The organism is Chromatiales bacterium 21-64-14, from assembly GCA_002255365.1.
Taxonomy (GTDB): Bacteria; Pseudomonadota; Gammaproteobacteria; order 21-64-14; family 21-64-14; genus 21-64-14.
On sequence record NCBI01000006.1, the window covers coordinates 1 to 56,013 of the forward strand.

Consider the following 56,013-nt stretch of genomic DNA (forward strand, 5'->3'; position numbering starts at 1 on the left):
ACGGTGCCCACCGGGCGGTCCTGGTAGCGCATGACCGCGCTGTCCAAGAGCCGGTAGGCGGATTCCAGGGGCGTGTCAGTCATGGGGTGCTCCCTCCCTTCTTATGGTCTGCGCGCGCTGGGCGCCTGGTTCATCCTCCGGTCCGGAAGCCCGGATACAGGGTCATGCCGCCATCCACGAACAGGGTCGCGCCACAGACGTAATCGGACGCGTCGGAGGCGAGCCACACCGCGGCGCGCGCGATGTCCTCCGGCTCGCCGATGCGATCGTAGGGGATCAGCTTCATCAGGCGGTTCAGGGCCTCCGGGGTGTCCCAGGCCGAGCGGTTGATCGGCGTGCGGATCGCGCCCGGGGCAATGCTGTTTACCCGGATGTGATATTGCGCCAGCTCCTGGGCCATGGTCTTCATCAGCATCGAGATGCCGCCCTTGGAGGCTGCGTAGTTCGCGTGCCCCGCCCACGGGATCTGTTCGTGGACCGAGGACATGCAGATGATCTTTCCGGCGGCGCTGGACAGCTCCGGCACCACGCCGCGGCGGCGGTACTCGCGGGCCGCCTCACGGGCGCAGAGGAACTGTCCGGTCAGGTTCACGCCGAGCACGAAGTTCCAGTCCGCGAGCGTCATTTCGGTGAACGGCGCGTCGCGTTGCAGACCGGCGTTGGCCACCAATATATCCACGCTGCCCCAGGCCTTGCAGGTCTGCTGGAACATGGCCTGCACCTCGTCCTCTTTGCTGACGTCGGCGTGGATCGCCATCGCCTCGCCGCCCGCGGCAGTGATCTCCTTCACCAGCGCGATCGCCTGGTCCTCGGCGGTGACGTAGTTCACTACTACCCGGGCGCCCGCGCCTGCCAGTCCGACGGCCACTGCCGCCCCAATGCCCGAATTGGCGCCGGTGACCAGCGCGCGCTGGCCCGCCAGCGGCTTTGCGCCGTCCGCGGAATTGCTCATGGTGTTCCTCCTTGCAGGGTGATGTTCCGGTCCCCGTGAGTGTCCCGTGGCTAGAGAGGATACACGGGTGCGTGCCGGCGGTCTTGGTTCGGTGCGTGGTCCGCCCGGGTCCAGGTTCGGGAACGGCGCACGACCGCCCGCCCGCGGGGCATTGGACACGGGATGGGGGAATCCGTTCCTTCGTGGCGTAGGCGAGCAGGGCGGCGGGGCGGGGCGCCGATCAGCCGGCCTGGCGGGCGATACCGTCGCTGTCGTAGGTGTAAGTGACCGATTTGTCCTGCACCAAGGTCTCGAACAGGACCTGCCGGCCCCAGAGCTGATAGAGGTAGCGCAGCGTCTTTTCGAGGTATTCCTGCTGCAGATCGCGACCGTCGTGCTCGTGCTTGAGGTAGAGGTTGCGGTTGTGGCCGTGGTCCGCGTCGAGGATCCGGATCACGGGGGTGGCGTTCATCCCCACGTTGCGCAGCAGCGTGTCCTTGACGCGTTCCCAGTGGTCCTCGTCCGACACCTGGGAGACCACCATCTTGTCGCCCTTGCGCACGTACTCGAAGAGGTCCATCTCGCGCATCATTTCCTCGGTCAGGAAGCGGCGCAGAAATGACACGTCGCGATCGGTCTCCCGGACTTCGAACAGTTTATCGATACCGCTCTTGTCCGGCGCGCCGTTGCGCGCGAGCTCCGCCTCGGTGGGCTCATCATAACGGCGCTGGATGTCGTGCCAGAGCTTGAACCCGAGGTAATAGGGGTTGAGTCCGCCGGGATGCGGCCGGATCACCTGATTGTGGTGTACGAGGAATTCGATGTGCAGGGCCTCGGGCAGATCCAGGCTGTTCATAATCTGGTGGTGCCAGTAGCTGGCCCACCCCTCGTTCATGATCTTGGTTTCCATCTGCGGAATGAAATACTGCGCCTCCTCATGGGCGATCCGCAGCAGATCCCGCTGCCAGTCCTCCAGGTACTCGTTGTGCTCGGCGATGAACAGGAGGATGTCCTCCTCCGGTTCGAGCGGTATCTTGTTCAGATCGGGTATCTGGTGTTCACGGCGTTTGTGGATCCGTTCGAACGGATCCCGCGGCGGGTCGGCGGCGGCCTGCTCCTGTTGCTCGTGGTGCGTGAGCTTACGGATCGCCGTGTGGTGCCGGCACTGCATCGACAAGGCATGGGCGGCGTCCAGCACCTGTTCCACCGCTTGCAGCCCGATGGAGGGGTCTTCCGCGTAACCGCGCACGCGCTCGGCGCGCAGCTTGAAGTGATTGAGCGCGAGTTCCGGCCGGGTATCACGGAACATGAAGTTGTTGCGGAAGAAATCGTTATGCCCGTATACGTGTGCGATGGTCAGGACCTGCAGGCACAAGGAATTGTCGCGCATGAGATAGGCGAGAGCCGGGTTCGCGTTGATGACCATCTCGTAGGGCAGGCCCGAGACTCCGTAGTCATACAGGGTCTTGAGCTTCTCGTAGGACTTGCCGAAGGACCAGTGGGGGTAGTGGGCCGGCATGCCGTGGTAAGCCATGTAGCCGAGCATCTGCTCGTGATCGCAGACCTCGAATTCCTGCCCGAAGCAGCTTAGGCCGAACTCCTCGACTTTTTCCCGAATGCGCGCATCCCAGTATTCGAGATCCTTGACGTTCCAGCTTGCCGTCGCGCTCATCTGTGGCTACCGTCTCAGTCCGCCGTTTCCGGGGTGCGTTCCCGTGACAGGAACATGCGGAAACTCGGCCAGATGTCCTCCTTGTTCTCGATCATCAGGGCGTGGAAATTGTCCGCGTCCAATTCATCGAATAACTCCAGCAAGGAGTCTCCATAGGACCCCGAGTTAAGCGGTTTGATCTCGCCATAGCCGACCAGGTTGCACAGGGTGGTGAGCTCCCGCGCGGTGGCCAGCGTGGCGGGGTTGTCGTGAGGCCAGTTGTCTCCGTCCGAACAGTGGAAGGCGTAGATGTTCCACAGGCTCGGATGGTAGCGGCCCTGGATGACTTCCAGGGCCTTGTGGTAGGCCGAGGAAATCATGGTGCCTCCGGATTCGCCCTTGGTGAAGAATTCCTCCTCGCTTACCTCCCGCGCGCGGGTATCATGGGCAATGAACACGACCTCGACGTTGTTGTAGCGGGTGCGCACAAATTGATACAGCATGAAGAAAAAACTGCGCGCCAGGTATTTCTTCATGGTGTCCATGGAGCCGGAGGTATCCATCATGCACAACACCACCGCGTTGGACTGAGGCCGCAGGTCCGCGACCAGCCGGCGGTACTTCAGATCGTCGCGGTGAAAGGGAAAACGGCTGGCATGGCCTTCCACGGGCGGCACGTTGCGGGTGGCGATCCGGCGCCGCAACCGCGACATGGCGGTCCGCTTCTTGTCCAAATGCGCGCGGACCCCCACTTTGCGGAAACCCTTGCGCTTGCGCGCACTCTCTGCCTGGATCTCCCGCAGCTTCTTGCGTTCCAGGTCCGGGAGTTCCAGATCCTCGAACATGATGTCGACGAGTTCCTCCAGCGTGATGTCGGTCTCGTAGTAGTCGACACCCGGGCGGTTGCCCGCGCTCCCGATCCCATTGCCGTCCTGGGCGGCGTCGCCGACGACTTGACCGGGCTCGGTCTTGCCGTCCCCGGTGCCGACACCGGGCTCGTTCTCTCCGAAGATGAAGCGATACTCGCGGATTCCGCGGATCGGGACCTTGATGATCTTGTCGCGGCTTTGGCCGATGATGGATTCCTCGGCCACGATATCGGCGATGTTCTTCCGGATCGCGTCGCGCACCTTGTGGCGATGGCGCAGGCGATCACCCGCACTCCGGTCGGAGCGTAGCGCATCCGACTCGGAGTACGGGCGGAAGACAGTGGTGGTCATTTCGGCGTCCCGTCCTGTCGAAGCTCAATCTTTCCAGAGGTTGTTGGCCGCGTATTTCAACACCATCTCGGCGGAGTGCTCATTGTAACCGCGCTGGACGAGGGCATTGATGAGGTCCGTGTACTTGCTTGCCTGTTCCTCGTCCCGGGTGCGCGCCTTGGTGATGACCCGGCTCATTTCCCGGACCGAACTCATCAGCTTCTTCTCGATGGCCTCTTTCAGTGGCTCGTAGGATTGGTAGCTGACCTTCTCCCCACGGCGGCTCTTGGCCCATAAATAGGCCATGACTTCCTGCCGGAAGCCCTGGGCGGCGGTGCCCACGATGGCGATCTGTTCTTCCACGGACTTCAGGAACGCCTCGTCGGGTTGCAGTTCCTCACCGGTGTTGCGGTCCTTGACGCGGCCCTTGTTCACGTAGGCCTCGGTGTGATCGAGGTAGTTCTGGAACAGCGCGTCGGACTGCTCCTCGAAGGAGTAGACGAAGGCCTTGGTTATCTCCTTTTCGAGCAGCTCCAGGTACACCTTGTGCAGGGTATCCTGGAGAAATTCCAGGTGGCGTTTGCGGGTATCATCAGAGCTATCCGCGGCCTTGACCATGTTGATCATCGCCTCGCGGACGTTGATCGGGTTGATGCCCTCGGGGTTTTCGGCGAGCGCATTGTCGATGGCCTTCATGATGAAGCGCGGGGAAATGCCGAACATCCCCTCGCGCCGACCCTCCTCCTGGAGCTCACGCACGTTGATCTTTACGGTCTTGCCCTTTTCAACCACTTCCTCGCCGTTGTAGAGGCGCAACTTGGTCATCAGGTCGCATTTGTTGCTGGGTTCCAGGCGCGAGAGGATCGCGAACATCGCGGCCAGCTCCAGGGTGTGCGGCGCGATGTGCTCGCGGAAGTCGGAGCGATCGAGCAGCTTGCGGTAGATCTTGATTTCTTCGGACAGGCGCAGGTTGTAGGGCACCTTTACGACGACGATACGGTCGAGGATCGCCTCGTTGGTTGGATCGCCCTTGAACCGCTGCCACTCGGCCTCGTTGGAATGGGCCACGATCACACTGTCCACGTAGACGGTGCCGTGGCGGCCGGGTGCCGGGATGAATTTCTCCTGCGTGGCGGTGATCATGGTGTGCAGATATTCGGGCTCGTTCTTGAATACCTCGATGAACTCGGTCATGCCGCGGTTGCCGACGTTGAAGGCGCCGTTAAGGTCCAGGGAGCGGGGGTCGCCCTCGGAGTAGGTGTCGAGCTTGGAGATGTCCACGGAACCCACCAGTACGGAGGTGTCCTGGTTGTTGGGATCCACCGGCGGGACGACGCCGATGCCACGGCGGTCGTGGCGCGAGAAGGGCACGGTCGCTACCGGCACCGTTTCGTAGTGGCCTCCGAATTCCTCTTTGAGGCGGAACCTGCACACCGGGCACAGCTCGCCCTCGATGTGCACGTCGAGCATCTTCTCGAATTCTTCCCGCAGGTGCTTGGGGATCAGGTGCAGGGGTTCCTCGGCCATCGGGCAGCCGTCGATGGCGTAGACAGGTTCGCACTGTTCCAGCCCGCGCTGCAGGCGTTCGACCAGCGAACTCTTGCCGGCGCCCACCGGGCCCATCAGATAGAGGACCTGGCGGCTTTCCTCGCCGTGCATGGAGGCGGAATGGAAGTAGCGTACGATCTGGGACAGCGTGCGTTCGACGCCGAAGAATTCACCGGCGAAGAACGGGTAGAGCTTTACGGGTTCGTCGCCAAACAGCATCCGGGTTCTGGAATCCGGTGCCTCGGAGATGTCGGAGATGCCGTTGCGGACGATGGCATCGTAGAGACGCGTGTGGGCCAGCTTGCAGTTGCTCGGGTCAGTTTTGACCTTCTCCAGGTATTCCAGAAAGGTCCCGCGCCACTCCAGGTTCTCCCGGTGGGAACGATCCTTTTCGATCAGCTCGGCGAACGTGGGCGAATTCTCGGTCATGACTGACCTCCTGATGATCGATTGCGTTGACTCAACTCATCATCGTGCCTGCCCCTTTTGTTGTTGTTTTTCGCTGAGACCTTTTCATTGTTCAACAGCACGTTTTACTGCATTGATCCAGGCGGCTCCGGAAAGTTCTGTCCGGAAAAAACCCACGCCGTTCTTTGAGCGCGTTCCGTGCGCGGTGTTCCGTTATCGTCCAGTGCCCCGGCGCGCGTGCCGTCAGACTCCCAGGTTTGCGCGCGGCGGTATCTCTACCATCCACGAAGCGCCCGCCGAGGGCAATCCCTTGACATACGGCGCGCGCCTTAGTCCGGTTTCGGGCCCCTACGCAGGGCCCGTTACCGCCCCTATTATCCTAGCAACCCGCGTGCCAATTTTGCGCGGCGCGGTGCTTTCCGCGTCAGATCAGCCGGTTGGCAATTCGCTACCGGTATCACCGCGGCAATTCCCTGACGCTGCGGGAGACCGGTGGCCCGTGAGCGTCGGCGCGGCACGGGCGCGCGGGGTTGCGCCCCGGTGCGGCATTCCCCTGCACCGCTTGTCAGAAATCCCCTCCGGGGGGGGGCGGCGTCGCTCCAGACCCCCTAACGGGACTGAAGGTTGCGCGTCAGGACACTGCCCAGGGAGTTGGTGGCCGGGGGGGCAGGGGGTGTCGGGGGGCGGACGGGATCAAAGGCGCCGAACGAAACGGCGCCGGGCGGGACGTCGAACCGGAAGTCGCGATCGTGACGCCGGTGCCAGCGCGAGTGGGACCGGAAGGGTCGTGAGTATACGCCCGGGTAGGGCACCACGGGCACATAGAATGGTACGTAGCCCTGCTGCGCCTCGCTGGGCGCTGAGGGGAGCGCCGTGGGCTGCGGCGTTTGGCGTTTGGCAACGGAGATCCGTGGTGGTCGCACCGCCGCCGCGCGGTTTTCCGCAGCGAGCCGCTGCGCCTGACGTAAGATCGAGTGGGCGTTCGCGCGGCCGGTGTCGGGAGGCGCCGCCGGAAGGACCAGGCGTTGCGCGGGTGTGGCGTCCGCCGGTGGAAACTGGCTATAGTGGGTGATCCCGCCCCCATCCACCCATTTATACACGTCCACGGCGCCTGCCGGACCCATGCCGGCGAGCGTCATGGCGATCCCAAGCACAAAACCCGCCGTTCGGCGCACATGCTGCATGGGTACCTCCAGGGCCGTGACTGGCACGTCACCACTACGGCTCAGGTGTCCTCGCGGGCCGTGGACCCTGTAGACAGTATACTCCAGACCGGACCGGGCGGCGGTCCCTGGGGTATGATAAATTCTGACGGACGATGCGCTTCCCGCACCGCGCTCCGCCCACGGTCTCATTGTAACGGGACCGTGAGCTCGCACCGGGGTTGCCATGGATATCCGGGTACAGTGTTACGCAGGCTACTGCGGGGAGCAGGAACCACACCGCTTCTATCTGGGGCAGCGGCCGGTGGAGGTCCTGGAGATCATCGATCGCTGGCTGGCGCCCGAGCGGCGCTACTTCAAGGTGCAGGGGGACGATGCGGGCATCTACATCCTGCGCCATGATGCCGATTCGGGACGCTGGGAGATGACGCTCTTCGACGGTGGTTGCCGCGCGCCGACCGGGATATTCTCGGGACGCGGATAGGCGGCGCTCCGGCCCGCGGCCTGGCCGGTCGCCTCAGCGGGGCCGGGTTACCGGCACTGGCACCCGGGACGCCCGGGCGCGGCGCAGTTCCTCACGCACCGGCGCCGTGCGCCTCAATTCCCGGCGCAAATAATACGCCAGTCCCAAGCACCCAAGGGCGATTACGATCCGGTGCATCCGTTTTTCCCTCGCGTCGGTTCGGGCCCGCGGCCTCACGCGTTCGGCTGTGCCGCCACGGCCGGCGTCTCGGCGGTAGTCGCCAAGTCGAAATAGGTGGTCGCGATCTGGCGGTCCAGGTCCGCGAGTCCGAGTTCCAGGTCGTCGATGAAACGATGCAGATCCTGCTGTTCCAGCTTGTTCACCTGCGCCTCGTTCACCGTGCGCTGGAGGTGCGCCAGGGTACGCAGCGGCGTATCGTTGCGGGGCAGATGCTGCAGGCAGCTCTCCGCCTCCCTGAGACAGTGATATAGCGCGCGCGGGAATTGGCGGCTCTGGAACAGGAACGCGAGTACCGCGCGGCGGCGTACCGGCCCCTGCACCTCGCGCCGGTACATCTGATAAGCGGTGAGCGACTTCAGCACGCTCATCCACTGGATGGTCTCGAACGGTCCCAGGCTGCCGGATTCCATGGGCAACAGGTCCGCGGAGCGCACGTCGATGATGCGCGTGGTCATGTCGGCGCGCTCCAAGTTGCGCCCCATGCGCAGGAAATCGTAACCGTGGTCGTGGGTCATGGTGCCCGCCAGCAGCCCGGTGATCTGCTGCACGCCCATGATGATGTCGCGCAGATACTCATGCCGCCGGCGCTGGGACAGCCCGGCTTGCAGGCCGCTCTTGGTAATCAGATGCAAGGCATTCAGCTGTTCCCAAGCCTCGCGGGGGATGATATCGCGGATGGTGCGCGCGTTCTCGCGGGCCTTGGCGATGGAACTGAGGATCGAGCCGGGATTGGTTTCGTCTCCGATCAGGAAACGCACCACGTTGCGTTCCGTCACCTCCGGGTAGATCCTGTGGAACAGGGCCTCGCTGCCGGTGATCTCGATCAGCGGTTCCCAGCCGGGGGTCGCCTTGTGCGGCATGTCCAGCAGTAAATGCGTGTTGACGTTTATTATGCGCGCGGTATTCTCCGCGCGTTCCACGTAGCGCGCCATCCAGTAGGTCTGCTGGGCCACCCGGGATAGCATGGTCACGCGCCCTCCACGTCCATGACCCATGTGTCCTTGCTGCCGCCGCCCTGGGATGAATTCACCACGGTGGAACCCTTGCGCAACGCCACCCGCGTCAGCCCACCGGTGGTCACGTACATGCCGCGGCCGGAGAGGATGAAAGGGCGCAGGTCCAGGTGCCGCGGCTCGGCGTGCAGATCCACCACGGTAGGGGCGGTGGACAACGTGAGCAGCGGCTGGGCGATGTAATTGCGCGGGTCCTTGCGGATCTGGCGCGCGAAACGGTTGCGCTCGGCGCGGCTGGCCTGGGGGCCGATGAGCATGCCGTAGCCGCCGGATTCGTTGGCGGGCTTGACGACCAGCTTGTCCAGGTTCGCCAGTACGTAGTCGCGTTCTTTGCGCTCCATGCACAGGTAGGTGGGGACATTGGGGACGATCGGGTCCTGGTCCAGATAGTATTTGATCACCTCCGGCACAAAGGCGTACACCACCTTGTCGTCCGCGACCCCGGCGCCCGGCGCGTTGGCCAGCGCCACGTTGCCTAGCTTCCAGGCACGCAGCAGGCCGGGCACGCCGATCGCGGAGCCGGGCAGGAACGCTTCCGGGTCCAGAAATAAATCGTCTATGCGCCGGTAGATCACATCGACCCGGGACAGTCCTTCCACGGTACGCATGTACACGCAGTCGTCGTCTCCAACCGTCAGGTCGGAACCTTCCACCAGTTCCGCGCCCATCTGTTGCGCCAGATAGGCGTGCTCGAAGTACGCGGAGTTGTAGATGCCCGGGGTGAGCACCACCACCTCGGGCCGTTCCATGGGGCGCGGGGAGAGGGATGCGAGACAGTCGTAGAGCTGGGACGGGTAATCGTCCACCGGCAAGATGTTGGAGTGTTCGAACAACTCCGGGAACACCCGCTTCATGATCTGGCGGTTCTCCAGCATGTACGACACGCCGGAGGGAACGCGCAGGTTGTCCTCCAGGACGTAGACGGTGCCGTCTTTGTCACGCACCAGGTCCGACCCGCAGATGTGGGCCCAGATCCCGAGCGGCGGGTTGACCCCGACGCACTGCGCGCGGAAGTTCTTCGACTTGGCCAGGATCTCCGCTGGCAACACCTTGTCCTGGACGATGCGCTGGTCGTGGTAGAGGTCATCGATGAAGAGATTCAACGCCTGAACCCGCTGCCGCAGGCCGGCCTCGATGCGATCCCACTCTTCCTTGGGGATGATCCGCGGGATAATATCGAACGGCCATGCGCGGTCGATCGAGCCCCCTTCCTCCGAATAGACCGTGAAGGTGATGCCCATCACGCGAATGGCGAGTTCGGCCGCCGCTTTGCGGTCCTGGAGTTCGGCGTCGTTGAGAGAGCTGAGATATTTGCACAGCGGGCGCGCCACGTCCCGGGACCGGCCCGCGCTGCGGATCAGTTCATCGTACAGCCCGCGTATTTTGTAGTCGCGCCAGCGGATGGGCATAGGGATGGCGACCCAGCAGATCCAGTCTGTACGCTAACAGGGGAGTGGTGCTGGCACAAGCGCGGTTTTTAGGCAGCAAGCGGAGAGGCGACATGACCTATGGTGTGGCGATCAAGGTGAACGGTGGGCTGGTCTTCGCCTCCGACTCGCGCAGCAACGCGGGTGTGGACCACGTGAGCGTCTACAGCAAGATGCACGTGTTCGCGCGACCCCAGGGGCGGTTGTTTGTGCTCCTCACGGCGGGAAATCTGGCCACCTCCCAGGCGGTGGTCAATCAGGTGCAGCGGGACTTGGAGGATCCAGAGGTGGAAGTCGACCTGGATACCGTTCGCCACCTGTCTGATGCCGCCCAATATTTGGGCAATATCAGTTGCCGGATCCAGGAACGTTACGCGGATGCACTAAAACGCAGCGGTGACACCGTGGAGGCGACCTTCATCTTGGGCGGGCAACTGCCCGGCCAGCTCCATGAGATCTATCTGATCTACGCGCAGGGGAACTATATCAGTGCCTCGGCGGACACCCCTTACCTGCAGATCGGGGAGACCAAATATGGCAAGCCGATCCTGGACCGTGTCATTGCCCCGGAGACCAGCCTGGAGGACGCCGCGCGCTGCGCACTGGTGTCGCTGGATTCCACCATCCGCAGCAATATCTCCGTGGGACCGCCCTTCGAGTTGGCGGTCTACCTCAAGGATCACGAGACCTTGAGCCACTACCTCTCGCTGAAACTCGAGTCACCGCTCTACTCGTCGCTGCAGAAGCGTTGGAACGAGGGGCTGCGCCGCGCCTTCGACCGGTTGCCGCGCTTCGACTGGGAATGAGCTGGCTTCAGGAGCCCGCCGCGCGCACCAGTTGATGTACGAAGTGCAGTTTGGCGATAGCTCCGTGAGACAGGACATACGGATAGGCATCCGTCAGGCCCATGCTGCGGTTCAGGGCGTTCAGGGCGAGGGCGAGGCGGATCCAGTCGTTCACCAAGGTGTCGAAATCCGTGACCCCGGTACCGGAGGCATACTGAGGGCCCCCGTCGGCCGGTGGCGGGACCGGTGGTGGTGATACCGGTTGGCCGTGGATGGCGAAGCCGTGGTCGCAGGCCGTTTCGAGTGTGTCCACCATGTGCAGGTAGTGGGTCCAGGTCTCCGCCCAGTCCTCCCAGGGATGTGAAGACGCGTAGGCGCTGACGTAGTGCTCCTGCCAGTCGGCGGGCGGGCCCTCGGCGTAGTGGCGCGCCAGCGCCGCCGGGTAGTCCTCACGCTCGTCGCCGAACTGCTCGCGGAAGTCCTGCAGCCACACGGTGTCCCGTACCAGCTGGTCCCAATAGTAGTGTCCGCTTTCGTGGCGGAAGTGTCCGAGTAGGGTGCGGTAGAACTCGTTCATCCGTTCGCGTATTTGCTCGCGGTTGCCCGCATCCGCCTCCGCCAGGTTGAGGGTGATCAAACCCGCATGGTGGCCGGTCATCACCTGCCGGTAGGGGTCGCGCACATCCGGGAATCCGGCGGCCGCCACCGCATCCCAGTCCTCCAGGAATTGGAAGCGCAATCCGGCTTTGGGATCCTCGGCGCGGCCGGTGATCGGCAGCCCGAGTTGGGAGAGCGTATAGAGCAGGCGGCGTTTCGCCCCCTCGATCCGGGACCAGAGCATTCGGTTCTTCTGATCGGTAAGATTCGGGATGGTTTCGTTCAAGCGGCAGGCGAGGCAGAAGGCGTGCGGGTCCTCCGCGGCTACCATCCAGTTGCACACCCCTTCGAGCCGGTAGTTGTTGCACTGGCGGTACTGGGCCCCCTCCGCCGCGGGATGCAGTGCCCGCCACTGGAGTGTGTCCACTGGTTCGAGCGCACTCAACACGCCTCGCCTGGGCAGATAGCCCAGGGTCCGCCCACAGTTCAGACAGTGGGTGTTCTCGAAGTAGAGAATGTTCCCGCATTCGCACTGGAAGTTCTTCATCGTATTGGGGTGACCTGGGCGGGTAAGGGGTCCCGGCATTTAAGCACGGCGGACACCGTGGAACAACGCGCGGCCGCGCACGGTTTCCGGTGCGGCCGGTTTCCCCGGGCTACACTGCGTGGGGGCCGTATCCGGGTCAGATCCAGGACTGAATGAGGGTCCACCCGACCCCGCCGACAACCGCCTCCGGGTGATGGTGGTGCGCCCGCGCCTCGATTTCCGCGACCCGGCGCAACGGTACGTCTACCAGCAGCAGGATTGCGCCGTGGGGAATTCCTCACGGATGGGGTCGGCGCGCGCCCGGTTCAAGCCCGCCGCGGGTGAGGGAATCCCGCGCCGTCGCTCACGGGCGTGCGAGCCCGGCACGGGGAGTCGGGGGCTGGCGCAATTGGCGGATCAGTCGCCCCAGGACCTTGCGTTGAGCATCCAACAGTGTGTCGGCCGTGGCCTCGAGCCGGGCTACGTTCTCCGGGCTGGCGTCGTCCAGATCGTCATTGGCACCTTCCGGGTGGTGGGGCTCGGCGCCCAGATCCACCTGGAATCGGAAATAGCTCTTGGGGTATTGCTGCATCAACTGATAGTCCACCGTATCGCTCACGCCGTCGAAGATCACGCTGAGGATCGGCCGCGCCCAGCCGAGCAGGCCCCAGTCCTTGGCCGCTTCGTAGGGGATCGGACGTTCCGCGGTTCCGGTGCCCAGGGAGACGATCAGATAGCGCCGCGCCCTCGGGTAGAGGACGCGGGCGGAGGCGACGGCGCACATCGCCGGATTGTTGGCGTAGACTCCGCCGTCCACCAGCGCGTAGGTCTCCCCGGTGGCATCGCGGATGCGGGCCGGCTCGAAATAGGTAGGCGCCGCCGAGGTAGCGCGGGCCAGGTCCTTCATGCGGAACTCCCGTTGCGCGGCCGATTCCTCCGCGCGCAGTTCTTCGCCCCGGGCCTTCCAGCTCTTGAAGAAATGCGGGTTGCGCCGCTCCAGGTCGTAGCTGGTCACCAACAGGTCCACCAGGGCCTGGGACAGATCCACGTCGCCGAAGCGCTGGGCCAGGATCTGTTCAAGGGCGTCGGCGGAATATTTTTCATCCACTGTGCCCCCCAGGGAGGCGACACCGTGCCACAGGCTGCGGTGGAAGATCGCGCGGCCCTGGCGGCGGTAGAGGTCGACCAGTTGCGCCGCCGAGTAGCGCGGGTGGCCGTCGGCGCCCGGGGTGGATAGCGCGGCGCCCAGGATGCCGCCGGTGGAGGTGCCGGCGATGAGGTGAAACTGTGTGGCGATGGGGGCGCCCACCCGTTCCTCGATATATTGGAGGACGCGGGCGGGAATGATGCCGCGGATGCCGCCGCCATCGATGGACAGGATCCGTACCGTACCGGCCATGGTGCCCTCCCAGTTGGCGCCAACACGGATTTTCCCAATCGGGTTTCGGTGCCAGTGTGCGGCGCTGCTCCGGGGGCGTCAATGACCCTCTTGACGGACCCCGGGCGGTGAGGTTCCAATGCGCTCGCGGCCCCGACGGACCGGCGGGCAAAGGTGGTGCGGTGCAGGGGCCCGCCATGGAGTGGGCTGCCGGCGCTATAAAGATCACGGCAGTTCTGGCCGATATCCCGAACGTATGCAGTCCGCCGCGGAGCCCATCACGGGTATCCGCTTCGTGCCGACCGTCAGAGGAGCGCGAGCGTATGGGCAGACGAACTTACACCGAGTCGTTTCTCGATGATGAGGACGATCTTCCGATCCGTGAACCCCGCCGGTCCCGCCGGTCCCGGGAGAGCGACGAGGAACTGCTGCGCCGGCTAGTGGCGCGGCGCAAGCTGGAAGAGATGTGGGAGGCGAAGCAGCTCATGCGCAACCTGAGCGATGTCTTCGCCGACGACCCGGACGCGTAGGCTCCCGGAGCCTGCCTGGCGGCGCAGGGATGCGCGCATCCGGTTCCGACCCGGCAAGTGTTCGGAACCGCTACACTAGCGCGCGCCGCGGATCTGTACCGCGGCGTAGCGGTTTGCAAAAGATCAACCCGGGTCTTTTGTGATCTTCTGTTGGGCGCGCACTACCGCAGTGGCCGGAGACCCGCGCGCCGCGGGGTAGCAACATCGCCGTTATAGTACGCCTGGCGCGCGGTACGGATTCCACCGCGCGATCCTCAGCCCACCCCCCCATGGCGCGCTACGCCTCACTGGCGCCTGGCCTACAGCGCACCGTGTCCTCCGCCCTACGAGTCGCCATCCCAGCGCGGCCCGGTCCGTGCGGTACCCATGCTGCTGTCCTGGCCCGTCTTGCCCGCGCGGTTCTCTGCAGGTTCCGGGGTTGCCTGGAGCTACCCCTCGCGGGCGCCGCCAAGTGTGGTTACCATGTACGCCATGGATATCGCAGTCGCACGACGCCTGATCGACCGGACTTGGGAGGAGAGCATCGTTCCCAGTCTGGTGGAGTACATCCGCATTCCCAATACCTCGCCCCTGTTCGACGCCGGCTGGCAGGAACACGGCCACATGGATCGCGCCGTGGCCCTGGCTGAGGCTTGGTGCCGGGCGCAGGACGTGCGCGGGATGACCTTGGAGGTAGTGCGTCTGGAAGGCCGCACGCCGTTGCTCTACATCGAGGTCGCGGGTGCGTCGGACCGCACCGTGCTGCTGTATGGGCATCTGGACAAGCAGCCGGAGATGGCGGGCTGGCGGGATGGTTTGGGGCCGTGGACTCCGGTGATCGAGGGCGAGCGGCTCTACGGCCGCGGCGGGGCGGATGACGGTTACGCAGTGTTCGCCTCCCTGACGGCGATCCGCGCGCTCCAAGCGCAGGGCGTGCCCCACGGCCGTTGCGTGATTCTCATCGAGTGCTGCGAGGAGAGCGGCAGTTACGACCTGCCTGCCTATATTGATCGGCTGGTGCCCCGCATCGGGCGCCCGGAGCTGGTGGTGTGTCTTGATTCAGGGTGCGGGAACTACGAGCAGCTCTGGTGCACTACCTCGCTGCGCGGATTGGTGGGCGGCGATCTGCGGGTCGAGGTCCTCACGGAAGGCGTGCATTCGGGGGACGCGGGGGGCGTGGTGCCGTGCAGCTTCCGTATCCTCCGCCAACTCCTGAGCCGGGTGGAGGACGAGGCCAGCGGGTGGGTCGGCCCGGCCGGGTTTCACGTGGAGATTCCCGCCGAGCGTCGCGAACAGGCCGAGTACGCGGCACAGGTACTGGGGGAATCGGTCTATCGGCGCTTCCCGTTTCCAGCCGGGGGCGGTCCGGTGTCTACCGATCCCGCGGAACTGATCCTCAACCGTACCTGGCGTCCGGCACTCTCGGTCACCGGGGCCCAGGGCTTGCCACCGCTCAAGGAGGCGGGCAACGTACTGCGCCCCGGTACGGCCGTGAAGCTCTCCCTGCGATTGCCCCCTACCTGCGATGCCAAGGCCGCCGGCATGGAGCTGAAGCGGCTGCTGGAGGGCGATCCTCCCCATGGAGCCCGGGTGCGGTTCGAGCCCCAATGGGGCGCCAGTGGCTGGAACGCGCCGCCCTTGGAGCCATGGCTGGCCCACTGCGTGGGGCAGGCCTCCCAGGACTGGTTCGGCCATCCCGCCGTTTACATGGGCGAGGGGGGGACCATCCCGTTCATGGGGATGTTGGGGGAGCGCTTTCCCGAAGCCCAGTTCCTGATCACCGGCGTACTTGGCCCTCAGTCCAACGCCCATGGCCCCAACGAATTTCTGGATCTGCCCACGGCGCGCCGGCTCACGGGCTGCGTGGCCCAGGTGATCGCGGAACACCAACGCCGCTGAACCTCCGGTTCTCCCGGATACCCGCCTCCCCGTCCGTCCCCCGGTCGTGCCGGGTTTCAGTAAGTCCCGATGCCTCCGCCCGCTGGGGATCACTCCGGCCTGATCGTCCCGAAATTCCTCCTGAAGCCGGTGGGTGTAAGAAATTTAGTTGGTTTTACGACTAACTCGGCAGCACGGGTATGCTGCGGGCGCCGGCCCCCGGATTTGGGGATCGAAAGGCCCCAAGCAAGACCTAGACTGGATTGGGGTGGAACCAGCCGCACCCATCGGATTACCCCCCCGACCGGGTGCATTCACCCCATTTTTGAAGCCGCCGCCCCCCGGTGGCTTCCTTTTTTTGGTGCCGCTTCACCCGGGATTGGGTACCGACTCATTCCGCGCCGGGATCCTTTTTCCCTCGGGGTACCAGGCCGATGACGTTCACCGGAATCGACTGGGTGGCCTGGGGTTCGTCCACGTACCGGGGCCGGGCGGTGGAGGGCCGCCCCGCCCCTGCGGCGAGTTCGTGCTCCCGGGCGCTGATCAGCGCCAGGCAGTCCCGGATTCCCTGGATGGTGGCGTCCGACAGCGGGTGACGGAAGCCAGGCTTGGTGTAGGTGTCCTTGGCCACGTTGGTCAGGACCCCGCGCATGATCCGGAGGATCTGCTCCTCCTTGGAGACCTCTTGGTCGGCCATTGTGGACCCCCGTTCGAAATGAATCAGCGGTTGTTGCCCAATGATGGGGTCGCCCCGACCGGTGCCGCAACCGGCAACCGGACCTCGCCGCGCCCGCCGGTCTCGCGCTGCGCGCCCCTGGAGGCCCGAGGGTGTCCGGCAGTGCAGAGGCCGAAGGTTTATTTTGACACAGTTTTGGAGGTGGCACCGAATTCCCCGCCACGCAGGCCGGTTGGCCATTGCGTTTCGCGGCCCCGCGTCCAAAATAGGAGGTCCACCCGCCCGGGAGTATCCATGGCCGTTGACGAACTGCACGTCCTTGCCGAGCGCCTGCGCCAATTCGCGGCGGAGCGGGATTGGGAACGGTTCCATTCTCCCAAGAACCTTGCCATGGCCCTCATCGTCGAGGCCGCGGAGCTGGTGGAGCATTTCCAATGGCTCAGTCAGCAGGAGAGCGCCGAACTCCCCGTGCACAAGCGCGAGGAGGTGGAGCTGGAAATGGCCGATATCCTCATCTACTTGGTACGGCTCGCGGATCGCCTCGGGGTGAACCTTCTGGACGCGGCACGGCGCAAGATCGATATCAACGAGTCCCGCTATCCGGCTCAGCAAGTCCGGGGCAGTGCCCGCAAATACACCGAGTACTGAGGCCCCGGGGCCGGTTCGGGCCACCGCCTTGCCGATCCTCATTGCGGATCTGCCGCCGGGTGCCCGTGGACGTCACGGCGGAGAAACATTCCGGGTTTAGGCTTGCGGTCTACGGTCCCGGCCCGGCCAGAGGCGTCGGCTCCCGCCCCCCCGCCTCCCGCCGGTGGGCGCCGGCAAAGGACTACAATACGGGTTAGAGGTATCACGCGTTCGGTCATAATGGAGCGACTTATCATGGAGCAGCGTCTTACTCAGCGTCGTCCCGCGGTGCTTTCCGTCCTGGTGTATCACCGCCAGGTACCGGTGGCGGCCGGGGTGACCCGGAACGTCGGTACCAGCGGCATGTTCATTTCCACCGCCAGTTCTGCCCAGTTGCGCGAGGGCACCTTCGTTGAAGTGGAATTCGACCTCGCGGAGGACGATGCAGTGCGCAAGTGCCGGGTCCCGGGCTGCGTCACCCGGCGGCTCTACGAGGGGATCGGGGTGAGTTTCGCCACCTTGGATTCCACCGGGCGGCGTGATCTTCAGCGGCTGTTGCACGCCGCCCCCGGATGGGGCCTGAGCGCGGGTACTGTGGGCGGAAGCCGGTATTAATCGCGCGCCGCGGTCTCATGGGTGAACCTCGGTCGAGTGCCGTTGGACGGGGGATCGGGTGTACAATTGGGAATCGTAGCGGCGGCGCTCCCGGGGAGTGCGTGGGTATTTTATGGCCGCAGCGTCGTCAGGCATGAGTAAGAGAGCACGCCCATGGGCGAAGTCATTCCGTTTCGCAAGCCCCCCCTCGGCGACAGGAACCGCGGTGTGACCCTGTGCAAGAACGGGTTTCACAAGTGGGAGGTGTGGCAGGAACAGAAATTCGATGTGAAGCGGGGCCGGCTGGTAACGGTCTACCGGTGTATCCGCTGCGGCGCCACCCGCAACGAGGCCCACTGACCCGCGGGCCGTATTCGCCTCGTTAGCGGCGCGTCGCTACCCGGTGGGTGGGGCATGACGGACCGCGGGATCTTTCCCACCGGCCATGGCAACCGTTCCCGCGGCGGGGTGCTGGTGGCGTACATGTCGATCCCGCGCTTGATATCCACGCCCATTCCGCTTCCCGGCCCACACCCCCCGTTCTGTGAACCGTCCCTGAGCGCCGCCTAGCGAGGCGGCCGGTATGGATTATCGTCGGGCGGGACGCCGACTTGCTCGGCGGCGCGATCCCGGCCGCGAACCGCGCAATTCTCACGCACTCTAACGCGGCGTTCACCGGACTCGCTACGTCGGCGCTTCGCGCCTCGTAACTTGCAGCTCGATTTTTCGTCAACGCGCCGCCGCGAGCGGGTCGCCCTGGACGAACCGGCGGATGCCTTGACGGCTGGCGTCGGACGTGTTCAGCAGGCGCGCGTTGATCCGATAGCCCTCGGAGGTAGAGAAGAACAACCCGGCGATCACCTCGCAGAGGCCGGTTACCGCTAGCGGGCCGCCCTGCGAGGGTACGCTGAAGGTCACTTCCAGGAGGGTCCCGGGTGGCAGGGAGTCGCGGCTCAGGAAGGCCAGCCCGCTAACGGATAGATCGACTCCTTGGCCGGAGAGTACCCGGCCGTTGGTCAGGGTGACCTGGACCGGTCCGCGCAAGGAGGCGCGTTTACGGTGGCGTTTGTCCACGGATGGCTCCTGCCGTTTCCCCCGGTGGATGGGGGACTTCCTCGCAGGGCAGGTGGAGGCTGGTGCGTGGTGCCCTGTCGTGCGTAGCATCGGCAGAGCACGGCTCCGGCTTGAGCCGACCGTGGGGAGAGGGAGCAGCCGGTTCCGGCGCACATGCCGGAACCTGACTGTGGGGCCCTTATTGCTGAGTTGGTGGAACGGCGGGGCGCGGAGTTCCGCCACCGGTGGTCGCGCCACCGGCGTCCACTGGCGGCGCGGTCGGGGCGTAATCCAGGGTCGCTTGATCCAGCAGCCGGCCGGCGCCGTTTACCACCTCCACCTTCCAGGTGCCCGCCCACTGGGGCTGCAGCCGCTTGCTGGACCACACCCGCCAGCGCGGTCCCTTGATCTGGAACGGTACGCTGGCGACCACCGCGCCGTTGTGGATCCAACGGTGGATTACCATGCCGCCGGCCATACCCCGTACATCCGTGAAGAAATAGACCCGGCCCGTATCCCTGGTCAGGCGTTTGATGGCATCTACCGGCTCGCGGTCGTGGATGGCGGTGGTAAACTGTGCGCGCTCGACGCGGCCAGTAACCGCCGCTTCCGGCGCCACTGTGGTCCCGGCTGGGGCCGCGGGTACCGGCACTGCGGGTTCCACGGCCGGCGCGGGTTTCGTCACCGGGGCGGCCTCGGTGACCGGACCGGCTGCGTACAAGGGGTTGCATAGCGCCAGCCCGGCGATCAAACCAATGGCGAATCGCATCGTGTCCTCCTCCCTGCAGCGGCGTTGTTATGGTTGGATAGAACAGGTGCGCCGTGTCCGGGCCAGACATACCGACCCGTGCGCCTATCATACCCCTGGGCTCCGATGGTGGGATAGGGGTGCCCGGCCGCCGGTGCATCTCACACCGGGACATGGGAGCATCCCGGTGTCCGCGGTGCCATGGGGGCCGCGCACCCACGGCGCAGCGGCGCCGGTGTCCGCGGCCTGGGCGGGGACTGGACACCGCGGCACGACCCGATGACCAGAGCGATTGACTACCGGGACTGGCACATCCCGTTGCGCCGCGGGCGCATCACGTTGCGCGCGGCCCGCGCCCGACTCGCGTCAGTGGGCGCAGGTCCGCAGGCGATCCCGTTGATGGTGCGGCTGATGGAGAACCCGCGCTACCGCGTGCCTGGGGTCACGGTTTTCCACGGTGCCGTAGACCTGGAGCAGCACGACTGCATCCACTTGGTGTTGGGGCGCGGGCTGTTGCCGAAGGACGAGGCTTTCACCATCGGTTTTACCATGGGCAGCACCCACAAGGTTAGTACCACTGAGGAAGCGCTGTTCGGGTTTGTCTCCCGGTATCTTTATCCGGAGGTCTACCGGTTCGGCGACGAGGAACTGCGGATCTTTCGTGACGCGGTGAAGCTCGGCTGGATCTCCGGGTGCCGGCCGTTGGATCAGGTCGATTTCGCGCCTTACCTGGATTTGCCGCTGGCGCAGGTGCGTACCGAAATCGGACTCGAGCGGGAACTGATCTTGGCCTATTACCGCATCGAGAAGCGCCGCTATCCGAACGCGCCCGAGAGTCAGCGACTGGTATAAATTCAAAGGACGGCGCGTTCCCGGGACGTAGGATTGCGGTGGGGGAGCGCCTGCCGGGCCGTGCTATCATGATGCGCGGGCACCGGTACCCTGGGTCGCCTCGGGCCGCGAGGCACCGGTGCCCCGCATCCTGGCCCGCCGTGATCTCCTCCCGTGACCCGCGCGGTTCGGTGCCCCGTTGGACCGCCCCAGATTAGGAAGACCGGAACCTTGTATCGTGCATCGAAAGATTTCCTGGGCCGCCTGGCCGGTGTTGGCAGCCAGCGGCTGCTGCGGGCGGGAAAGGTCGGGATTGAAAAAGAAACCCTGCGCGTGTCGCCGGATGGGAAGATTACCCAGACGCCCCATCCGCAGGCCCTGGGCGCAGCGTTGACCCACCCGCACATCACCACCGATTACTCGGAGGCGCTGCTGGAGTTCGTGACGCCGGCGTTCACGGATATCTCTGAGGTCCTGGGCTTTCTTCGGGACACACAGCAGTTCGTCTACGCCCAACTGCGCGACGAGATCCTGTGGGCCACCAGCATGCCGTGCGTGGTTGCAGGGGAAACCAGTATTCCCATCGCACGCTACGGAAGTTCCAACGCCGGCACGATGAAGACCGTATACCGGCGCGGACTGGGGCACCGTTACGGCCGCGTTATGCAGGTTATCGCCGGCGTGCACTTCAACTACTCGTTCAATGACGCGCTTTGGCCGGTGCTCCAGGAACTCGAGGGAGATCGGCGCGCGCCGCATGTGTTCAGTTCGGAGCGCTATTTCGGCGTGCTCCGCAACCTGCAGCGACTCGGATGGCTGGTCCCATACCTGTTCGGTGCGTCACCTGCGGTCTGCAAGTCGTTTCTGGGCGGAAAACCCACCACTCTGGCGGAGTTCAATACCACTACCTACTACGAGCCGTTCGGCACTTCCTTACGCATGGGTGACATCGGCTATCAGAATAACAAGGAGACCGAGACCGGCATCAAGGCGAACTATGATGGCCTGGAGGCCTACATCCAGAGTCTCGAACACGCTATATCGACACCTTGGCCCGCGTACGAAAAGATCGGCGTGGTCGTCAACGGCCAGTACGAACAGCTCAACCCGAACCTGCTGCAGATCGAGAACGAATACTACAGCACTGTGCGCCCTAAGCAGTTGCTGAACGGCAACGAAAAGCCGATCCATGCGTTGCGCAGCCGCGGCGTGCGCTACGTGGAGCTGCGGTCGCTGGACGTCAATGCCTTCGATCCGTTGGGAGTCCATGAGGACCAGCTCCGTTTCCTGGAAGCGCTGATGGTGTTTTGCTTGATCCAGGACAGCCCGCGCATCGATGCCCGCGAGCGGCGCGAGATCGATTACAACGAGCTGGCCGCGGCGCACCGCGGGCGCGATCCCGACCTGCAGCTGCAGCGCGGGGGCAGGGAGGTGACACTTCGGGATTGGGCGAGTGAGGTTTGTGAGTCCATGGAGGCGGTGTGCGCGCTGCTGGACGGGGACCGCGATGACCGTCCCTATGCCGCCAGCTTGGAGATCCAGCGCCGGGCGGTTCAGGAGCCCCAGCGCACGCCCGCTGCCCGTATGCTGGCCGAGCTGCGCACGACCGGCGAGGGGTTCTACGACTTCGCGCGGCGCATGTCCCTTGAGCACCAACGCTATTTCAGTTCCCTGCCGGTAGACGAGGACCGCTTCCGGTGGTTCCGCGAGTTGGGCGCACGCTCCCACGCGGAGCAGGCCACCATGGAGGCGGCCGACGAGATCCCATTCGGGGAGTACCTGCGCCGTTACTTTGCCCAGGACGATTGAAGCGCAGGACGGCCGTGTCTTAGTGTTTCCGGTCCCCGGGCGCGGTCCGCCAGTTACCGAGGAATCCGGCCGCGCCCAGACCGGCGAACCAGGACAGGACCCATTCCGGCATGCTCAGTCCAAGAAACGTCCAGGAGATCCGCGCACAGTCCCCGGAGCCGGTGAGTACCATGCGCAGGGTCTTGGTGAGCGGGAAGGTTTCCAGCAGGTAGTTCAGCCCCGGACCGCAGGCCGGCACTTGATCGGCCGGCAGGTGCTGAATCCATACGTGACGGGCCGCCACTGCGGCGCCGGTCAGTGCGACGACGGCGATCGCGACGGCGTAGACCCGGCTGCCCGCGGACCCCGGCCCGTGGATGGCAGCGACCAAAAACGCGACACCCAGCGCCAGCACTCCGAGCCGCTCGAAGATGCACAACGGGCAGGGGTCGAGGTGATCGTGAAACTGTGCATAGTAGGCGTAGCCGAGCAGTGCCGCGCACGCCAGGAATCCGGCGGTATTGAGCCAGCGGTGGGTTGGTGCGTGGGTTGGGTTCACGGGGCAATCTCCAGCGCCATGGTGCGCTGACTTTATCACGCGGGCTTGGGCAGGGTCCACGGCCGCCCGCGGAACGCGCGGGTGGCGGCACGATTTACGCAACCGGGGTAGCGTGTTCTAATGGCGCATCGATAAGATCTTCGGCATGATTCGCCGCGTTTGGAGGGATAAAGTGACCGAACAGCTGCCGGAAAAGGCCCAGAGCATGGCGGTGTTCTGCGATTTCGAGAACATCGCGCTTGGAGTCCGTGACGCGAAGTATGCGCAGTTCGACATCAACAAGGTGCTGGAACGGCTTTTGCTGAAAGGCAATATCGTTGTAAAAAAGGCTTATTGCGATTGGGAGCGATACAAGGATTTCAAGCGCGCCATGCACGAGGCGTCGTTTGAGCTGATCGAGATTCCGCACGTGCGCCAGTCCGGGAAAAATTCGGCCGATATTCGGATGGTGGTGGACGCGTTGGATCTCTGCTATACCAAAGCGCACGTGAGCACCTTCGTGGTGATCAGCGGCGATTCGGATTTTTCTCCGCTGGTGAGTAAGCTGCGCGAGAACGACAAGGTGGTGATCGGGGTGGGGGTCAAGAACGCGACTTCCGATCTGCTGATCGCCAACTGCGATGAATTCATTTTCTACGATGACTTGGTGCGGGAGAAAGAGGGCCGTCGGCGTTCGCGCCGCAAACCCGCCGCCAAGGGTGCAGCGAAATCCGCCGAGGAGACGGAGACGGAGACGGTGCCGAAGTCCGACGGCGAGAAGCAGCAGGACGCCCTGGACATGGTCATCGAAACGGTGGAGGCGCTGTTTACCGAACGCGGCGAGGAGGAAAAGATCTGGGGCTCCATGGTCAAGCAGACCCTGAAGCGGCGCAAACCGGGGTTCTCGGAGTCCTATTACGGGTTCCGCACCTTCAGCAAACTACTGGAGGAGGCGCAGACGCGCAATCTACTGGAACTGGAGCGCGACGAGAAATCCGGCGGCTATATCATCCGCAGCTTCAACCATGAGGAATAACGCCGTTGCCGGCGTTGCGGAGGGGTCCGCAAGCGCGCACGCGGTTCAGTCCCCCATCCACCCGTTGAGGGCGTCGATAATGGCGCGCGCTTGATCCTTGCTCGAAATCGTGAATTTGGACTTCTGCTGATATTCCCCATTGCGCTTCTGGTAACGGCGGATGGAGAACTTGTCCGGACCGTACTCTTCTTTTTTGCGGTCCCATTCCTGGTAGCGGAACAGGATCGTGCTCCAGGCGCCCCGGGATAGGACCACCTTGTCCAGCTGCTTTATGAGCTGGGTGCCGTCTTCCACGTAGTCCACGGACAGTTCGTCGATTTCCGAGGCCATATGGCCCTCACTGGGTTGCGACTGGGCCTGTAAAGGTAGGCAATTCCCGGGCCGCGATCAAGTCGCATCGTGCTGGAGGGCGCTTGCACACCACCCGCAGATCGGCTACGTTGGCGCACGGGCGGGGTGCGCACCCCGTCTTGCGTCCCATCCGTCCCGGCTTCGCGCCCCGGACTAGTCCGGTTTGCACCATGAAAAGCCTCTGGAATGACGACGAGGCGGCACGGTTCCGCGGTGATCTGGAACTGCGTGTCTACTCCTCGCGCCTGTTGGGACGCGAGCCTGCCCTGGTCCTGCACGGCGGCGGCAACACCTCAGTCAAGATCACCGAGCGCAACCTGCTCGGCGCGGAGGAGACCCTGCTCTACGTAAAGGGCAGCGGCTGGGATCTGGAGTCCATCGACGTGGCGGGTTTTGCGCCGGTGCGCCTGGCGCATCTGGTGGCCCTGTCCCGGCTCGCGTCCCTATCCGATACGGAGATGGTCAACGAGCTGAAGACCCACATGACCCGCGCCTCGGCGCCGACCCCGTCGGTGGAGGCAATCCTGCATGCCATCCTGCCGTATCGCTATGTAGACCATACCCACGCCGACGCGGTGGTTACCATCACCAATACGGCCGATGGATTGGAGCGCATCCGGGAGGTGTACGGCGATCGCGTGGTGGTCATTCCGTACGTGATGCCGGGCTTCGATCTGGCGCGTCTGTGCGCTGAGCGGTTCCCCGCCGAGGCGGGCCCCGGGACCGTGGGCATGGTGCTCATGAATCACGGGATCTTCTCATTCGGGGAGAGCGCGCGGGAATCCTACGAGTGCATGATCGATCTGGTCAGCCAGGCCGAGGCATATTTGCAGGGACGCAAGGCGTGGGTGCTGCCGGCGCCAGCGCAGACCGAGGCCGGCCCTGTGCTTGTGGAGACCATCGCGGCCTTGCGCCACGATCTGTCGGCGGCGGCGGGGGCCCCGATGATCCTGTCCACGGTACGGGATCCACGGTCCATGGATTTTGCGCGGCGTGCCGATTTGGAGCGGATATCGCAACAGGGGCCGGCCACCCCCGATCACGTGATCCGCACCAAGCGGTTGCCGATGCTGGGCCGGGACGTGGCCGCCTACGCGCGTGCTTACCGGGCCTACTTCGAAGCCCACGCCCCACGCGGCGGTGCCAAGACCATGCTGGATCCCGCGCCGCGGGTGGTGCTGGACCCGGAGCTTGGTTTGTGCGTGGCGGGCCGTACCGCGAAGGACGCCGCCATCGTGCGCGACCTGTACCGGCACACGATGGAAGTCATCCTGCGCGCCAGCGCGCTGGGGGGTTACCAGGCGTTGCCGGCGGCGGATATTTTCGACGTCGAGTACTGGGATCTGGAACAGGCCAAGCTGCGCAAGGGCGGAACGCCACCCCCGTTTACCGGGGAGGTGGCGCTGGTCACCGGCGGCGCGTCAGGTATCGGAAGCGCGTGCGTGACGGCGCTCCTGGAGCGGGGCGCCGCGGTGATCGCACTGGATCTGGATGCGCGGGTGACGGCCATGGAGGCACGCCCGGGGTTCCGCGGGATCCGCTGTGACGTGACCGACGAGGCCCAGGTGGCGCGGGCATTAGAGGAAGGCGTGCAGGCCTTCGGCGGCTTGGATATGCTGATTCTGAATGCTGGTGTGTTTCCCCAGAGCCGTTCCATTTCGGAGCTGTCGCAGGAGGAATGGCGACGGATCATGGCGGTGAACCTGGACGCGAATCTGAGTGTGATGCGTGCCGCGCATCCGTTGCTGAAACAGGCGCCGGCCCAGGGGCGTGTGGTTGTCATCGGCTCCAAGAACGTGCCGGCGCCGGGTCCCGGGGCCGGGGCCTATTCCGCCTCCAAGGCCGCGTTGAACCAGTTGGCCCGAGTTGCCGCCCTGGAGTGGGGAGCAGACGGGATCCGCGTCAATATCCTGCATCCGAATGCGGTGTTCGACACCGGGATTTGGACCCGGGAGGTGTTGGAGGCGCGTGCCGCGCGCTACGGAGTGAGCGTGGAAGAATATAAGGCGCGCAACGTGCTGCGCACCGAGGTTACCAGCCGCGACGTGGCGGAACTTGCCGCGGCGATGTGCGGCGCGCTGTTTGCCAAGACCACTGGCGCGCAGGTGCCCGTGGATGGTGGCAACGAACGGGTGATCTGAGTTGCAGTGCGAGATCCCGGCTGCCGTGGCGTCGCCGCCCATGGGATCGCGCGGGTTATCCGCCGCCCATCAGGTGCTGGAAGATCCGAAATCCCGCCAGGTAGGTCCCCACCGCGGAACCCAGGGTGCTCAGCAGGAAGACCAAAAGGGTGCGTGCGACCCGGTTGCGCCACCAGCCCTTCCAATGGGCCGTATCGGAACGCAGGCGGCTGAAGTCCCCAACCGTGGGCTTGCGCAACCAAGCCTCCACCGTCGCGGTTACCATGCCGGCGCCGATCATGGGGTTCAGTGAGGTGATGGGCGCCGCCACGAACCCGGTTGCTACGGTGAGCGGGTGGCCACCGGCGATGCCAGCGCCCATCGCCGCGAGGATGCCGTTGATCAGGACCCATTCCGTCACCAGCCGCCAGCCAAGCGCTGGGCTGCGGTAAAACCCCAGGGCAAAGCCCAACACGATCAAACCCACGATCATCCAGGGCAGGAGCTTGGGCCATGGACTCGGCGCCGGCACTTGGTCCAGCGCCGCGATCACTCCCCGGGTGTCAGGATCCGCGTTCAGTAGGTGATGCTCGATGCCCTTCAGGTGTCCGGCGCCTATCACGGCCAGGAGGTGGGCGGGCCGCGCGGTCTTCATTTCATCGCTCAGGCGCGCGGCCATGTAACGGTCGCGTTCCTCGATCAGGGGGACGTAGAGCTCCCGCGCTTGGTCCGCGAACTGCGCGAAGATGGACTCCAGCATGTCGCCTTCCTTGAGCCGTTCGATCTCCGCTTCGGTGACCTTTTCGCGGGTGATCACACTGGCGATCAGGCCGGAGATCAGGTACAGGCGGCGCCACCACGGAACGTTGCGGTAGACCCGCGTCAACGTTGTGCCTATTTCACGGTCGATTAGCAGCACCGGCAGCCCGGCGCCTTGGGCCGTCTCCACTGCGGTGCGCATCTCCTCCCCGGGGCGGATATCGAATTGTTCCGCGAGCCGTTGTTGGTAGGCGCTCAACGCGAGGTTTGCGGTGACCATGGAGGCCTTGCCGTTGCGCAGTGTCTTAATCAGGTCCAGCCCGGCAAAGGTGTCCGGGTTGATCAGCGCCTGGTAGCGGCTTGGGCACAACTCGACGGCCACGGCGTCATAGTCACCGGTAGCGAGCAGCGCCTCGACCTTGGCCGCGCTGGCCCGGGAGACATGGGCGGTTCCCAGCAGGGTGATGCGGCGGCCTCCCAGTTCCATCTGAACCAGGGGTTCGCGGTTTGCGGACGGGGGCATCGGGTAGGGACTCGCGGCGTGCCGAGGTTACCCTGCATTATACCGGTCTGCGTCCGGGAAGGCGCTGTCCAACTAGCGCCGCGTCGCGGTCTTCGCGACAACAAACCGGGCGGTGGTTCTCACCGCCCGCCTGCCGTTGTCGACCGGGCCGGAGGTACGAATTCCGTGTCGTCTTGGACGCGGCGCGGGGGGACGATCGTGTTGCCCTGTGGCGCCCGGGGTTGTGAAGGCGCGTGAGAAATGCGCAGCAGGACCGCACGCCGATCCGTAGGTGATCGATGGAAGCCGGCCGCCCGGAGCGTCCAGGGCCGCGGATTCCGTGCGCGTGGCTGTAATCACTGCGGGGACCGGTGCGCAGGCGATGCGGCTCAAAAATGATAGAACATGCCGGCGTAGGGACCTCGCCAAGTGATGTCCGCGTTAACATTCTGGAAGCCGTTCAACCGAATTTTCTGTCCGCGCCAGCCGATCTCGGCGCCGAGTCCCAGGCGGCTTTCGTAGGCGCCCTTCAGGGTGTAATCCAACAGCCGGCTGCCCGCATAGCGCGTGTAGCTCGCGTTTGCGCCTACCGAGGTTCCCGGGATCGGCAAGGGGATCACGGCATTCGCGTATAGCATGGGTACGGCACCCGAAACCCGCGTGCGCTCGAACTGAGTGCCGGACTGGACCTGTACATCACCGTTTAGGTACTTCACGTCCACGCCCAGATCCACCTGCATCCAAGTGCGGAGCAGCGAGTAATAGAGCACGGCATCGTATTGGTCGAGTGCCGCTTGGCTGGCGATGTTCTCGGACGTGGTGAATGTTGTTCCACCAAAGGTCAGGTCGCGGGACAAGGTACTGGCGCCGCCAGTGGAGGCATTGGTATAGACCAGGCGTAGGTTGGGGAGCAGCGGGATCGGGGATTCGAGGGTAAGCCATGCAAACGCCGCAGTGCGGCGCCCCAATCCGAGATCACGATTCAGGTCCAGGGTGTCGCCTTGGTACTGGACCGTCCCGCGCGGATCGTGATTCCATCCGCCAGCCCCGACCCAGACCGAGGGGGTGGCCGCGGCGGCGATGGAGACCAGGGCACTGCCTAGACCCAGGGACACCAGGGCGGCGATGTATTTCCAGTGACGTCCCATTGGGTTCCCCCCGGCGTATGGCGGCAGCGGTAGCCGTTGCAGCGTACGGCTGGAACCCGATTGGAACTGTGTCCCGGTTCACGCGTCCCGGCCCGTGGGACTGGGGACTACAGACGTTGTCGGCCTCGGGCGGCGGGTGCCCGGTTGCGGTGGACGGGTGAACTGCGGCGGGGTATCCGGACCGGGGCGGTCCGGCGCAAGTACCGGGGCGGGTCAGCGGGCGAGCCAGCCTACCAGCAGCGCCTCGGGTATGCGTTCCTGCAACGCGCCGGTGATCTCCGCACAGACGCCGGGTGTGGGCCGGTGGGAGACCCACAGCAGGTTGAGTTTCACGTTGAGTTCCACGAACACCACCGCATCATCGAAGCGTGCGCAGACCGCCTGGATCTCCTTCACGCAACGCTGGATGATGCGCTGGGGCTTGTTGCGCAACCCCGGAATGATCATCATGAAATCGGCGAGCGCCCGACCGTGCTCGTCATGCAGGGGTACCCGTTTGCGCAGCGGTTCGACGTGTTGCAACGAAGCGCTTTTGGCTAAGTTGAAAGAGTCCACCGCCACTCTCTCTCCCGCGAGGCTTGCACAGTCTGATGATTACTAGGATACCGCAACGGTGTGGAAAGTTCCTGCCCCGGATTTGTCGGCCGCGCCTTCAAGCACTTGAGGGCGATGGGTATATCCACCCCGGCCCCAGGTGGGGTGGGCACGCGCGGCGGGTGCCGCGTGAGGCGTTTTGGTCCCGGACGCAATACTTGCGAGTAAACGCTTGAGAGGTGGCCTGTTTTGGTGCTCTTCCCAAGGTCCGGGTCGCTTCCGTCTGTAGCCAAAGGCGGGTGGTGATGTGGTATCGTATTGCCTCCGGCGGGGGGCGGAAACTACTCGCCGGAGCCACGATGTTCGCGGGTGTGACCACCAGCGTTGTTCCGCAGGGTGCCTCGCGAGCCCAGGTAGCTTTCCCAGATCGGCGAAGGAGATAACAATGGCTGAAGGAAACGAAGTGCTGGTGGTTGCATCCAAAGTCAAAAACTATATTCGTGATAAGTCCGGGATGAATACCTCCGCCAGCGTGCTCGAAGTACTGTCCAACCGGTTGCGGGCCATCTGCGATCAGGCGATTGAGAACGCCCGCCGGGACGGACGCAAGACCGTCAAGGACCGCGACGTCTGAGAGTGATCGAGCGCCGCCGTTTCCGCGGCGCCGGATCTTGCTGTTTTCCTCGGCGTCAACTCGAGGACCCGTGGTGACGGATTGCGGCACTGTCCGATACCCCGCGCCGCGGGCCCGCACACCGCCGTCGTGCGGGTGGGGCGGTCTTTGTAACGGCAGGTTCCACCGGCTGGCCGGTCCCGGTGGACCCGTTTCGGGCCGGTTTCTCTGGTTTGACCCCGGTCGACGTCCAGCGGATCGAGCAGCGCTGGCGTGCGTGCCTGGGACTCCGCAGCCGTGGGACCGGCAGGGCAGCTACCTTCATGATAAATAGCGCGGGCGGTGCCCGGGTAGCCGCCGTTCCGCCCCGGCGGATGCAGGTGATGCGCCCTTCCCGGGACATCGTGTTGCGGTTGCGGTAGGGTGTTTCGGACCTTGGTTTTCGGTCCGTATCATCGCGGTGCGCCCGCGTGGGCCTCATCGGATCGACACCCTGTCATCAATGGACCCGCTCTGCGCGGCGTGGATTGCCGGGCCGTGCGCCCGACGGTGGCGGCACACCAGGCCGATGCCCCGGGGCGGAAGGCCCGGGGGCACGAACGCCGCGCCGACCCGGCGCGGGCATCGCGATCAGGTAATGAAACTCAGGGCCACCGCGCCTTGTAAGGAGCCTGGCCATTCCAGCGCGCCGCGCCGTTTCAAACCTCAGTAGGAGGAAGCCAAACCGGCGCCGGGGTGTGTCCGCCTGGGCGTCCCTGCCCAAGGACGAACTCCTGGATCTGCGAGTTTGCGACTTGGATCTGGAGATCCAGGGTACCGATCTGGAGGCCCGGATCGCGCAGTTGTGCGCGGAGCTGGAGCAGCGCGGGTTCGTGTTCCGGCCCCATTTCTGGCTCTCCGACGACTGGTTCTGCCCGGACGGCGTCCCGGGGGTCGCCATTCCCTTTTACCTTGCCCATCCACGCCTCAAGCACCTGGAGCAGCGGCATATGCTGGAAGCCGAGGGCGGCACGCGGTCCTCCTGCATGAAGCTGCTGCGTCACGAGACCGGCCACGCCATCGCCAATGCGTACCTGGTTCACCGGCGCCGCGGCTGGCGCAAGCATTTCGGGAAATCGACCCAGACGTATCCGGACACCTATCTCCCCAAGCCATACAGCAAGCGCTACGTAATCCATTTGGATGACTGGTACGCTCAGAGTCATCCCGATGAGGATTGGGCCGAGACCTTTGCGGTGTGGTTGAAACCGCATTCGGGGTGGCGTACCCGATACCGGGGCTGGTCGGCGCTGCACAAGCTAGAATACGTCGATGAACTGATGGATGAGATTCGGCTGCTACCGCCGCGGGTGCGCAACCGCAGACGCGTGGCGCCGGTACGCACGCTCCGGATGACCCTGCGTGAATACTACGAGGATAAGCAGTCGCGATACGGGGTCGACTATCCCGAGTTCTACGACCGTCATCTGCTGCGGCTTTTCTCCAATGATGAACAATACCGGAACAACGAGCCGGCTTCCCATTATATCCGCCGGACGCGGGTCGAAGTACTCGGGATCGTGTCGCGCTGGACCAGCGAATACCGCTACCGCGTTGATCTTGTGATCCAGGAGATGATGCGGCGTTGTGATAAATTGGGTCTGCGCACAATCCGCGACGATCATCGGATGAAGCTGAACCTGACTTCCTGCTTGGTCATGATCGTAATGAGCCACCTTCACAGCGGGAAATTCATGGTGGCCCTATGAGAAGGCTGCGAGTCATGTTGCTGGTTCACCCGAGCCTGATTCCCCCCGAAGGTGAGATCGACGTGACGGATCCGCGCATGCAGATCTACGAGACGGAATACGACGTTCGCAATGCGCTCATCGAGTTGGGGCATGAGGTCCGGGTCGTAGGCGTGTACGACGATCTCGCTCCGATCCGGCAGACCATCGAGGAGTGGCGGCCGCATATTGCGTTCAACCTGCTGGAGGAGTTCGCGGGCCACGCGGATTTCGACTATTACGTGGTGAGCTATCTCCGCATGATGGGGGTCCCCTATACCGGGTGCAAGCCGCGCGGTCTGGTGCTGGCCCGGGATAAGGCCTTGTCGAAGAAGATTCTCAAGTACCACCATATCCGGGTCCCCGACTTTGTGGTGTTCCCGCGCGGCAAGGTGCGGCGCAGACTCCCGCCGATCCGCTATCCTATGATCGTCAAGTCGCTGATCGAGCAGGGGTCGGTGGGGATATCGCGCGCCTCCCATGTGGAGAACGAGGCGCAACTCCGCGAGCGGGTGACGCTCATCCATGAGAAATTCGATTCCGATGCCATCGCGGAGCAATTTATCGATGGCCGCGAATTGTACGTGACAGTGGTCGGCAATACGCGTTTGGAGGTTTTCCCGATCCGCGAATTGACCTTCAGTAAGTTAGACGAAGGCGTGCCGCGGATGGCGACCTACAAGGTGAAATGGGACGCAAAATACCGCAAGCGGAGAGGAATCGACTATCAATTCGCCCGCACCCTCGCGGAAGGGGTCCATGAACGCATTATCCGGTTGTGCAAACGCATATACCGGGTATTGGACCTGAGTGGCTATGCGCGCGTGGACCTGCGTCTTGATACGCAAGGGCGGATTTTCGTTCTGGAGGCAAACCCCAACGCCGGAATCGCTCGCTCCGACGATTGCGCCTGGTCTGCGGAGAAGGCAGGTTTATCCTACGGCCAATTCATCCAGCGCCTGCTGAGCCTTGGTCTCCGGGCCGGCCGCAACCGGGACGCGTGAATATGACCGGTGGATCACGATACCCGGTCAGCAGCCTCCATGTGCAGGAACTGGACCTCAGCGCCCGCCATGACGATGGTGCCCTGACGCCGGTTCTCGCCGGTGTCGCTGTATTCGAAGCCGTAGACGCGTGTCAATTGCAGGTGACCGTCCCGATTCCGCTGCAGGCGCAGTCGGCGCAGGGAAACGGTGTCGTCCAGCAGCCGGGCCCCGAGGCCCGCGCAGGTTTCCGTGCAGACACGGTTCGCGGCTTCCCGGGCGCGCATGGTATCGCGCCACGCCCAGACAATCATTCCCAGCAGCAGCAATCCCGCGAGTGGCAGCATGGTGGCGGGTTCGGTGACCTTGGTCGTCGGTCGGGCGCCGGGGCCCGGCGGCGTGTGCAGGGAGCGCCATTCGCGTCCCCGAGACATGACTATATCATGACGGCCGTGGCCGCCGGCGTCGGCGCGGGTCCGGGGGTAGCGGAGCGGCGGGGGCCTCCAAGCGTAAAACATTGCACTGGTGTGTGCTTGCCATCCCAACGACGACGAACGGTGGATATATGACAACGAACGATTTGGAGTGGCGTGAACAGGCCGCGGCCCAGCTGCACGGTACGCTGGCGCTGAGCGTGGCCTATATAGGAGTGGTAAATGGTCTGTTCGCGGCCCTGGATGACCTGGATGGTGCGGGGCCGACGGTGCTTGCTAAGACCGCCGGCATGGATGTGGGCTACGTTACCCGTTGGTGCGACGCGGCCTACGCCTTCGGCCTCCTGGATGAGGCCGATGCGGCGCGCTTTACGGTCACGGAACTGGGCCGCGCCTACCGGGGTAATTCCTTGGGGACGCTGATGCCCTTCGCGGTCCGGGCCATGTTGTCGACCCACATGGCAGAGCGGGCCGCCGCACTGATGCGCAGCGGGGAGCGTCCCGGGGATGGGGTGCTCGCGGAGCGGGAGACGGTGGTGCCGTGGTTCGGCCCGATGCTAGAACACCAGTTCGGAGGTTTTTTCGAGCGGGAGATCCTTCCGAGCCTGCCTGCCTACCGGGAGGTGGACCGGCGCGGTGGCCTGGCGGTGGATCTGGGCTGCGGGAACGGCTGGTATGTGCGTCGCCTGGTGGCCCGATACCCGGGATTGCGCGGGCTCGGTCTGGACGCCATGGCCGAGAACATCACCCAGGCTGCTGAGTTGGCGCAGGCGGCCGGGATCGCCGACCGCCTGCGCTTCGAGACCGGGGATATCCATGATTTCCAGTCCCTGGAGCCGGCGGATCTGATCGCCATGAACCGAGCCCTGCACCACGTGTGGCACGACCGGGAGAACGTGTTTCGCATCATCCACGACCACCTCAAGCCCGGTGGGTACGCTGTGATCTGGGAGCCGAACTGGCCCGTGGAACGTTCGGCCTTGCGTATGCCTGGGCGCGCAGGCATGGCATTCCAGAACTTGGCCGAACACGTGCAGGGCAACCACCTCTTGCGTCCCGACGAGATCGCCGCGCAGTTCCGCAAGGTCGGCATGGAGCCTGAGATCTACCTGTTCGCCGATGGTGGCGAAGCGGTGATTACCGCCGTGCGGTGAGTGGCGGCTGCTGCGGGGCAGACGGCGGAGACGCTGCGCCGGCGCGGCCCGGAGTGTCGCCGGGCGGCTTTGGCGGCGGATGGCGAAACATGGTGACGACGTCGAACATCAGACCCGAAAGTGCGTGGAAGCGCATGACCCGGAAGACCAGCGTAGGCAAGGACATCGCCCGCACCGTACGGACCTCCCGCAAGCGGGGAAGGAACGCGATGGCCACCGTGGCGCGTACCAGCGTGGAGACGAGAAATACGCCGTACAGCACACTGATCCAGCGTATTTCATGTCCGGCGACGGTGAAGCGGGTGGGCAGTGCACTGGCCAGCCAGGCGCCCAGCATGGCGCCCAGGAACAGACCCACGTTGACCAGTGTGTTGTGGAAGGCCAGGTAGGTGGTGCGTTTGGGGCTCGGTACAAGATCGTATAGAAAATTTCCGGAACTCAGACTGTAACCCGCCCAACTCAGACCCGCCAATATCTGCACGGCGATCAGGTACCAAAAGCTGGTGGAGACCAACCACAGGGCGGGTAGAAACGGAATCAGCGACCCGGTGAGCGCGAGGATCAAGCGATTTCCGAACGCGTCGCTGATCCGGCCCCAGGTGTTCAGGGTCAGGATCTGGACGACCACGGCGGTGGCGGTGTTGGCCATGAATTGCAGATAGGAGAAATGCAGGTCCCGCAGCATATAGACAGTGAAAAACGGAGACGCGATGGATACCGCGAACTGCATCAGGAACACGAACAGCGAAAAGCGCAGGAACGACGATTTGCGCGCGCGTTTCAGCCAGCCGCCGGCCACCAGTTCCTGGACCATGGGGTGGCGGGGCGGTTCGTGCATGCGTGCCAGATGATAGATCGAGACCAAGCGCGCCACCGCCGCGGCCGCGAAAACCAGGAGATAACCGGTCACGGTGCTTCCGGCCCGGTCGAAGCCGTCTAGCACAAGACCGGCGCTTACCAGGGCCAGGAATGCCATTACTGTCGCGTAGCGAGTGCGTCGCCCGAAGTAGCGGCCGCGTTTGCGTTCCGGGACCAGGTCGCCCATCAGGCTGGTCCACTGCGGTGCGATGAGGTTTCCACACATGTAATAGACCGTGACGCATCCGATCAGGATCATGACGGCGTGGTTTCGGAACAGGAGTGGAAGGAGCGCGAGCGGAAGCCAGGTCAGGGCCTGGAGTCCGGCACCGGCCAGGATGAGAGTCTTGCGCCGGGGGATGCGCCGTCCCAGCCACGCGGACAGCAACTGGGCGAAGGATCCCAGCAGTGGCGGCAGGGCAGCGAGCAGCGCGATCTGTTCGGTGCTGGCCTTGAGCAGCAGCGCAAAGGCGGACAGGTAGGTCTCGCCGCCGCCGGACATGACCGAATAGGCCGCAGCATCACGTACCGAGTGCCGTAGCGAGCGGTCAACCTGGGGGTCTTTCGAATACTGGTGAGTCACGGCGGCGGTGGAAGTGGTCCGGGTACGGGCATCCGCGTTCCGCGCGGGACTGCGGCAAGGCCGGTTCCGGCGGGTGCCCGCGTCGAACGCCGTAGGCCGAGCGCATCACGCTAACCGAGTTCCGCCATCCACGCAAGGCGCCCGGTCCGGGTAGGGTGTGGACTGCGTTGCGGCGGATTCGCCATTCGGAGTAATCTTTATCATTGGTTGATTTGCCCGCCTTTCCGGGATGCGGGCGACCGGAGCCAAGTCGCCCGGCGGTACCGACCGCAGGAGCCGTTCGAGGCGCGGACGATCAGGTTGAGCGGTGCCCCGAGTCCACCGGATTCGGGCTCAATGCGGCCGGACCCGGAGGGTTTGACCCAGGGGGTTGAAAGTCAGCGATGGGAAAGTCGATATACGTGGGGAATCTGCCCTTCGATACTTCGGAAAATGAGGTGCGTGCGTTGTTCGCCCAGCACGGCGTGGTGCTTTCCGTCACGCTAGTCACTGACCGCGAGACCGGACAGCCGCGCGGCTTCGGATTCGTGGAGATGGAGCCGGGAGCCGTCGATACGGCGATCGAGCGACTCAACGGGGCGCAGTTTCAGGGCCGCGCGTTGCGTGTGAACGAGGCCCGCGGCAAGCATTCCCGAGATGACGCGCCGCCCGGCGGATAGCCCGCATTTTTTATGACGCGTCGCGGCGCACGACGCGGTGCGCGGCGATCGGGCGGGAACCTACCAGCGCTGTGGGATCGGTGGGTCGCGTGCCGCCCGCACCGGCCCGCGGCGTATCCAGGTGCCTACGCATCGGAGTCTGGCAGCAGAATCCGGGTGCCTTCGGTGTCGAGCCCGTCCTCGCTGACGAAGCGCAGCTCCTGTGCTCCCACCCGCAGGACATCCCCGTGTTTCAGCAGATGGCGTGTCGCTGGCTTGCCGTTCACCTGGGTCCCGTTGGTGCTGCCGAGATCCTCCACGACGACGTCACACAGACTTTCCATGTAGGGACTGGGCCGGACCGTCAGCAGGGCGTGCCGGGTGCTGACGGTGGGGTCGTCGATCCGGATCTCGTTCTCCGGGCCGCGTCCGACGCGAAGCGTTCCCGAAACTATTTCGTACTCACGGATGGCGGTGCCTTCCAGGCTGTGTACGAGTTTGGGCATGGTGTTGCCTCCTTCTGAACCAAGCGGCGTTGCGCTGGTGTGATGGCGTGGGGCGCTATCAGTTCGGACCCCGGCGCCGCCCGCCCTTGACCTGCTGACGGCATTTTCGCAGTGCCGCGGCCATGGCGGCGCCGTCGCTGTAGCGTTTTTTCGGGTCTTTTTGCAGGGCGGTGTTGATAACCCGGCCGACGCAGGCGGGCAGGCCACGGCGCTGCTTGCGGATGTCCACGTGACGCTGGTGAGCGATACGGTACATCAAGGTCGCCAGCGAATCCCCGGTAAACGGCAGTTGGGCGGTGAGCAGCTGATACAGGGTGACACCTAGGGAATACAGGTCCGTCGCCCCGTCCACCCGGTCTCCCGCCACCTGTTCCGGCGACATATAGGACGGGCTCCCCAACAGGGTTCCGGTGCGGGTGTGATGGCTGTCAGTCAGGGAAGCAATACCGAAGTCGGTCACTTTGATGTTCCCACCATCGCAGGGGTAGAGGATGTTCCCCGGTTTGATGTCGCGGTGGACCACGCCGCGGTGATGGGCGTAGTCCAATGCGTCCGCCACCTGTGCCCCGACGTCCAGCACTTCTCCCACGGGCAGGCGCCGGTCCGGTGCCGTGAACGACTCGAGGTTTTCCCCCTCCACGTAGTCCATGGCGATGTAGGCCACGTCGTGCTCTTCACCGACGTCATAGATTGTCACGATGTTGGGGTGATCGAGCCGCCCGGCGGCCTGGGCCTCCTGCAGGAAACGCTGTTCGGCCGCCTGCAGGGCGCTGCCTTCGAACTCCTGGGACAATGCCAGGGTCTTGATGGCCACCGGCCGTCCGATCTTCGGGTCGGCGCCCAGGTAGACCATCCCCATGGTGCCCTTGCCCAGCTCGCGTTCCAGGCGGTACCGCCCGAGCATGGGTTTCTCCACCCGCGGATCGTTCATCACCAAGGTCTTGGTAGCCCCGAGTCCTACTCCGGCCCCGGCCCCGGCCGCGGACGGAAAGTGTTCGGCGACGGATGCCAAGCGCCCGTGGCGCTCCCGTATGTCCCGGTACGCAGCGTCGTGACGGGCGATCCGGGCGTAGACCGCCATGGCCTTAGGGAACTGGCGGCGGCGCTCGAACTCCTGTCCCAATGAATACAGGGATTCCACCACGGCTGCATCCAGCGGGCAGCGGCACAGGATCTCGAACGCCTCGTCGAGTCGTCCCTGAGTCTGGAGCGCGGCGTGGGCGGCGGCGACGATTCCACGCATCCGGTGTCCCACCGCGAGCACCATTTGGGTCGTCACCAGGAATACCGCCGGTAGTGTCAGGGGCAGCCACAGCAGATGGGTTACGAGTGCGAGCACTTCGGCGTTGAGCAGCAGCAGGGCGAGCGCGCCGCTCAGCCACAGGCCGCGGCGCCCGTGCATGGCGGAAGGCAGAAGCAGCAGCCATAGCGCCAGCAGGAGAATCAGGGCGCGCTGTGCTCCGAAGAACCACGTCGGTACGGTGATACCGGTGCCGTTCAACAGGCTGTCCACCACCGCGGCGTTCCAGGTAACCGGGGTATAGCGCAGCCCCCCGACACCCGGGAACGGCGTCATCTGGTCGGGCGCGGTGAGACCCACGAGCACGATCCGCTGCCGCAACCGGCTCGCTGGAACCTCGCCTGCCCACCAGCGTGCCAGCGAATAGACAGGTACCGCGAGGCCGCCGCGGGTATCCCGGGGCGGCTGCGGATACCACCGATAACCCGGCCCTGTGCGGCGCATGAGCTGGCCGATCTGGATCCCACGACCCGGCATCGGTACCACGGCGCCCATCGGCATCTCTACCGCCTGGGCCGCGAGCCGCAGCGCGAAGGATGGGAGGCGTTGACCGTCCACCCGGGGGAGCAGCGCGGCGCCCCGCGCGCGGCGTTGCTGCGTGTGGACCAGGCCTACGCCCGCCGCGCCGCGCATCAGGGACTCGAGGGGTGCGCGTACCACCTGGGGCGGGGTGCCAGGTGGCGCCAGGAAGGGTCGCAACAGCGTGGGGTAGGGGGGCGGCAGCAGGTCCCGAGCGGTCACCACTGCGGATTGCAAGGCGCCGGGCAGCGGCCGCGTTTCAGAGGTGGTGTGACCGTAGGCCGCGAGTATGACATTCCGCGTTTCCGCGAGGGCTTGTGCCAGTACGGTATCGGGGTCGGCATGGGCCAGCCATGCACGCACCTCCCGGGCCCCCGCGCTGTTCATCGTCTGCGCGTCGGCGCGCAGCTGCGCGAGACCCGGCGGTGTCTGGGATCCCGCGAGGGGGAGCAGCAGGCCTACGGCCCGGGGGTGGACGTCTTGCAGGCGCGTGACGATCCCGGCCAGCAAATCGTGCGGCCAGGGCCACGGACCCATGCGGGCGAGGGTGGCGGTATCGATGGCCAACACCGCAACCGCGGCGGAATCCGGCGCAGGGGGCAGGAGGCGCGCGGCGAGTTCGTAGGCACGGTCTTCCACAGATTGCAAGGCGGCCGTGTAGGTGCCGAGCACCATGCAGCCGGCGGCAATGACAATCAGGAACCGGTGGTGGGTCCAGAGGGCAGGTCGCACAGGTGGGCCGTCCTGACGGTGCCGGGCGCCGAGACGCATGCGCGCCGCAGCTTACGATCGGCATTGTGCCTGGCCGAGGGCACCGGTGCAGCGACCGGGTTCACAGGCCAGCGGGTTCCAGGCCAGGGCATGGCGATCTGAGCCGTGCCCCGACCTGGGTCCCGGTCCCCGGTTAGTCGGCCTTGGTGACCGGTTTCGCCGGCGGCTTGATGGACAGCAGATCGATGTCAAATACCAAAGTCTGATTCGGACCGATCGCATCCCCCGCGCCGCGCGCGCCATAGGCGAGTTTACCGGGGATCACGACCTGCCACTTGGAACCCACGGGCATCTGTTTCAGCGCTTCCTGCCAACCGGGGATTACTTGTCCGACCGGGATCTCAGCGGGTTCGCCGCGCTTGTAGGAACTGTCGAATTCGGTACCGTTCGGCAGGGTTCCCCGATAGTTCACCACCACTGTGTCCCCGGCCGTGGGCTTCGGGCCGGTACCTTTGTGCAGTACCTTATATTGCAGACCGTCGGGCAGTTCCACCACGCCCTTCTTCTTCCGGTTGGCCGCGAGGAAGGCCTCACCCGCCTTCTCGTTTTTCTCTGCCGCCATGGTCCGTTCGGCGATCTTCTTTTTCTGGAATTCCATTACCGCAACCTGCATCTGCTTAGCGGTGAGCTTGGGGGTCGCCCCGGAGAGCACGTCCCCGACCGCCAAGCTGAGGGCCTTGACGTCCAGATCCACGCCTTGGTCCTTCAGATTGTGGCCGATCTGGAACCCGATGGCGTAGCTCAGCCGCTCCTTCTCGGTCTTCAGACCGGCGGCGCCCTGAGCCCATGCCCCCAGCGGGAGGGTCGTAGCCAGGAATGCCAGGAGAAGTTTCTTTTTCATGATGTCCCCTCAATGGTTGCGAAGTCCGGCGGCGCGCGGGTCGCGTGCGGCGCCATGATGAGACCGCAGGCGGATTCGGCGTGGCCTCCCTGGGCCGCCGTGCCCCGGCGTCGGCACCGCGCTATGGTCCCATAACTGAAGCTCCGATCCAAGGGAGCGGCGTGCCGTTCCGGCGGCCCTGGTACGCTTTACCAGTGAATTCAATAATAAATTGAATTATATATGGATAATTATCAGTAATTATCAAAGAAGCGGTATAGGCGCGGTGGCAGGTAATGCTCAAGGGTGCCCGACCGGGCGCCGGCACGCGGCAGGGGGATGGGTAACCCACTCGGCGCGGAGGTGGCGCCATGCACACGCGGTACTAGATGCCGGAGGACGTTGGCCTTCGGCTCCCGGGCGATCTGCGGTTCTCGTTCCGGGAGAGGCTCCGGGTAGTCCAGCGCTATCTGCGCGAAGTGCGCCGCGGCCAGCCGGTGATCGGCTTCCCTGGCCACGGGAGAATTCGGGTCCGCGCGGTCTGAACCCCGCTTCACGCCCGTCTGGTTCGGTGCCGCGCCAGCGTTGCGCGGGCCGCGGTATGTCATGACTTTTAAATATACAGCAGTTACCATGAAATATTTGTGGTCGGCGATAGGACGCCATGGACATCATCGACCTGAAGCAGCCAGAACTCTATTTCAATCGTGAACTGAGCCTGTTGGAATTCAGCGACCGCGTATTGGAACAGACCAAGGATGAGACGGCGCCACTCATTGAGCGGCTCCGCTTCCTGTGTATCGCCAGTACCAACCTCGACGAATTCTTCGAGATCCGCGTCGCTGGGCTCAAGCAGCGTGCGGAACTGGGCGCAGTGCAATCCGGGCCCGACAACCGCACTCCCCAGGAGGTGCTGAAGGCAATCAGCGCCAAGGCGCGGAGATTGGTGGATGAACAGTACCGCGTCCTCAACGATGTGCTGATCCCGCGGCTCGCCGAGCAGAACATCCGTTTCATCCGCCGTACGGAATGGACCGAGCCTCAGGAGGCATGGGTACGCAAGTACTTTGAAGAAAGTCTGCTGCCGGTGCTTTCCCCGCTGGGCTTGGATCCGGCTCACCCGTTTCCGCGTATTCTGAACAAGAGCCTCAATTTCATCGTATCTTTGGAGGGCAAGGACGCCTTCGGGCGCGGTGCCCAGGTGGCGGTGGTTCAGGCCCCGCGGGCGCTGCCGCGCATCATCCAGTTGCCTCCGGAGGACACCGGAGGCGGGCCTTGTGACTTCGTGTTCCTGTCTTCCGTCATACATGCCTTCATCGATCAGCAGTTCACCGGCATGAAGGTCAACGGTTGTTATCAGTTCCGGGTCACGCGCAACAGCGACCTGTTCGTGGACGAGGAGGAAATCGACGACCTGTTGCGTGCGGTCGAGGGCGAATTGGCCTCGCGCCGCTACGGGGCGGCAGTGCGCCTGGAGGTCGCCCATGACTGCCCGGACGACATGGTGGATTATTTGCTGAATAAATTTCAGCTCGGCCGCGACGACCTGTATCAGGTCAACGGGCCGGTGAATCTGAACCGCCTGTCCGCCGTCTGCGACCTCGTGGACCGTCCGGATCTCAAGTATCCCGGTTTCAGCTCCAGTCTCCCGGCGCGCCTCATGGGCAACCCGGACTTGTTCGAAGTGCTGCGCCGTCAGGATATGTTGCTGCACCATCCGTTCGAGTCGTTCCTGCCGGTCATCGACCTCCTGCGTCAAGCCGCATCCGATCCCGACGTGCTCGCCATCAAGCAGACTCTTTATCGCACGGGCCCGGAATCCGCGGTGGTGGATGCCTTGGTGGCCGCCGCCCAGGCGGCCAAGGAAGTCACCGTGATCATCGAGTTGCGGGCGCGCTTCGACGAGGCCGACAATATCGGGTTGGCCACTCGCCTGCAGGAGGCGGGCGCACATGTGGTCTACGGGATCGTCGGGTTCAAGACCCACGCCAAGATGATGCTGGTGGTGCGGCGCGAGGGGCGCGTGCTGCGTCGCTATGTGCATCTCGGTACCGGAAACTATCATCCCCGGACCGCGCGGCTGTATACGGATTACGGTTTGTTTACCGCCGATCCGGTGATCGGTGAAGATGTCCACCGGATCTTCCTGCAGCTTACCAGCGTGGGTCGGGCGTCGAAGATCCGCAAGATCCTCCAGTCCCCGTTCACCCTCCACGAGGGTATGCTCGCGCGGATCGACCGGGAGACCCGGAACGCCGCGGAAGGGCGCGCTGCGCGCATCATCGTCAAGCTCAATTCGCTGGTGGAGCCGCAGATCATCCAAGCGCTCTACAAGGCCTCCATGGCCGGGGTGCGTGTCGACCTGATCGTGCGCGGTATCTGCTGCCTGCGCCCCGGAGTTCCGGGGGTGTCGGATCGGATTCGCGTGCGCTCGGTGGTCGGGCGTTTTCTCGAACATACCCGGGTGTATTTCTTCCACAACGGCGGTGAGCCGGAAGTGTTCTGTGCCAGTGCCGACTGGATGGAGCGCAATTTTTTTCGCCGCGTGGAAGTCTGCTTCCCGATTGAATCGCGCGCGTTGCGCGAGCGGGTGGTGAAGGAACTCAAACTCTATCTCAAGGACAACACCCAGGCATGGGTGCTCCAGTCCGACGGGTCCTATCAGCGGCGTACCCCCCGGGGCGGGAGCGCGCCGTTCTCCGTTCAGCAGGCCCTTCTGGCCAGCTTGGCCGGTTAACGGGCGGTCTACCCGCCGCGCGACAGTCCGCGCTTCGCGCCGGTGTTTGTCACACGGGCGCGGCGGCGACCTCAGGACGGCGCCCATACCGGTGGCGAACCTCACCATCCCTCGGGCCCACTCATGAACCATGCGCGCTAGGTGATCGTCAGCGTGTAGCCGTCGGCCTTCAGGTAGTCGGCTTCCTGTTCCAGATCCGCCTGAGTGAGAGGATGCGCTTCCATCCACCCCTCCGGAAAGCGCAGCGCGATGGTTTTCGCATCGCCTTCCAGCTGTATCTGAGGAGGGAGGTTAGGATTGCGGCTGCGATGCACCACCACGGCGAGGCGCAGGATGAGGGCAAGGCGGGTTGCGGGTTGAATCCACGCCGCGGGCAGTTCGCGCAACACTGCCACGGGAAACTTGCGCCGATGGGCGCGGACGACGGCCGCAAGCAATTGCTGGTCACGGCGCGAGAAACCCGCCAGATCGGCGTTGGCGAGCACGTAGGCGCCATGCTTGTGGTAGCCGCTGTGGGCGATGCCCATGCCGAGCTCGTGCAGCCGCGCGGCCCAGCTCAGCAGGCGTTCCGAGGCATCCTCGTCCAAGGACCATGTCCCCGCCACTTGGCCGAGAAAGTCCAGTGCGGTGCGTTCCACCCGCTGGGCCTGTGCGAGATCGACGTTGTAGCGGCTTGCCAAGTTCGTCACGGTGCGCCCGCGCACATCGTCCTGGGCATGACGCCCGATGAGATCGAACAGCAGGCCCTCGCGCAGCGCGCCGTCGGATACCCGCATGCGCTCGATGCCCAGCGCCTCGAAGGTGGCCAGGGCCACGGCGACGCCGCCGGGAAACACCGGGACGCGCGCCTCGCTCACCCCCGGAAGCTTGATCCGGCCCACATGACCGGCCTTCAGCAGGGCCTCCTGCAACCGGCGCAAGGCGGGTAAGGTGATCCCGGCGTCGCTCCAGCCCGATTCCAGCACCGCGCGGAGGATGGCGCGCAGGGTACCGGATGCGCCGATCGCGTCGCCCCAGCCGAGCCGCCGGAACGCCTCTACGTGGGGTTCCAGTTCAGTGCGCGCCGCCAGCTCCGCGCGGCGCCAGCGCTTGGGGGTGATCTCTCCATCCGCGAAGTGGGCGCGACTCATGGTGACACAGCCCATGTAGAGGCTTTCCATGTGTACCGGCTCGAAATGCTCGCCGATGATCAGCTCGGTGCTGCCGCCACCGATATCCATGGCGAGTCGTCGGCTACCGTCGTCGGCCACGCTGTGGGAGACCCCTGCGTAGACCAGCCGCGCCTCCTCGACCCCGGAGATCACCTCGATGGGGTGCCCGAGCGCCTGTTCGGCGGCGGCCAGGAATTCCGGGGCATTGCGGGCGCTGCGCAAGGTATTGGTGCCGACCGCGCGCACGCTCCCCGGCGCCATATGGCGCAGCCGCTGGCCGAAGCGTTCCAGGCAGGCGAGGGCGCGCTGCGCCGCCTCCTGCGTGATGCGGCGCTCCGCGTCCAAGCCACCAGCGAGGCGCACCATGTCATGCAGGCGATCGACCACACTGAGCTGCCCGTCCAGGAGCCGGGCGACCAGCATATGGAAGCTGTTAGAGCCGAGATCGACGGCAGCGACGGTCTCGGGTAGGGCTTTCCTGGCGCGGGGCACGGGGAATGTGTTAGCTCGGCGACGTGGCTCGGGTGGATCCAGGGACCATTCTGTCCGCTTGCGCCGCCTCCGGCAAGCACGACCGTGGTGTGGGTTATTCCAAGTCCGCGGTTTGCACCGCCCGCAGCGGCGCCGTGCCGCACGTCGCCAAGCGGCGGGCGCTCGCCCGCACCGATTCCAGTAGCGCAGCGTCTTGGTCAATGCTTCGCGCGTGCAGTACCACCCAGGCGGTGCGGTGGCGGACTACGGACTGTTGCGCCATCGCCATCAGTCCTGGTAATGGGTCGTCCCGCAGGGTGCGGCGCAATTGTGCCAGCGGCGCGTCGGCGAGCACCGATTCTATCACGCGCAACCCATGGCGTCCGGTGGCCTTGCGTGTCATCGCGCGCAAGCGCTCCGCCAGTACATGACTGTCCTGGAGTTCCCCGAGCTGATCTTGGAACGCGCTCAACCCAGCCAGTACCCCGGCGCCACCTTCCAGAGGGCCGGCAAAGGGTTCCAACAGATAACGCACGCTCTTGACGCGCAGGCGTACCCGGTGCGCCTGCGGATCGTCGGGCGCGGACCGTAGTTCTATCAGCGCACGCTCCAGCGCGTCGGCATAGCGATGGATTTGCACGCCGGTCGCTTGAGCGAATCCCACTGCCCAGGGGGCGGGTCCCCGGCTTCCGAGTCGCGCCAACAGACGTTCCTCGATCCGTGCCCAGGCGGCGGGGACGCGCTTTTGCGCGCGACGCCGGGCCCGGACTTGGCGCTGTTCCCACTGGCCGATAAGCCACTCCACCCCGGGACGTTCCCGTGGCGCAAGTCCCGGGCGCGGGGATCGCAGCCATCCCGACGCGGCTTCGGCGTTGCGAGCGCCATTAGTGGTGCGCCGCAGGCGTCCCAGCGACCTCGGGATCTTGTCTCCGGTATTCAGCCACGCGCCGTAGGCCCGCAGTATGACCCGCAGGCGCCGCAGCGCCACGCGGAGATTGTGCAGCGCCTCCGGATCATCCGTATCTCGCAGCTGTTTGACGCTGGTGCTCACGTTGCGGATCTGGGCAAGGCACCCGCGTCGCGCCCCGTCGACGGCGCTAAGGTGAAACAGGCCGATATCCGCTGGCGTTCTCATAGTGTCTCGCTGTCGCCCAGCTCGCGGAGCTGGCGCGGCGTGTAGGCCCAGCGGAGCACTGCGGTCCCGAACGCAGGCATGGCAGGAAACTCGAGGAGACAGGCGGCGCCCTTCTTAAAGATAAACATGGGTGGGTCGGTACGGTCCAGGCACGCGCTGACCCACAAGCCCAGGATGGGTTCATGCCCTACCAGAATCATGACCGTGCCCGCGGTGTGTGTGGAGACCCATTCCAGCAGATCCTCGCCACAGGTGCCGGGCGCAAGAACGGAGGACTGTTCCAGCGTAACTCCGCCGTAGGCCTGGGCGATGAGTTCCGCGGTCTGTACCGCCCGTAGCAGGGGGCTGCTGACCAACCGCGTTGGTCCGCGAAGAATTCGCGCGAGTCCGATGGCGCCGCGGCGCATTTTCGCGCGGCCTTCTGGGGTCAGGGGCCGCGTGGCGTCACCGCCGGGGTCGCGGTCCTCCGCGATCGCATGCCGTACCACAGCGACCTGCAGCATGTGGGGGGTCCGCTCCTTAAGAATGGGGATCATGCCGGGGACCGGGCCGGCGTGCCTGCGGTTCAGTATAGGTAGCGGTTTTCCGGCCCGTCAAATCGTTCCGCGACGGCGCGCGCCGTTAGGATCAGATTCCCGGAAGGAGCTTACAAAAGGGAGTCCTCGATATTCAACTTCCTATGGCCTGCAACAGGTGCATCGTTTACCTTATTCCCAATCCCTCCATCTGTTTGAAATATGCGCAAAATGCCGACTTCCGGCACTTGGCGGGTAGGAATCGGCTTGCGGCCAACGCGGTCGGCGGAAAAGCGTTCCTCCAGGATGTAATTTCAGTTGCGTTCCGACTGTTGGTCGCTCACCCGTAGCCCGCACTCAGTTATATTCTGTACTATTTGCGATTTTTGAGATCGGCTCTAGTTCCTTCCTGCAATGACGCCCCCATCCACGTCCCATATTGCGCCCGTTACCCAAGCGGCTTTGCTGGAAAGCAGAAAGCATATGGTGTTGGCGACATCGTCCGGGACACCGATACGTCCGATGGGATGAAAGGCATTGAATGTCGCCAGTGTGGCGTCGATTTGCTTCGGGTCGATAAAGGCTTCGTATATGGGTGTCTTGACGACCGCGGGTGAGACTGCATTGACACGGATATTGTGGTCGGCCAGTTCCATGGCCATATGCTGGGTGAGTGAATGGAGGCCTGCCTTTGCCATTGAATAGGCTGACGACGGCGTGGCTTTAATGGCTTGCTTCGCCCACATGGAGCCGATGTTCACGATCGAGCCACCGCCATGGGTCACCATGTTCTTCGCGACAGCTTGGGAGATAAAGAATAGGGCCTTGTTCAGCGCCATGTAGGTTTCATAGTCCTCCTCGGAGTGCTCCAGGAAAGGGGTGGGCTTGAAATAGCCAGCCGCGTTTACCAGATACTTGATATGACGGTTATGATCGTTGGCTAGCGCCGTAACGCGTGCGATGCCGGAGGGCTCATAGAGGTTCGCTTGCAAGGGCTCGATTACGCCATAGTTGGATAGCGCCGCGATGGCGTGCTCGAGCTTTTTTGCGTCGTTGCCGACGATCACTGCTTTAGAGCCGGATTCGAGTAGTTGCTTGGCTACGGCATAACCAATGCCGCTTGAACCGCCCACAATCATTGCCCATGCTGCGTTTGACGTGGTCATCTTTATCTCCTGGTGAATGCGTAGAGGCCGTGGGCGCCACTTTAGTGGCGGCGGTATACTATTGAAAGCCGGTGCAAAGCCATTGGGTAGGCAGTTTTCGGCGCATTTTCATGAAAAACATAGGGAATAAATTTTCCCGGACGTCAGTGCCGGAACGTACTGCCCGGATGGTGGAGGCCATTTACGGCGCAAGTGGTTACTTGCCGCCTACAATTTACAGGCAAATGAGATCAACCGGCCAGACGAGATGGTTCGATCTGTCGAGGGTCTTTCGACGGAGGTATTGAACGAGTGTCTGAGGCGGAACGTCGAGTTTGGAATTCTGGAACGGGTTGCATTCGCTGAGGTTCCGCCCCGGGCGGAATATAGGGTGACGCCATTCAAGGAGAAATTCCTTCGCATTCTCGATGAGCTTGAGAAGTTGCAGGACAAGATTGAAAGTGAGCCGTTGTAGTGACATCGAGCGCAGACGCCGCAAGTTTGGCGTTGGAGTTCCTGCCGCCCATAGGCGGTTGCCACACGAGCTTCCGGCGACGCTGTTGTTTGCCGGAATGGGAAAAAAAAGGGGAGTCTCGTAGGGTAACGTGCGAATAGTGGAATAGGGGGGGTGACTGTGATTACGAAAATGACAGGTCAAAAGATGGGGATTGGGGCCGCAACGAGCAACGACCCGCGGCCCAATGGCGACAAATATTCTACGTGCAGCAATCTCCCATTGCGGGTAGGCCGCAGAATCCGCGCGATTCAGTATCTTGTTGTTGGCCTATCCATCACGGTGGTCCAGCCGGCATGGTCCGCGGGACCTGATCTGAAGCCCGGGCTTTGGGAATATGCAACGTCCATCAAGGGGGCGGGTGTTGTTATGCCGGACCTGAGCAAACTGCCTCCGGAGCAGCGCGAGAAATTTCGCAAGGCGTTGATACAAATGGAAACTGAGCCGCGCAACATCGCGCTAAAAATTTGTTTGACCGAGGAGAAGATAAAGAGCATGGATTTCTCTGCGCGGAAAAAATCTCCCCACTGCACGCAAAGCGTGACGCAGGACGGGTCGGGGAAGTGGACCGAGACGTCGCATTGTGTGACGGACGGGCAGGCACAGGATTCGGTTGTTAAAATTCATGTACTGAATCCCACCCATGTGACGAGTGCCGGTCAGGTTACCGTCACACGGGGCGCGCAGGTCCATAAATCGGAATTTCGTCAGGATGGTAAATGGGTGAGTGCCGATTGCGGCGGCGTGAAATAAGTAGCCACATGATGCGGGATGGACTTGGTGTTGGAAGGCCCGCAGCGGGTCTAAGTAGCGTTGGTGGGGCGGTGGGCTGAGCTGAGCGGAGGGCCCGAGTTGGGAACCAACTTACTATCAATACCCGTTGCGCTACGTTCTAACTAATGGCTTGGCAGCTTCGTCGGAACACGCGGCACTTTTGCGCTTGCAGTTGGCCATGGCGTTGGGCGGAATACGCAGCACGGCACGGGTTTGGATGTATTCGGGCGGCTTTTGTGCGGAAGTTGTTGGCTGGGCCTGGTACCATTTTCCGCCAGATAACATGACCGCGAATTGGTGTTGGCGTGCGTGGGATTAACGGTAGCAGATGAAGCGCTCCTCCTCTCCTGCTGGTTCGGAGCGCTTAGAAGTAAATGGTGGAGCCGAGGGGGATCGAACCCCTGACCTTCGCATTGCGAACGCGACGCTCTCCCAGCTGAGCTACGGCCCCGGTCGCGGTTTTACCACGTTTCCGCGCGGCGCGCGCTATTCTAGCACCGTCGCCGGGCCGGGTGCTAGCGGCGGCGGCGCTGGAGCAGTCTGCGCTCGAGTTCGGCCACGAACCGTTCCAGGCACTTCTGCTGGGCGCGGGTCAGGTCGAGAAACCGCCCACCGATGCGCAGTTTGCCCCGTGCCTCGTCGAATCGCACATAGCACACCTCCAGCGCGCTGCGCAGCGGAGGGGCGTCCGGGAGTTGGACCACGCAGGCCGGGACGGTATCGCCCCGTTGCAGGGTGCCGCTGGCGAGATAGGCGCCGACTCCGCTCACCGACAGATCATGCAACGAGCCATCCAGGAGTTGCTCGGGGCCGAGGGCAAGCTGAACTGGGATCACCAAGGACGCGCCGACTTCCACCCGGTAATGGGTGCGCCGCTGGCGATAGCGGACCAGGCCGGGTATGGCCAACTGATAGTAGGCGATGCCCGCGGCGCCGCCGATCTCCTGCACCGCCGCGGGAAAGCGGATCTCGATGCCGTGCAGCCGGCCGATGACCTGCAGCTTGCGCGCTTCCAACAGGCGCTCATGACCGCGGCGCGGGTTCAGTTCGTCCAGCAGCAGGTGGCCCAGATCGGGATCCACCTCTAGCAGGGCACTGCTGTAGAGGGATTGTTCGCCGGGGATCGAGACGGAGAGCAGGGCGTGACTGTCCATCAGGCCGCGGAGCAGGGCCACGATCCGGGTAGGGTCGGTAACGTTCTCTTCGGCCCCGAATGGGTCTTGCCGGGATTGGTTTTCCATGTGCTCAGGGGGTGTTTCCCCGCGCCGCACAAGGCGGCTCGGTCGCTGTGACTGGAGCATCGTGATGCGCCTCCCTGCGCCGGTTCATCGGGTGCCGCCGTCGGCTCAGGCCTTGGCGATGCTGCGCCGCTGGTTGTGGCCCAGCGGTTTGCCTTTGGGTCCGTACCCGGATCCTCCCGGGAGTTGGCCGCGCAGGATATCCAGCGCTTGCTGGATCCGTATCCGGCTCATCTCGAGGATCCCGCCGTTGCGCCGATTCCGGTCCCGGCATGCCCGCACCTGGGTCAGTAACTCTTCCCACTTTGCGCTGAGGACTCCGTCCGGATCGTTGGCGTGGAGGAATGCCGTCATCCCCGGGTTTCCTGGCGCGTAGCCGGCGGACGCCAAGAGTTGGAGCCGCCGGCGCTCCCAATCCTCGAGTTGTTCCAGATGCTGTTGTTTGTCGACTGTCAGGGTTTCCACCGTGGTGGGGTCCACCTGCGTGAGGGCGTTTTGTTCCTGGTCCAGCAACGCGTTCAAGCGGCTGGCCGCTTCCAACTGTTCTTGGAGCAGGCGAGCGAGAGCGCCGTAGATCGCGGAACTCATGGTCTACCGGGTGCTGGGAGTTGCGCGTCGAGCCGGATCAGCCGGTCGGCGATTCGGGGTGGGTCTGGCACGAAGGTGCCGTTGGCAATGGTTTGGCGGACCGCGCCCACCCGCTGTGCATCGACGATGGGGACCGAGGCTAAAGCCGCGTGCAGTTGCTGCAGGTGTTCGGCCGCGGCGGTGAGGTGCACCGTATCGGAATTTGTAGCGGTCCCCTGCTGCGTACCGTGGTTCGTGCCGCGCGCGCCGGGGGTGGCACCGTTGGTCCGACCGCCTTTGTCCACGTGGCCGTGGCCCAGATTCGCCAAATTGTTGACGTCTTTGATATCCATGGTCCTAACTTACCTCCGCCGTAGTACTTTTTGCTGCCCAGTATGACGGCCGGGGTGGGGCAAACTTTAAAGTGTCTCCCCTCAGGGTTACTTATTGATCCACCAGCAAGTCTGATGGCTTCACAGTGGGACCCGGACGACACCCGTGGCCACGACGGTGCCTTCCACCACGCGTTTGGAAGAGAGGTTGCGTACCTTGATATCCGCGCCGTTGGCGCCGTCCGCCAAGGCTGTGCCGGCCATGCGTACTTCCAAGCCGCCCACTCCTGCCACGAGGGTGACCTGTTGGCCACGGCGCACGAGGGGCGGAAACGCGAGGGTGTTGGGGGTGAGGGCGGCGCCTGCGGGGATGAGGCGGAGCGCCCGTTTACCCAATGCGGTCTTGGGGTTTGTGAGGTATCCGTAGGCCAAGCCGTTCAGGTCGCGGCGCGCCAAGCGGAAGTCGTCGCTGGTCAGTGTGGTGCCCCGGGTGAGGGCACGTGCCGCTACCAGGACTTTTCCGTATAGGGCGACCTGCGCCGGCACATAGAGGGTCCAGGGGTGCGCTCCGGTGCAGCGGATGCCCACGGCCGTGTTCCCCAACGCCCTGCCGCCCGGCGGCAGGAAAGTCTGCAGCGCCACGGGACACTTGGGCAACCGCAGCCGCGGGTCGAGGGCGTCCACTTTCACTTGCAGCTCGCCCACGGTGGATCGGGCATGCTGGGCGCGCAGAAACCGGGCCGCGGCGTCCCGGATACTGGCGGTGGACTGCAGTTCCGCAGCCGGCACCGTCGGTGCGATGGCCAGTAAGGCGATTGAGAGTGCGACACCGGCGAATCGGATCACGATGGGGTGTCCTCCGCGGGATTGGCCCGCAGCAGTTGGTGGATGCCACTGAACACGGTGTCCAGGGCGCTGTCCATCTCACCCATCTGCGCGCGCGCGGCGTCGAGGTTACCGGACGCCAGCCGACCTGCGATCTCCGCACCGCACTCGTGGAGTTGGCGGTGGGAGGCAACCAAGCCGCGGAATGCCGGATGCACGCCGTAACGCTGTTGGCCCCGATTGGCCAGCCACCGGCCCAGGCGGCATTCCTGATGGCCCTTGACGCCCTCTGGTGACACGGGCTCGTTTTTACGCAATGCCTCGTCCAGGGTGAGTTTCCACATCAGGTGTCCGCCCTTCACCCCGCACAACAGGATCCGGTCGTCTTCAGAGTCGGCAAAGGCGTTGAGCTGGCGCGCGCCGGCCGCCGCGACGATCCGCGCGTGGTCAGCAAGCAAGCCGATCCGGCGGTTCTCTTCCTCCAGCTCGCTGGTGATCTCGCTCAGGGTGCGTGCCATGCTATGGGAGACCTGCTGCTGGTCGCCGGCGGCCACGGCGATCTGGTGGGCACGCTCGGTAACGTCGTTCACCACCGCATGGATATCCGATAACGCTACCACCACGGTTTCCAGGGATTCGCCGCTGGTGGAGAGCCGCTGCAGGCCGGTTTGCACCGATGCCGTGGCGGTGCGCGACAACTCGTTCATGGTGGCCGTGACGGATTCGATTTCGGTAGTCGCCTGGGCGGTCTTGTCGGCGAGCTGCTTGACCTCGCCGGCGACTACTGCAAAGCCGCGGCCCGCTTCACCGGCCCGGGCTGCTTCGATAGCGGCGTTCAGGGCCAGGAGGTTGGTTTGGTGAGCGATGTCCTTGACGATGGCAGTGAGCTTGTCGATCTGCTGGGTGAACCCGGCCAACTGTTCCATGCTGTCGGCCATGGTGCGGACCGCCCCTTCCAGCAGGTCCAGTTCCCCCACCAGGGTGGAGGCGCAAACGTTGCCTTCCCGGACTTTGCCGCTGCCCTCACCGGCGCGCTCCGCCGTCTGGCCGGCGTGGGTGGAGATGGACTCCGCCGTCGCGGCCATCTCCTCTACCGCCGCGGCCACCCCGGTCACCTGATCCTTGAGGTCGGCGAGCCCATGATGAAAGGTCCCGGTTCCTTCCATGAGCCCGGTCGACTGTTCCATGAGTTCCATCCCCTCCCGCGCGATCCGGTAGAGCTTATCGTTCCAGTCCAGCAGGGCGGTGGTGACCGGCTCCAGAGCCGCACCGGTGGCGCGATGACGCTGTCGAGATTCGGCCACCCGTTGGCGGTCTGCGGCGAGCGCCGCGTTCAGCACTTCGAGGACATGCCGGGTGATGAGCAGGGCTTGCGTCACGGTGTCTCCTTGGGCCAGAACGGTCGCGGTTTGGACGCCGCTCAGATTCGGGGTTCTGGGCTTTCAGCGGCGCCGAATCACCCGACCTTTAATCAAGGTTGAGTAAATGCATATTCCATGCCGTCACGGCGTACCAGTAAAGGAATTAAAGACCGCGCCGATACCGGTGGTGGGCCAGAATAGGAGGTGAAGGGTGGCGAGCATCCTGGATAGCGTCGACCAGCGGACCCAACTCGCGGGGCGCAACCGGCTCGAACTGCTGTTGTTCCGCTTAGGCGGCAAACAGCGATTCGGAATCAACGTGTTCAAGGTTCAGGAGGTGTTGCCCTGTCCGGTGATGACCCGTTTGCCGAAGTCCCATCCGGTGGTCAGCGGTGTGGCTCATGTACGCGGCAGGACCTTTCCGGTATTGGACCTGGCTCTCGCCATCGGCGCCGGCCCGTTGACGACGACGGAGCCCCGCTTCGTCGTGATAACGGAATACAACCGGTCGGTACAGGGTTTTCTGGTCAGTGCTGTGGACCGCATCGTCAATCTGCGCTGGGAAGACGTACGGCCGCCACCGCGCGGGGCCGGTGGGGAGGCGAGCTTCCTGACGGCGGTGACCCAGGTGGATGAGGATCTGGTCGAGATCATCGACGTGGAGCGGGTGTTGACCGACGTGGTTGGTGTGCCGGCTCCGGTTTCCGCCCTGATGGCAGAGGCGCCCCGGGACGTGGCGGTGACCCAGGCCCATGTGCTGGCCGTGGACGATTCCCTCGTGGCGCGTCGGCAGATTCGTCGCACGCTGGAGCAGATCGGCGTAGAATGCACCCTCGCTGATAACGGTCGGCTCGCGCTCGAACTGCTCCGCGGGTGGGCGGATGCGCAGGACCCGCGTTTCCAGCGTACGGTGATGGTGGTGTCCGACATCGAGATGCCGGAGATGGACGGGTATACCCTGACAACGGAATTGCGTAGCGATCCGCGCCTGCAGCATCTTTACGTGCTGCTCCATACTTCTCTGAGTGGTGTATTCAACAGCGCCATGGTGGAGAAGGTGGGTGCCAACCGCTTCCTGGCCAAATTCCAACCCGACGAATTGGCTGACGTAGTGTTGAACCGGATTCATGACGCCAGTGCCCGGGACTCCGCCGCCTGATCCCGACGACCGCGGAACCTGATCGCGGTCACCGCGGTGCGTGGCGGCCCCCCGGCGCCGTAGCGCGGCCGCCGCGCTTGGATACCCCGTCGCAGCGTGACGTCTACCCTCGATGGAAAGCGGTCCCAGCCACGATAATAGGCACGCAACAGGCTTCGTGTCAGGGATCGAAGACTTGAACGATACCGGCCTCACCGAGACGGAATACGAGGACTTCCGAGCGTTTCTGGAGGAATCCTGCGGCATCGCGCTGGGAGACCAAAAGCAATATCTGTTGACCACGCGCCTGCGGCCGTTGCTGGAGGAGTTCCGGTACGGATCCGTGGGCGAGTTGCTGGGGCATTTGCGCAAGGGGCTCGGGCTTGGGCTGCGGGAGCGGGTGGTCGATGCCATGACCACCAACGAGACCTACTGGTTCCGGGACGGACATCCCTATGAGATCCTCGCCAATACCATTCTGCCGGAGCTGGACAAGCGTCCCGGCGTGATGCCGCGGCTCTGGTCTGCCGCTTGTTCGTCGGGCCAGGAGCCCTATTCCATCAGTATCGTGATTCAGGAGTACCTGCGCGCCCGTCCCGGCGCATTTCCATCCGGGGTGCAGGTGGTCGGGACGGATATTTCTCCCACCATGCTCAAGAAGGCCCGTTCCGGGCTCTACCATGAGAGCGACCTTGCCCGGGGATTACCGGCCGAGCAGCGTGACCGGTATTTCAAGCGCCGGGGATTCGGCTCGGAGATCAATCCGGAGATCCGGGCGCGGGTCCGGTTCATGGACCTGAACCTGCTCAAGCCCTATACCCTCATGGGCAATTTCGACGTGATCTTCTGTCGCAACGTGTTGATCTATTTCTCGGCGCAGTCCCGCCGTGACATCCTGGAACGCATGATCCGGGTGCTGAATCCCGGGGGCTACATGGTCATGGGCGCGTCTGAATCCCTGGCCAACCATGCCTCATCGTTTCAGATGGTGCGCGTCGGCGGGGGTATCGTCTACCGGCTGAAGGACCCGTCCCGTCCCCTGCGCTGAAGGTCCGCGGGGTCCGTGAGCTTCCAAGCATTGCCGCCTAGCGGCCTGGGTTTGCCGCCTGGACCTCGCTTGTCTCTTCCTCCATCCCACTGAAACCCTTTCGATTCAATCGCCTGTCAAGTTGGCACGGGCATTGCTTTATTTGAGCTGAAGGGAATGGAGGGTGTCATGGCGTTCAGTCTAGATCAGGTGTTCGGCATTCATGCCCAGGCGCTGCTGCTGCGGGGCAAACGCGCGGAGATCCTGGCGTCCAACCTCGCCAATGCAGACACGCCCAACTACAAGGCGCGGGATATCGACTTCAAGGCGCTCCTTGAACAGGCGCAGGGAATGAGCGGGTCGGCCGGATCACAGCCGCCCATGGCGCTTACGGTCACCCACGCCGATCAGATTCAGCCCTCGGCGACGGGATTCGGTGGCGTATCGCTGCTCTACCGGGTGCCCACCCAGCCTTCCCTGGACGGGAATACCGTGAACACCCAGCAGGAAGAGGCCGAGTTCTCGCGCAACGCGGTTCAGTATCAGGCGAGTCTCACATTCCTGACCGGCGGGATCAAGACGATCATGACCGCCATTATGGGAACTTAAGCCATGTCCTTACTCAACGTCTTCAATGTGGCCGGTTCCGCAATGAGCGCGCAGTCTGTGCGCCTCAACGTGGTGGCCAGCAACCTTGCCAACGCCGACAGCGCCGCCAGCAGCACGGGTCAGACGTATCGTGCGCGGATGCCGGTGTTTTCGGCGGTCTACAGTCCCGACGGAGATGGGTCCGCGGTTGGGGTACGGGTGGCCGGCATCGTGCAGAGCCAAGCGCCGCTGCGCAGCCGCTACTCTCCGGGCAATCCCCTGGCGGACAAGAACGGCTATATCCACCTGCCGAACGTCAACACCATCGAGCAGATGGCGGATATGATCTCGGCATCACGCACCTACCAGGACAACGTGCAGGTGCTCAACACCTCCAAGCAGCTTTTATTGAACACCTTGCGCTTGGGGCAGTGAGTTTACACTGGGCCTGAAGGAGTTTCGAAATGACATCCGCCATCAACACCGCAACCTTGCAGCAACTGGGCCTGCTTCAGACCCCGCCGCCCGC

General features: G+C 64.2%; 55 protein-coding genes, 1 tRNA gene and 1 pseudogene (1 of these 57 only partly in view). 24 read left to right on the plus strand and 33 right to left on the minus strand.

The features are described 5' to 3' along the window. Window positions 1-130: 130 nt before the first annotated feature. The 5 genes from B7Z66_04960 to B7Z66_04980 all read right to left on the minus strand — a co-directional run bounded on the left by B7Z66_04960 (window position 131) and on the right by B7Z66_04980 (window position 6,921). Entirely contained in the window at window positions 131-952 is an 822-nt protein-coding gene (locus tag B7Z66_04960) for a sugar dehydrogenase (protein OYV77198.1), read from the minus strand. 220 nt (window positions 953-1,172) lie between these two features. Continuing rightward, a complete protein-coding gene (locus B7Z66_04965; protein OYV77199.1) occupies window positions 1,173-2,603 on the minus strand; it encodes a stage V sporulation protein R in 1,431 nt (476 codons plus the stop codon). Window positions 2,604-2,617: 14 nt separating this feature from the next. Beyond that, window positions 2,618-3,802 (minus strand): sporulation protein YhbH, encoded by a 1,185-nt coding sequence (locus B7Z66_04970; protein ID OYV77200.1) that lies wholly within the window; start codon window positions 3,800-3,802, stop codon window positions 2,618-2,620. Between the two features lie 24 nt (window positions 3,803-3,826). After that, window positions 3,827-5,758 carry a serine protein kinase gene (locus B7Z66_04975; protein OYV77201.1) on the minus strand — a complete coding sequence of 644 codons (1,932 nt, stop codon included), beginning with the start codon at window positions 5,756-5,758 and terminating at the stop codon, window positions 3,827-3,829. Between the two features lie 587 nt (window positions 5,759-6,345). Then, window positions 6,346-6,921, minus strand: coding sequence for a hypothetical protein (locus B7Z66_04980; GenBank protein ID OYV77202.1), 576 nt, complete (start codon window positions 6,919-6,921; stop codon window positions 6,346-6,348). A 205-nt stretch (window positions 6,922-7,126) separates the two neighbouring features. Here B7Z66_04980 and B7Z66_04985 point away from each other — a divergent pair, with 205 nt between their 5' ends. After that, on the plus strand, window positions 7,127-7,384 hold the full coding sequence (locus B7Z66_04985) for a hypothetical protein (GenBank protein ID OYV77203.1): 258 nt from the start codon (window positions 7,127-7,129) through the stop codon (window positions 7,382-7,384). Window positions 7,385-7,596: 212 nt separating this feature from the next. Here B7Z66_04985 and B7Z66_04990 read toward each other — a convergent pair whose 3' ends face one another. Next, window positions 7,597-8,568 (minus strand): hypothetical protein, encoded by a 972-nt coding sequence (locus tag B7Z66_04990; protein OYV77204.1) that lies wholly within the window; start codon window positions 8,566-8,568, stop codon window positions 7,597-7,599. Between the two features lie 2 nt (window positions 8,569-8,570). Then, complete coding sequence (locus B7Z66_04995) at window positions 8,571-10,025, minus strand: hypothetical protein (GenBank protein OYV77205.1); 1,455 nt, start codon at window positions 10,023-10,025, stop codon at window positions 8,571-8,573. 92 nt (window positions 10,026-10,117) lie between these two features. Here B7Z66_04995 and B7Z66_05000 point away from each other — a divergent pair, with 92 nt between their 5' ends. After that, window positions 10,118-10,849 (plus strand): peptidase, encoded by a 732-nt coding sequence (locus B7Z66_05000; protein ID OYV77206.1) that lies wholly within the window; start codon window positions 10,118-10,120, stop codon window positions 10,847-10,849. Between the two features lie 7 nt (window positions 10,850-10,856). Here B7Z66_05000 and B7Z66_05005 read toward each other — a convergent pair whose 3' ends face one another. Together B7Z66_05005 and B7Z66_05010 are read right to left on the minus strand one after the other, a co-directional pair. After that, window positions 10,857-11,972 carry a hypothetical protein gene (locus B7Z66_05005; protein ID OYV77207.1) on the minus strand — a complete coding sequence of 372 codons (1,116 nt, stop codon included), beginning with the start codon at window positions 11,970-11,972 and terminating at the stop codon, window positions 10,857-10,859. 343 nt (window positions 11,973-12,315) lie between these two features. After that, entirely contained in the window at window positions 12,316-13,350 is a 1,035-nt protein-coding gene (locus B7Z66_05010) for a hypothetical protein (GenBank protein ID OYV77208.1), read from the minus strand. Window positions 13,351-13,652: 302 nt separating this feature from the next. On the opposite strand from B7Z66_05010, the gene B7Z66_05015 reads away from it, so the two are divergent. Next, the gene (locus B7Z66_05015; protein ID OYV77209.1) at window positions 13,653-13,859 is read left to right on the plus strand and encodes a hypothetical protein; all 207 of its coding nucleotides are present in this window, start codon (window positions 13,653-13,655) and stop codon (window positions 13,857-13,859) included. Between the two features lie 471 nt (window positions 13,860-14,330). Further along, a complete protein-coding gene (locus B7Z66_05020) occupies window positions 14,331-15,737 on the plus strand; it encodes a peptidase M20 (protein ID OYV77321.1) in 1,407 nt (468 codons plus the stop codon). A gap of 370 nt (window positions 15,738-16,107) precedes the next feature. Here the strand turns inward: B7Z66_05020 and B7Z66_05025 are convergent, their stop codons facing one another. Continuing rightward, complete coding sequence (locus tag B7Z66_05025) at window positions 16,108-16,413, minus strand: hypothetical protein (protein ID OYV77210.1); 306 nt, start codon at window positions 16,411-16,413, stop codon at window positions 16,108-16,110. A 273-nt stretch (window positions 16,414-16,686) separates the two neighbouring features. On the opposite strand from B7Z66_05025, the gene B7Z66_05030 reads away from it, so the two are divergent. The 3 genes from B7Z66_05030 (at window position 16,687) to B7Z66_05040 (ending at window position 17,973) form a co-directional block, all read left to right on the plus strand. Continuing rightward, window positions 16,687-17,040 carry a nucleotide pyrophosphohydrolase gene (locus tag B7Z66_05030; protein ID OYV77211.1) on the plus strand — a complete coding sequence of 118 codons (354 nt, stop codon included), beginning with the start codon at window positions 16,687-16,689 and terminating at the stop codon, window positions 17,038-17,040. 219 nt (window positions 17,041-17,259) lie between these two features. After that, the gene (locus B7Z66_05035; GenBank protein OYV77212.1) at window positions 17,260-17,634 is read left to right on the plus strand and encodes a hypothetical protein; all 375 of its coding nucleotides are present in this window, start codon (window positions 17,260-17,262) and stop codon (window positions 17,632-17,634) included. Between the two features lie 153 nt (window positions 17,635-17,787). Continuing rightward, window positions 17,788-17,973, plus strand: a complete 186-nt coding sequence (locus B7Z66_05040; protein OYV77213.1) for a hypothetical protein — start codon at window positions 17,788-17,790, stop codon at window positions 17,971-17,973. 369 nt (window positions 17,974-18,342) lie between these two features. Here the strand turns inward: B7Z66_05040 and B7Z66_05045 are convergent, their stop codons facing one another. Continuing rightward, window positions 18,343-18,777 carry a hypothetical protein gene (locus B7Z66_05045; protein OYV77214.1) on the minus strand — a complete coding sequence of 145 codons (435 nt, stop codon included), beginning with the start codon at window positions 18,775-18,777 and terminating at the stop codon, window positions 18,343-18,345. Window positions 18,778-18,865: 88 nt separating this feature from the next. Beyond that, window positions 18,866-19,435, minus strand: coding sequence for a hypothetical protein (locus tag B7Z66_05050; protein OYV77215.1), 570 nt, complete (start codon window positions 19,433-19,435; stop codon window positions 18,866-18,868). Window positions 19,436-19,693: 258 nt separating this feature from the next. Here B7Z66_05050 and B7Z66_05055 point away from each other — a divergent pair, with 258 nt between their 5' ends. Both B7Z66_05055 and B7Z66_05060 read left to right on the plus strand, forming a co-directional pair. Beyond that, on the plus strand, window positions 19,694-20,266 hold the full coding sequence (locus B7Z66_05055) for a hypothetical protein (GenBank protein ID OYV77322.1): 573 nt from the start codon (window positions 19,694-19,696) through the stop codon (window positions 20,264-20,266). A gap of 210 nt (window positions 20,267-20,476) precedes the next feature. Further along, window positions 20,477-22,054, plus strand: coding sequence for a glutamate--cysteine ligase (locus B7Z66_05060; GenBank protein ID OYV77216.1), 1,578 nt, complete (start codon window positions 20,477-20,479; stop codon window positions 22,052-22,054). A gap of 19 nt (window positions 22,055-22,073) precedes the next feature. On the opposite strand, the gene B7Z66_05065 is transcribed toward B7Z66_05060, so the two are convergent. Continuing rightward, the gene (locus B7Z66_05065; protein OYV77217.1) at window positions 22,074-22,592 is read right to left on the minus strand and encodes a disulfide bond formation protein B; all 519 of its coding nucleotides are present in this window, start codon (window positions 22,590-22,592) and stop codon (window positions 22,074-22,076) included. A 184-nt stretch (window positions 22,593-22,776) separates the two neighbouring features. Here B7Z66_05065 and B7Z66_05070 point away from each other — a divergent pair, with 184 nt between their 5' ends. Next, complete coding sequence (locus B7Z66_05070; GenBank protein ID OYV77323.1) at window positions 22,777-23,607, plus strand: NYN domain-containing protein; 831 nt, start codon at window positions 22,777-22,779, stop codon at window positions 23,605-23,607. 45 nt (window positions 23,608-23,652) lie between these two features. Here B7Z66_05070 and B7Z66_05075 read toward each other — a convergent pair whose 3' ends face one another. Next, on the minus strand, window positions 23,653-23,937 hold the full coding sequence (locus B7Z66_05075; protein ID OYV77218.1) for a hypothetical protein: 285 nt from the start codon (window positions 23,935-23,937) through the stop codon (window positions 23,653-23,655). A gap of 191 nt (window positions 23,938-24,128) precedes the next feature. On the opposite strand from B7Z66_05075, the gene B7Z66_05080 reads away from it, so the two are divergent. Further along, entirely contained in the window at window positions 24,129-26,099 is a 1,971-nt protein-coding gene (locus B7Z66_05080) for a short-chain dehydrogenase (protein OYV77219.1), read from the plus strand. Window positions 26,100-26,154: 55 nt separating this feature from the next. On the opposite strand, the gene B7Z66_05085 is transcribed toward B7Z66_05080, so the two are convergent. From B7Z66_05085 to B7Z66_05095, 3 genes are all read right to left on the minus strand, one after another. After that, entirely contained in the window at window positions 26,155-27,360 is a 1,206-nt protein-coding gene (locus B7Z66_05085) for a conjugal transfer protein TraB (GenBank protein ID OYV77220.1), read from the minus strand. A 368-nt stretch (window positions 27,361-27,728) separates the two neighbouring features. Then, window positions 27,729-28,487 carry a hypothetical protein gene (locus B7Z66_05090; GenBank protein OYV77221.1) on the minus strand — a complete coding sequence of 253 codons (759 nt, stop codon included), beginning with the start codon at window positions 28,485-28,487 and terminating at the stop codon, window positions 27,729-27,731. Window positions 28,488-28,700: 213 nt separating this feature from the next. Next, complete coding sequence (locus tag B7Z66_05095; GenBank protein OYV77222.1) at window positions 28,701-29,048, minus strand: hypothetical protein; 348 nt, start codon at window positions 29,046-29,048, stop codon at window positions 28,701-28,703. Between the two features lie 418 nt (window positions 29,049-29,466). Here B7Z66_05095 and B7Z66_05100 point away from each other — a divergent pair, with 418 nt between their 5' ends. The 3 genes from B7Z66_05100 (at window position 29,467) to B7Z66_05110 (ending at window position 32,404) form a co-directional block, all read left to right on the plus strand. Then, window positions 29,467-29,655: a hypothetical protein gene (locus B7Z66_05100; GenBank protein ID OYV77223.1), complete on the plus strand. Its 189-nt coding sequence runs from the start codon at window positions 29,467-29,469 to the stop codon at window positions 29,653-29,655. Window positions 29,656-30,311: 656 nt separating this feature from the next. After that, complete coding sequence (locus B7Z66_05105) at window positions 30,312-31,382, plus strand: hypothetical protein (protein ID OYV77224.1); 1,071 nt, start codon at window positions 30,312-30,314, stop codon at window positions 31,380-31,382. Next, the gene (locus B7Z66_05110) at window positions 31,379-32,404 is read left to right on the plus strand and encodes a hypothetical protein (protein OYV77225.1); all 1,026 of its coding nucleotides are present in this window, start codon (window positions 31,379-31,381) and stop codon (window positions 32,402-32,404) included. The genes B7Z66_05105 and B7Z66_05110 overlap by 4 nt, the downstream gene beginning before the upstream one ends. Before the next feature lie 14 nt (window positions 32,405-32,418). Here B7Z66_05110 and B7Z66_05115 read toward each other — a convergent pair whose 3' ends face one another. Further along, complete coding sequence (locus B7Z66_05115) at window positions 32,419-32,901, minus strand: hypothetical protein (GenBank protein OYV77226.1); 483 nt, start codon at window positions 32,899-32,901, stop codon at window positions 32,419-32,421. A gap of 47 nt (window positions 32,902-32,948) precedes the next feature. Between B7Z66_05115 and B7Z66_05120 the strand changes: the two genes are divergently transcribed. Further along, entirely contained in the window at window positions 32,949-33,971 is a 1,023-nt protein-coding gene (locus B7Z66_05120; protein OYV77227.1) for a methyltransferase type 11, read from the plus strand. Here B7Z66_05120 and B7Z66_05125 read toward each other — a convergent pair. Next, complete coding sequence (locus B7Z66_05125; GenBank protein ID OYV77228.1) at window positions 33,955-35,331, minus strand: hypothetical protein; 1,377 nt, start codon at window positions 35,329-35,331, stop codon at window positions 33,955-33,957. The two genes, B7Z66_05120 and B7Z66_05125, sit on opposite strands and share 17 nt — an antisense overlap. A 464-nt stretch (window positions 35,332-35,795) precedes the next feature. On the opposite strand from B7Z66_05125, the gene B7Z66_05130 reads away from it, so the two are divergent. Next, complete coding sequence (locus B7Z66_05130) at window positions 35,796-36,071, plus strand: RNA-binding protein (GenBank protein OYV77229.1); 276 nt, start codon at window positions 35,796-35,798, stop codon at window positions 36,069-36,071. A 125-nt stretch (window positions 36,072-36,196) separates the two neighbouring features. Here the strand turns inward: B7Z66_05130 and B7Z66_05135 are convergent, their stop codons facing one another. From B7Z66_05135 to B7Z66_05150, 4 genes are all read right to left on the minus strand, one after another. Next, window positions 36,197-36,556, minus strand: coding sequence for a hypothetical protein (locus tag B7Z66_05135; protein ID OYV77230.1), 360 nt, complete (start codon window positions 36,554-36,556; stop codon window positions 36,197-36,199). A 58-nt stretch (window positions 36,557-36,614) separates the two neighbouring features. Further along, window positions 36,615-39,146 carry a hypothetical protein gene (locus B7Z66_05140; GenBank protein OYV77231.1) on the minus strand — a complete coding sequence of 844 codons (2,532 nt, stop codon included), beginning with the start codon at window positions 39,144-39,146 and terminating at the stop codon, window positions 36,615-36,617. A 133-nt stretch (window positions 39,147-39,279) separates the two neighbouring features. After that, window positions 39,280-39,987 carry a hypothetical protein gene (locus B7Z66_05145; protein ID OYV77232.1) on the minus strand — a complete coding sequence of 236 codons (708 nt, stop codon included), beginning with the start codon at window positions 39,985-39,987 and terminating at the stop codon, window positions 39,280-39,282. A gap of 233 nt (window positions 39,988-40,220) precedes the next feature. Next, window positions 40,221-40,574 (minus strand): hypothetical protein, encoded by a 354-nt coding sequence (locus B7Z66_05150; GenBank protein ID OYV77233.1) that lies wholly within the window; start codon window positions 40,572-40,574, stop codon window positions 40,221-40,223. 56 nt (window positions 40,575-40,630) lie between these two features. Between B7Z66_05150 and B7Z66_05155 the strand changes: the two genes are divergently transcribed. Next, the gene (locus B7Z66_05155; GenBank protein ID OYV77234.1) at window positions 40,631-42,703 is read left to right on the plus strand and encodes a polyphosphate kinase 1; all 2,073 of its coding nucleotides are present in this window, start codon (window positions 40,631-40,633) and stop codon (window positions 42,701-42,703) included. A gap of 137 nt (window positions 42,704-42,840) precedes the next feature. Here B7Z66_05155 and B7Z66_05160 read toward each other — a convergent pair whose 3' ends face one another. From B7Z66_05160 to B7Z66_05175, 4 genes are all read right to left on the minus strand, one after another. Further along, a complete protein-coding gene (locus B7Z66_05160; GenBank protein OYV77235.1) occupies window positions 42,841-44,346 on the minus strand; it encodes an exopolyphosphatase in 1,506 nt (501 codons plus the stop codon). Between the two features lie 94 nt (window positions 44,347-44,440). Continuing rightward, window positions 44,441-45,460 carry a hypothetical protein gene (locus B7Z66_05165; GenBank protein OYV77236.1) on the minus strand — a complete coding sequence of 340 codons (1,020 nt, stop codon included), beginning with the start codon at window positions 45,458-45,460 and terminating at the stop codon, window positions 44,441-44,443. Beyond that, window positions 45,457-45,996, minus strand: coding sequence for a hypothetical protein (locus B7Z66_05170; GenBank protein OYV77237.1), 540 nt, complete (start codon window positions 45,994-45,996; stop codon window positions 45,457-45,459). Before B7Z66_05170 ends, B7Z66_05165 begins: the two co-directional genes overlap by 4 nt. A gap of 377 nt (window positions 45,997-46,373) precedes the next feature. After that, window positions 46,374-47,141, minus strand: a complete 768-nt coding sequence (locus B7Z66_05175) for a sugar dehydrogenase (GenBank protein ID OYV77238.1) — start codon at window positions 47,139-47,141, stop codon at window positions 46,374-46,376. A gap of 110 nt (window positions 47,142-47,251) precedes the next feature. Here B7Z66_05175 and B7Z66_05180 point away from each other — a divergent pair. Together B7Z66_05180 and B7Z66_05185 are read left to right on the plus strand one after the other, a co-directional pair. Further along, window positions 47,252-47,595: pseudogene (locus B7Z66_05180) on the plus strand (transcriptional regulator). 153 nt (window positions 47,596-47,748) lie between these two features. Next, entirely contained in the window at window positions 47,749-48,387 is a 639-nt protein-coding gene (locus tag B7Z66_05185; protein OYV77239.1) for a hypothetical protein, read from the plus strand. Between the two features lie 396 nt (window positions 48,388-48,783). Here B7Z66_05185 and B7Z66_05190 read toward each other — a convergent pair. The 6 genes from B7Z66_05190 to B7Z66_05215 form a co-directional block, all read right to left on the minus strand. After that, window positions 48,784-48,859: transfer RNA gene (locus B7Z66_05190), tRNA-Ala, on the minus strand. Between the two features lie 64 nt (window positions 48,860-48,923). Next, a complete protein-coding gene (locus tag B7Z66_05195) occupies window positions 48,924-49,709 on the minus strand; it encodes a hypothetical protein (GenBank protein ID OYV77240.1) in 786 nt (261 codons plus the stop codon). Between the two features lie 45 nt (window positions 49,710-49,754). Beyond that, window positions 49,755-50,234 carry a hypothetical protein gene (locus B7Z66_05200; protein ID OYV77241.1) on the minus strand — a complete coding sequence of 160 codons (480 nt, stop codon included), beginning with the start codon at window positions 50,232-50,234 and terminating at the stop codon, window positions 49,755-49,757. Beyond that, complete coding sequence (locus B7Z66_05205; GenBank protein OYV77242.1) at window positions 50,231-50,566, minus strand: flagellar biosynthesis anti-sigma factor FlgM; 336 nt, start codon at window positions 50,564-50,566, stop codon at window positions 50,231-50,233. Before B7Z66_05205 ends, B7Z66_05200 begins: the two co-directional genes overlap by 4 nt. Before the next feature lie 120 nt (window positions 50,567-50,686). Then, window positions 50,687-51,394: a flagella basal body P-ring formation protein FlgA gene (locus tag B7Z66_05210; GenBank protein ID OYV77243.1), complete on the minus strand. Its 708-nt coding sequence runs from the start codon at window positions 51,392-51,394 to the stop codon at window positions 50,687-50,689. Continuing rightward, the gene (locus tag B7Z66_05215) at window positions 51,388-52,749 is read right to left on the minus strand and encodes a hypothetical protein (protein ID OYV77244.1); all 1,362 of its coding nucleotides are present in this window, start codon (window positions 52,747-52,749) and stop codon (window positions 51,388-51,390) included. Before B7Z66_05215 ends, B7Z66_05210 begins: the two co-directional genes overlap by 7 nt. Window positions 52,750-52,942: 193 nt before the next feature. Between B7Z66_05215 and B7Z66_05220 the strand changes: the two genes are divergently transcribed. The 5 genes from B7Z66_05220 to B7Z66_05240 form a co-directional block, all read left to right on the plus strand. Continuing rightward, entirely contained in the window at window positions 52,943-53,890 is a 948-nt protein-coding gene (locus B7Z66_05220) for a chemotaxis protein CheW (protein OYV77245.1), read from the plus strand. 112 nt (window positions 53,891-54,002) lie between these two features. After that, window positions 54,003-54,917, plus strand: coding sequence for a chemotaxis protein (locus tag B7Z66_05225; GenBank protein OYV77246.1), 915 nt, complete (start codon window positions 54,003-54,005; stop codon window positions 54,915-54,917). 168 nt (window positions 54,918-55,085) lie between these two features. After that, window positions 55,086-55,505, plus strand: a complete 420-nt coding sequence (locus tag B7Z66_05230; protein ID OYV77247.1) for a flagellar basal-body rod protein FlgB — start codon at window positions 55,086-55,088, stop codon at window positions 55,503-55,505. A gap of 3 nt (window positions 55,506-55,508) precedes the next feature. Then, entirely contained in the window at window positions 55,509-55,919 is a 411-nt protein-coding gene (locus tag B7Z66_05235) for a flagellar basal body rod protein FlgC (GenBank protein OYV77248.1), read from the plus strand. 29 nt (window positions 55,920-55,948) lie between these two features. Further along, window positions 55,949-56,013, plus strand: the start of a protein-coding gene (locus tag B7Z66_05240) for a hypothetical protein (GenBank protein OYV77249.1). Its footprint extends 616 nt past the window's final position; 65 of the gene's 681 nt are visible here — the first part of the coding sequence; it begins with the start codon at window positions 55,949-55,951; the stop codon falls past the right edge of the window.

Excerpts from the sequence above, each read along its gene's own strand:
- B7Z66_04960 (OYV77198.1), bottom strand. The coding sequence starts at position 952 with ATGAGCAATTCCGCGGACGGCGCAAAGCCGCTGGCGGGCCAGCGCGCG.
- B7Z66_04965 (OYV77199.1), bottom strand. The coding sequence starts at position 2,603 with ATGAGCGCGACGGCAAGCTGGAACGTCAAGGATCTCGAATACTGGGAT.
- B7Z66_04970 (OYV77200.1), bottom strand. The coding sequence starts at position 3,802 with ATGACCACCACTGTCTTCCGCCCGTACTCCGAGTCGGATGCGCTACGC.
- B7Z66_04975 (OYV77201.1), bottom strand. The coding sequence starts at position 5,758 with ATGACCGAGAATTCGCCCACGTTCGCCGAGCTGATCGAAAAGGATCGT.
- B7Z66_04980 (OYV77202.1), bottom strand. The coding sequence starts at position 6,921 with ATGCAGCATGTGCGCCGAACGGCGGGTTTTGTGCTTGGGATCGCCATG.
- B7Z66_04985 (OYV77203.1), top strand. The coding sequence starts at position 7,127 with ATGGATATCCGGGTACAGTGTTACGCAGGCTACTGCGGGGAGCAGGAA.
- B7Z66_04990 (OYV77204.1), bottom strand. The coding sequence starts at position 8,568 with ATGCTATCCCGGGTGGCCCAGCAGACCTACTGGATGGCGCGCTACGTG.
- B7Z66_04995 (OYV77205.1), bottom strand. The coding sequence starts at position 10,025 with ATGCCCATCCGCTGGCGCGACTACAAAATACGCGGGCTGTACGATGAA.
- B7Z66_05000 (OYV77206.1), top strand. The coding sequence starts at position 10,118 with ATGACCTATGGTGTGGCGATCAAGGTGAACGGTGGGCTGGTCTTCGCC.
- B7Z66_05005 (OYV77207.1), bottom strand. The coding sequence starts at position 11,972 with ATGAAGAACTTCCAGTGCGAATGCGGGAACATTCTCTACTTCGAGAAC.
- B7Z66_05010 (OYV77208.1), bottom strand. The coding sequence starts at position 13,350 with ATGGCCGGTACGGTACGGATCCTGTCCATCGATGGCGGCGGCATCCGC.
- B7Z66_05015 (OYV77209.1), top strand. The coding sequence starts at position 13,653 with ATGGGCAGACGAACTTACACCGAGTCGTTTCTCGATGATGAGGACGAT.
- B7Z66_05020 (OYV77321.1), top strand. The coding sequence starts at position 14,331 with ATGGATATCGCAGTCGCACGACGCCTGATCGACCGGACTTGGGAGGAG.
- B7Z66_05025 (OYV77210.1), bottom strand. The coding sequence starts at position 16,413 with ATGGCCGACCAAGAGGTCTCCAAGGAGGAGCAGATCCTCCGGATCATG.
- B7Z66_05030 (OYV77211.1), top strand. The coding sequence starts at position 16,687 with ATGGCCGTTGACGAACTGCACGTCCTTGCCGAGCGCCTGCGCCAATTC.
- B7Z66_05035 (OYV77212.1), top strand. The coding sequence starts at position 17,260 with ATGGAGCGACTTATCATGGAGCAGCGTCTTACTCAGCGTCGTCCCGCG.
- B7Z66_05040 (OYV77213.1), top strand. The coding sequence starts at position 17,788 with ATGGGCGAAGTCATTCCGTTTCGCAAGCCCCCCCTCGGCGACAGGAAC.
- B7Z66_05045 (OYV77214.1), bottom strand. The coding sequence starts at position 18,777 with ATGCTACGCACGACAGGGCACCACGCACCAGCCTCCACCTGCCCTGCG.
- B7Z66_05050 (OYV77215.1), bottom strand. The coding sequence starts at position 19,435 with ATGCGATTCGCCATTGGTTTGATCGCCGGGCTGGCGCTATGCAACCCC.
- B7Z66_05055 (OYV77322.1), top strand. The coding sequence starts at position 19,694 with ATGACCAGAGCGATTGACTACCGGGACTGGCACATCCCGTTGCGCCGC.
- B7Z66_05075 (OYV77218.1), bottom strand. The coding sequence starts at position 23,937 with ATGGCCTCGGAAATCGACGAACTGTCCGTGGACTACGTGGAAGACGGC.
- B7Z66_05080 (OYV77219.1), top strand. The coding sequence starts at position 24,129 with ATGAAAAGCCTCTGGAATGACGACGAGGCGGCACGGTTCCGCGGTGAT.
- B7Z66_05085 (OYV77220.1), bottom strand. The coding sequence starts at position 27,360 with ATGCCCCCGTCCGCAAACCGCGAACCCCTGGTTCAGATGGAACTGGGA.
- B7Z66_05090 (OYV77221.1), bottom strand. The coding sequence starts at position 28,487 with ATGGGACGTCACTGGAAATACATCGCCGCCCTGGTGTCCCTGGGTCTA.
- B7Z66_05100 (OYV77223.1), top strand. The coding sequence starts at position 29,467 with ATGGCTGAAGGAAACGAAGTGCTGGTGGTTGCATCCAAAGTCAAAAAC.
- B7Z66_05110 (OYV77225.1), top strand. The coding sequence starts at position 31,379 with ATGAGAAGGCTGCGAGTCATGTTGCTGGTTCACCCGAGCCTGATTCCC.
- B7Z66_05115 (OYV77226.1), bottom strand. The coding sequence starts at position 32,901 with ATGTTTTACGCTTGGAGGCCCCCGCCGCTCCGCTACCCCCGGACCCGC.
- B7Z66_05120 (OYV77227.1), top strand. The coding sequence starts at position 32,949 with ATGACAACGAACGATTTGGAGTGGCGTGAACAGGCCGCGGCCCAGCTG.
- B7Z66_05125 (OYV77228.1), bottom strand. The coding sequence starts at position 35,331 with ATGTCCGGCGGCGGCGAGACCTACCTGTCCGCCTTTGCGCTGCTGCTC.
- B7Z66_05130 (OYV77229.1), top strand. The coding sequence starts at position 35,796 with ATGGGAAAGTCGATATACGTGGGGAATCTGCCCTTCGATACTTCGGAA.
- B7Z66_05135 (OYV77230.1), bottom strand. The coding sequence starts at position 36,556 with ATGCCCAAACTCGTACACAGCCTGGAAGGCACCGCCATCCGTGAGTAC.
- B7Z66_05140 (OYV77231.1), bottom strand. The coding sequence starts at position 39,146 with ATGCGTCTCGGCGCCCGGCACCGTCAGGACGGCCCACCTGTGCGACCT.
- B7Z66_05145 (OYV77232.1), bottom strand. The coding sequence starts at position 39,987 with ATGAAAAAGAAACTTCTCCTGGCATTCCTGGCTACGACCCTCCCGCTG.
- B7Z66_05150 (OYV77233.1), bottom strand. The coding sequence starts at position 40,574 with ATGACATACCGCGGCCCGCGCAACGCTGGCGCGGCACCGAACCAGACG.
- B7Z66_05155 (OYV77234.1), top strand. The coding sequence starts at position 40,631 with ATGGACATCATCGACCTGAAGCAGCCAGAACTCTATTTCAATCGTGAA.
- B7Z66_05165 (OYV77236.1), bottom strand. The coding sequence starts at position 45,460 with ATGAGAACGCCAGCGGATATCGGCCTGTTTCACCTTAGCGCCGTCGAC.
- B7Z66_05170 (OYV77237.1), bottom strand. The coding sequence starts at position 45,996 with ATGATCCCCATTCTTAAGGAGCGGACCCCCCACATGCTGCAGGTCGCT.
- B7Z66_05175 (OYV77238.1), bottom strand. The coding sequence starts at position 47,141 with ATGACCACGTCAAACGCAGCATGGGCAATGATTGTGGGCGGTTCAAGC.
- B7Z66_05195 (OYV77240.1), bottom strand. The coding sequence starts at position 49,709 with ATGCTCCAGTCACAGCGACCGAGCCGCCTTGTGCGGCGCGGGGAAACA.
- B7Z66_05200 (OYV77241.1), bottom strand. The coding sequence starts at position 50,234 with ATGAGTTCCGCGATCTACGGCGCTCTCGCTCGCCTGCTCCAAGAACAG.
- B7Z66_05205 (OYV77242.1), bottom strand. The coding sequence starts at position 50,566 with ATGGATATCAAAGACGTCAACAATTTGGCGAATCTGGGCCACGGCCAC.
- B7Z66_05225 (OYV77246.1), top strand. The coding sequence starts at position 54,003 with ATGGAAAGCGGTCCCAGCCACGATAATAGGCACGCAACAGGCTTCGTG.
- B7Z66_05230 (OYV77247.1), top strand. The coding sequence starts at position 55,086 with ATGGCGTTCAGTCTAGATCAGGTGTTCGGCATTCATGCCCAGGCGCTG.
- B7Z66_05235 (OYV77248.1), top strand. The coding sequence starts at position 55,509 with ATGTCCTTACTCAACGTCTTCAATGTGGCCGGTTCCGCAATGAGCGCG.